This window comes from Streptomyces sp. NPDC056479 (genome assembly GCF_042795335.1).
In the GTDB taxonomy this organism is placed as follows: Bacteria; Actinomycetota; Actinomycetes; order Streptomycetales; family Streptomycetaceae; genus Streptomyces.
This window is the reverse complement of the sequence record NZ_JBHTRZ010000008.1, coordinates 1-54,121: the sequence shown is the minus strand read 5'-3', so window position 1 is coordinate 54,121 and position 54,121 is coordinate 1. Positions and strand designations below refer to the sequence as shown.

Here is a 54,121-nt window from a genome sequence, read left to right as displayed (position 1 = left end):
AGAGCGCACTTCCCATGAGGAGGCACGGGTGGCCGAGACTCTGAAGAAGGGCAGCCGGGTAACCGGCGCCGCGCGCGACAAGCTCGCGGCAGACCTGAAGAAGAAGTACGACTCCGGTGCGAGCATTCGGGCGCTGGCCGAGGAAACCGGTCGCTCGTATGGCTTCGTTCACCGGATGCTCAGCGAATCGGGCGTCACGCTTCGTGGGCGTGGCGGGGCGACGCGGGGCAAGAAGGCCGCATCGTCCTGAGCCCGGGCGGCCCATCGGTTTCGATGGTGGCCACCCGGTCGGTCAGCTGACTGACCGGGTGGTTACTGTGCAGTCACTTAGTGGGTGCCTCTCCGGCATCCCGGAATGACCGCACGCATCGGAGGCACCGCATGGCTTCATCCGACCAGGACCTCGCTCCCCTGCTCGACAAGAACGGCGTACGGCTCACCGTCGACGGCGCAATCGCCACGGTGACGCTGAACAACCCGGTCAAGCGCAACGCGCAGAGCCCCGCCATGTGGCGGACGCTCGCCGAGGCCGGGCAGGTTCTGCCGGGCAACGTGCGGGTCGTCGTGCTGCGCGGAGAGGGCAAGTCCTTCTCCGCCGGGCTCGACCGGCAGATGTTCACGCCCGAGGGGATCGAGGGCGAGCCCTCGTTCATCGATCTCGCGCGCAGCAGTGACGGCGAACTCGACGCTGCCATCGGCGAGTTCCAGGAGGGCTTCACCTGGTGGCGGCGCAACGACCTCGTGTCGATCGCCGCCGTGCAAGGGCATGCCATCGGGGCGGGCTTCCAGCTCGCGCTCGCCTGTGACGTGCGCGTCGTCGCGGACGACGTGCAGTTCGCCATGCGCGAGACCAGCCTCGGGCTGGTCCCCGACCTCACGGGTACGCACCCGCTGGTCGGGCTCGTCGGATACGGCCGCGCGCTGGAGATCTGTGTGACGGGGCGCTTCGTGCTGGCCGAGGAGGCCGTGAGCAGCGGACTCGCCAACCTCGCGGTGCCCGCCGACCAACTCGACGACGCCGTACGGGATCTGGCCGGCGCGATCGTGGCCGCGCCGCGCGATGCGGTCATCGAGACCAAGGCGCTGATTCGTGGTGCCGTGGACCGGACGTACGACGAGCAGCGCGGTGCCGAGCGGGCGGCGCAGGCCCGACGGCTGCGGGACCTGGCCGGCCTCGGCGAATGAGCCGCGCTGATCAGCCGATGGCCGTGACCAGCACTGCCACCGTCGGGCGATCGGCCAGCGCCTCTCCCACCCACTCGCGGACCTCCCGGGCCACTTCCACGGCCCGGCGGTCCGCGCTCACCGCGATCTCCACGCGCACGTGCCGATGCGGCAGAGCCGTCGTGCCCTGCCGCTGCTCGATGTGCACCGCGTGACCCCACCCGCCCAGGGCGCTCGTCAGTCCGGTCACCCCGGGGACCGCGAGGATCGCGGCGGCGACCCGCTCCTCGTCGGCGTTTCCCGGCTCCGCCGCCTGTACCGGCTCGGTCTGCCGTAGCGAAGCGGGCTCGACGTCCTCGTCGAGCAGGGCCGTCACCCGTAGATCGATCTCGGTCACCCGCAGGCCGAGTCGTTCCGCCGCCGCGGTGGCCAGCAGTCCGCGCAACCTGTCAGCCGTCGTCGGCAGCGACTCGGTCGCCGTCGTCGCAAAATCGGCCGTCACTCGCAGCGGGCCCGGCGGCAGCGCGCTCGGCGGTGGCGGCACGGCCGCCTCGTGCGCCTCCTCCGGGTCGGCGAGCGCGATCCGGAGCGCGTCCACACGTACCCCGCGCATGTCCGCGGCCGCGCGCCGCAGCACAGCCGTGGCCGCCCTTTCGTAGATCCACGCGCCGTCGCGCGCGCCGCCCAGCGGCAGCAGCCTGCCGAGCCTCGTCTGATCCCTGACCGCTCGCGTCCACCGGTCCGCCGTCGTCATTCCTCCAGCCTGCCGCATCCCTGGGGCGCGGCGCGGCCACCGCGCTTACGGTGGTCAAAGGAACGACAAACCGAAAGGGACGTACGGCGATGACCGACATGGAGCAGAACCGGACGCAGAACCCTGAGGAGACCTCGTCGACCCTGGCGTCGACACGCAGGACCACCAAGCGCGGCGGCGGGGACCCGGCCGACCGTGGCCGGACGACCATCGCCGACGGCGTCGTCGAGAAGATCGCCGGAATGGCGGCGCGCGACGTGGTCGGCGTGCATGCGATGGGCAGCGGGATCAGCCGCACTTTCGGGGCCGTGCGCGAGCGGGTGCCCGGCACGGCGAAATCCGTTTCCCGCGGCGTCAAGGTCGAGGTCGGCGAGGTGCAGACCGCGCTCGACCTGGAGATCGTCGTCGACTACGGCGTGTCGATCGCCGACGTGGCACGTGCCGTTCGGGAGAACGTGGTCAGTGCCGTCGAGCGGATGACGGGCCTGGAGGTCGTCGAGGTCAACATCGCGGTGAGTGATGTGAAGCTTCCCGAGGAAGAGGAAGAGGAGCCGCTGCAGCCCCGGATCCAGTGACGGGGGACAGGTGAGGGGCCTGCGGCCGACAACCGAATGGAGGGCACCATGGGCATGGCCGTGGTCGGCATGATCGCCGGCATGGCGCTGGGGTTCGCCGGCTACTTCGGCGGGTTCGGCGCCTTCGTGCTGGTGGCGGCGCTGGGCGTCGTCGGGTTCGGCGTCGGCAGATTCGTGGAGGGGGACTACGAGCTGGGCGACTTCTTCCGCCAGCGTGACGGCCGACGCGACCGGCGGTGACGTCCGTGAGCGCGGAGGCCACGGAACCCGGCAGAGCGTCGGTCGTCATTCCGCCCGGTGAGCGCGGGGCCACCCGGATCGCCGACCGGGTCGTCACGAAGATCGCCTCACAGGCCGCACGCGAGGCGGTGGGCCGGCTGCCCAAGGACGCCGCCCGGCCCTACGCCCATGTCGTCGTGCGCCCCCAGGCCGCGGAGGGCACCACCGTGGACGCCGCCCGGGTCCGCATCCATCTGGAACTCGAATACCCCTGCGACATCGGCTCCCGGTGCGCGGCCGTGCGTCGGCGGGTCGTGGAGCGGGTAGGCGCGTTGGTGGGCATGGAGGTGCCGGAGGTCGCCGTGCACGTGGAGCGGCTGCACCCGGCGCCCGGACAGGGCGCTGCACAGGGGAGGACGCGATGAGCGAGTCCCAGGGTCCCGAGGGCACCACACAACGACTGCCGGTCATCGAGAAGGAGACCGGCCCCGAGCCCCTCGACCAGTCGGCGTCGGCGGCGGCCTACGAGCCCCCGACCGCGGTCGACGGCGAGGGCGGACGCGAAGGCCGCTTCTGGTCCGCACGCCGGATCCCGGCCACGATCATGGCGCTGGTGCTCCTGTTCGTCGCGGGCGTCTTCCTGTACGACATCGCCGCCGTGCGCGCCGGCCGGCCCGGGATGCGCTGGCGCCGGGAACTGGCCCGGCAACTCGCCGAGCGCCCCCTCGACGACATCTGGGTGCTGGTCGGCGCGGGCGTCGCCGCCGTCCTCGGACTCTGGCTGCTCGTCCTGGCCACCACGCCCGGCCTGCGGCAGGTGCTGCCGATGCGTCGCACCCACGCCGACGTACGCGCCGGGCTCCACCGCGACCTGGCCGCGCTGGTCCTGCGCGACCGGGCCATGGAGATCTCCGGGGTCCAGTCGGTGCGGGTGCGGATGAAGCGGACCCGGGCCGATGTCCGCGCGGTCTCCCACTTCCGCGACCTGGACGACGTACGCGCCGACCTGGACGCCACACTCGCCGACGCGATCAGGGGCCTGGGGCTGTCCCGCCCGCCCGCGCTGTCGGTGCATGTACGACGACTCGGACGGAAGGGGTGAGGGCCGTGCTCAGGGTGGTCAACCGGGTGCTGATCGGGCTCGTCGGACTGGTCCTGCTCGTCATCGGCGGCTCGGTGCTCGCCGTGGGCCTGGGAGCCCCGGCCCCCTCGTGGTGGATCCACGACAGCCGCCACGACGTCCTGCTCAGCGACGCCGAGCGGACGCGCTGGCGTGACGACGGCTGGTGGTGGCCGGCGGTCATCGCGGTGCTGGCCGTGCTGGTCCTACTCGCCCTGTGGTGGCTGACCACGAACCTCCGCCGACGCCGGCTGGCCGAGGTCCTCGTGGACACCGGCGACGGCGAGGGCGCACTGCTGCGGGGCCGGGCCCTGGAGGGCGTACTGGCGAACGAGGCGGCGCAACAGGAGGGCGTCCAGCGCGCCCACGCCCACCTCACGGGCCGGCGCAGCACCCCCGAGGCCCGGGTACGGCTCCTGCTGGCCCCCCATGTGGACCCCGGAACGGCGCTGGCCGACCTCACCACCGCGGCCCTCGCGCACGCCCGCAATTCGGCGGGCCTGGCGTCACTGCCGGCCGAGGTCCGCCTCAGGGGCGTCAAGCATGGTGCCGAAAGGGTCAGTTGACCTGTCAGAACCCGTGCCGCATCCCGCCGTCCACGGGCAGCATGACCCCCGTCAGGTAGGAAGCGGCAGGAGACAGCAGGAACGCGGCCGCCCGTCCGAACTCGTCCGGAGCCCCGTACCGCCGCAACGGAATCCTCGCCTCGATCGCCGCCCGGGTCGCCTCCGGGTCCGCGGACATCCCGTCCAGCTCGCGCACCCGATCCGTGTCGATCCGGGCCGGCAGCAAACCCACCACCCGGATCCCGCGCGGCCCCAACTCGTCCGCGAGCGACTTGGCGAACCCGGCGAGTCCCGGCCGCAGCCCGTTCGAAATGGTCAGTCCCGGAATCGGCTCGTGCACCGACCCCGACAGCACGAACCCGATGACGCCACCCTCGTCGAGCTCCGCCGCCGCCGTCCGCGCGAGCCGAACCGCGCCCAGGAACACCGACTCGAACGCGGCCTGCCACTGCTCGTCCGTGTTGTCCGCGACGAACCCGGCCGGCGGACCGCCGACGCTCACCAGGATGCCGTCGAACCCGCCGAAGGCGTCGCGCGCTGCGGCGACGAGCCGAGCCGCCGCCTGCGGATCGGCGTTGCCGACGGCCACCCCGACGGCGTTCGGTCCCAGTTCGGCCGCCGCGGCGGTGACCCGCTCCTCGTCCCTGCCGGTCACCACGACCTTCGCGCCGTCGGCCACCAGCTCACGCGCCGCCGCGTTGCCCAGTCCGCGGGTGGCACCCGTGACGACGTACACCCGGTCCTTCAGTCCAAGATCCATGGCCCTATCCTGCCCCGTCGGTCCCGAACAGGGCGAGGGCGGTGTTCACCAGGCCGATGTGGCTGAAGGCCTGCGGGAAGTTGCCGAGCTGGCGGCCGGAGACGGGGTCGTACTCCTCGGCCAGCAGGCCCACGTCGTTGCTGAGCGCCACCAGCCGGGCGAACAGTTCCCGTGCCTCCTGCGTACGGCCCGTCATGTGCAGCGCCTCCGCCAGCCAGAACGAGCAGGCCAGGAAGGCGCCCTCGTCGCCGGGCAGCCCGTCGACGGTCGTCCGGTCGGTGCTGTAGCGGCGCAGGAGCCCGTCGTGGCTGAGTTCGGCGCGGATCGCGTCGATCGTGCCGACGACACGGGAGTCCCCGGGCGGCAGGAAGCCGACGCGCGGGATGAGCAGCAGCGCGGCGTCCAGCTCACGGGAGCCGTAGGACTGCGTGAAGGTGTTCCGTGCGGCGTCGTAGCCCTTCTCCAGCACTTCGCGGTGCACCTCGTCGCGGAACTCCCGCCAGCCGTCGAGGTCGCCCTCCAGCTTCGGGTTCCTCTCCAGGGTGCGCACCGCCCGGTCCGCGGCCACCCACACCATCACCTTCGAGTGCACGAAGTGACGCCGGCCGCCGCGCACCTCCCACAGCCCTTCGTCGGGCTGCCGCCACTCCGAGCGCAGCCACTCGACCAGGGCGGCCTGGATCGCCCACATGTGCGGCTTGGTGGACAGCCCCGCCTCACGGGCCAGCGACAGGGTGTCCATGACCTCGCCGTACACGTCCAACTGGAGCTGTTCCACGGCCTGGTTGCCGATGCGTACCGGGGTGGAGCCGCCGAAGCCGGACAGCCACGGCACCTCGAACTCGGGCAGCCGGCGTTCGCCCGCCAGGCCGTACATGATCTGGAGGTCGGCCGGGTCACCGGCGACCGCGCGCAGCAGCCAGTCGCGCCAGGCCTCGGCCTCCTTGCGGTAGCCCGCCGACAGGCCCACGTTCAGGGTGAGGGTGGAGTCGCGCAGCCAGCAGTAGCGGTAGTCCCAGTTGCGGACGCCGCCCATCTCCTCGGGGAGCGAGGTGGTGGGGGCGGCGACGATGCCGCCGGTCGGACGGTAGGTGAGGGCCTTGAGGGTGATCAGGGAACGGACGACGGCATCGCGGTACGGGCCGTCGTAGTGGCAGTGCCGCACCCACTTGCGCCAGTCCTGGACGCTGCTGTGCAGCGCCTTGTACGGGTCGACGAGCGGCGGGCGCGGCTCGTGAGAGGGGTGGTAGGTGAGGACGAAGGCGACCTGCTGGCCCTCCTCGACCGTGAACTCCGAGTGGGTGCCGAAGTCCTCGCCCCAGGTGGGCACTTCGGGCTGGCTGCGCAGCCAGACCGAGTCCGGCCCGGCGATGGCCACCCGGTGCCCGTCGGACTCGCGCACCCAGGGCACGATCGAGCCGTAGTCGAAGCGCAGCCGCAGGGCGCTGTGCACGGTGACGCGGCCGCGCAGGCCCGCCACGATGCGCACCAGGTCCGGCGCACGGTCGCGTTGCGGCATCAGGTCGGTGACGCGGATCGCGCCCTCGTCGGTCTCCCACTCGGTGTCCAGCGCCAGAGTGTCCGGGCGGTAGGCGCGACGCGTGCACGCGCCTTCCGCGTGCTTGGGTGCGATGCGCCAGTGCCCGTTGTCCTCGTCGCCGAGGAGTCTCGCGAAGCAGGCTCCCGAGTCGAAGCGGGGCAGGCACAGCCAGTCGACGGAGCCGTCCCTGCCGATCAGGGCGGCCGTCTGCTCGTCGCCGATGAGGGCGTAGTCCTCGATGCGCGGGTGCACGCAATTGCGGGTTCCCCGGGGGGCGCTGGGCCAATCAGGGGTGCGGCCGGGGGAGTGACACAGCGGCCGGGGAGCCGGTGCCGGAGAAGATGACGCCGGGGTCGGACGGGGCCTGGTTGAGGACCCACAGGCCGATCAGGGTGGCCAGGGCGAACACGACGGCGACCAGAACGGCGAGGACGAGCCGGCGCCGGCGCTCCCGGCGCAGCCACTCGCCGCGCGCCGTGCGATAGGCGTCGGGTGCGGCCTGGACCCCGCCGGCGAGTGCGGCGAGCGCCTCGCGCAGCTCCTGCTCGGTACGGTCCGGGCTGGTGCCACGCGACGGAGTCGCGTCTCGGTGCGTCATCGCCGGGCCTCCATCGCCTGGGTCAGGGCGGCGAGGCCGCGTGCCGTATGGGTCTTGACGGATCCGCAGGAGATCCCCATCGCCGCGGCGATCTCGCTCTCCTTCAGTCCGAGCCAGTGCCGCAGCACCAGCGCCTCGCGCTGCCGGGCCGGCAGCTGCTGGAGCGCGTCGATCAGGACCCGCTGGTCGTCACGCAGCAGCGCGGTGCTCTCGGCGGAGGCGACGACGTCGTCGGCCGGCTTCTCGACGTGTTTGCGGGCCACTTGGAGATGCCGTATCCGCATCCGCGTCAGGTTGCACACGGTGGAGCGCAGATACGCCTCCGCCGCCTCGGCCTCCCTCAGCCGCCGCCACTTCCGGTAGATCTGGTAGTAGGCCTCCGCGACCACGTTCTCCGGGTCGTCGGCCCCGAGCAGCACGGCGAGGCGCAGCATCGAGGAGTAGTGCAGCTCGAACAGACGGGCAAGGCCGGCCTCGCGCTCCACGTCCACCGGGTCGCTCACCGCGGGGGAGAGCGGGACGGCGGGCAGAGGAGTGCCGCTCTCGGGTCTCAGATGCTGCCTCACGGGTTGTTCGCTCCCGTCTCGGGGCGCCGTCTGACGCTCAGGCGCGACGGCAGGTCGGTCAGATCGGCGCCGCGCGGGACGCCGAGGCGGCTCAGTACCGCGGTCCCGGCCACGGCGACGGTCAGATTGAGGAGCAGGGCGGCGAGCCCGGCGTAGATCTCCGGCCCGGAGCCGAGCGGCACGATCGACGAGAAGCCCTCCCGTACGACCATGAAGGTTCCCGCCACCATGCCCACGCCCCACCCGGCGAGCAGCGCCCGCGGATGCAGCCGCGCGGTGAACAGTCCGACCGCGACGGCCGGGAAGATCTGCAGGATCCAGACCCCGCCGAGCAACTGGAGGTTGATGGCGTCCTGGTCGCGCAGCCCGAACACGAACGCCACCGCGCCCACCTTCGCGGTCAGCGACACCGCCTTGGCGATACGCACCTGCCGCTTGGGCGTGGCCGTCGGATGGACGTACTCGACATACACATTGCGTACGAAGCTCGTGGCGGCCGCGATGGACATCACCGCCGCCGGGACCAGCGCCCCCACGGTGATCGCGCCGAACACCAGCCCGGCCAGCGGCGCCGGCATCAGCCGGTCCACCAGCATCGGTACGGCCGCCTCGGCGCCGCCGGCCGGGGCGCGGACGCCCGTCGCGAGGGCCGCGATGCCGAGGAAGCCGAAGAGGGCGAGCAGCCCGGTCCAGGCGGGCAGCGCCACGGACACCTTGCGCAGCGTGCGCGGACCGTCGGCGGCGAACCCTGCGGTGAGCACATGCGGGTACATCAGCAGGGCGAGCGCGGAGCCGAGGGCGAGGGTGGCGTAGGCGGGCTGCTGCTCGGGGGTGAGGAGCAGTGCGGGGCTCCCGAGGCGCTCGGCCGCGCCGTCGAAGACGGCACCCGGCCCGCCCAGCCGGTCGAGGACCAGCCAGGTCACCGCCGTCAGCGACACGAAGACGGCCACGGCCTTCAGCGCCGAGATGACCGTGGGGGCGCGCAGCCCGTGCCGGTAGGTGGCGACGGCCAGCCCCGCGAACAGCGCCACCATCACCAGATCGCCGGTCGCACCCCGCGGATACACGCCCCCGGCCGCGAGCACCGCCCGTATGCCGAGCAGTTGCAGCGCGAGATACGGCATCGTCGCGAGGATCCCGGTCAGCGCGACCACCAGGGCCAGCGGCGGCGAGCCGTAGCGGCCGCGCACGAAGTCGGCCGCCGTGACATAGCCGTGTCTGCGGGCCACGGTCCACAGCCTGGTCAGCAGCACGAAGGCCAGCGGGCAGACGATCACGGTGTACGGCACGGCGAAGAAGGCGGGCGCCCCATTGCCGTAGGCGAGGCCTGGTACGGCGGCGAAGGTGTAAGCGGTGAAGATCGTGCCGCCCAGCAGCAGCCAGGTCCACACCGGGCCGAGGCTGCGATCGGCCAGCGCCCAGCCCTCCAGGGACGGCAACCGGTCGCTCGGGCTCAGGCGCCGCGCGGTGACGGCGAGCAGCGACGCTCCGCCGATCACGGCGAGAAACGTCGCGGTCATGGCGCCATCGGCCATGCGTCACCGTCCTTGGTGTGCCTGTGCCCTCGCGCGTAAGTTGCGCGAACGGCCGGAACGGAGGACACGGAACCGGCGGGAAATTTCTCAGAAATTCGCTGTCAACCGGTCTCGGGGGGTGGGCAACTCTTGCACAGACCGACAGCGAGCGGGAGAGGAGCGCAGGTCATGGCACGGACCGGTCATCATCGGCTACGGCGCGTCGCGATCGCCGTGCTGCTCCTCGCCCCCGCCGCGGGTCTGCTGTGGGTCCCCTGGTACGCCGGTGCCGAGCCGCGGCTGGCCGGGACGCCGTTCTTCTACTGGTACCAGCTCGCCTGGGTGCCGGGGTGCGGCCTCTGCCTGCTCGCCGCCTACGCGCTGACGGACCGAAGCAGCCGCCGACGCCGACATCGACCTCGCTGAGCCGTACGCCCTCTTCCGCTTCACACCCCGCCTGTTCAGGTCAGGAGCCGCCATGCCCACATCAGCCATGCCCGAATCCGGTCGTTCCGCGCCGGAAAAGTCACGAATGTCGCCTAAATCTGTCGCGATCTGGAGCGCCGTCGCCCTCGTCGGAGCCCTCGGCTGGGCCGTGCTCGCCCTGTCCCGGGGCGAGGAGATCTCGGCGGTATGGCTCGTCGTGGCTGCCCTCGGTTCGTACGCGATCGCCTACCGCTTCTACTCGCGCTTCATCGCCCGGCGGGTCCTCCAGGTCGACGACACCCGCGCCACCCCGGCCGAACGCCTGGAGGACGGCGTCGACTACCACCCCACCGACAAACGGGTGCTGTTCGGCCACCACTTCGCGGCCATCGCCGGCGCCGGCCCGCTGGTCGGCCCGGTCCTGGCCGCACAGATGGGCTATCTGCCGGGTACCGTCTGGATCATCGCGGGCGTGATCTTCGCGGGCGCCGTGCAGGACATGATCGTCCTGTTCCTGTCCATGCGCCGGGACGGCAAGAGCCTCGGCCAGATGGCCAGGGACGAGATCGGAAAGGTCGGCGGTGCCGCCGCGCTGATCGGCGTCTTCGCCATCATGATCATCCTGCTGGCGGTGCTCGCGATGGTCGTCGTCAACGCGCTGGCGGAGTCCGCGTGGGGCACCTTCTCGGTCACCATGACCATCCCCATCGCCCTCTTCATGGGCTTCTACCTGCGCTATCTGCGGCCCGGCCGGGTCGTGGAGACCAGCGTCATCGGCGTGGCCCTGCTGCTGCTCGCCATCCTCGGCGGCGGCTGGATCCAGGACTCCGCACTCGCCGAGTACTTCGTCTGGAGCCCCGAGACCCTGGTCTTCTGCCTGGTCGGCTACGGCTTCGTCGCCTCCGTGCTGCCGGTGTGGATGCTGCTTGCGCCCCGCGACTACCTGTCGACCTTCATGAAGGTCGGCACCATCGCCCTGATGGCCGTCGGCGTGGTGATCGCCGCTCCGAACCTCAGGACCGAGCCGGTGACGGAATTCGCCTCGACCGGCGCCGGACCGGTGTTCGCCGGTTCCCTCTTCCCGTTCCTCTTCATCACCATCGCCTGCGGCGCGCTGTCCGGCTTCCACGCCCTGGTCTCCTCCGGCACCACACCGAAGCTGATCCGGAAGGAGTCCCAGGTCCGGCTGATCGGCTACGGCTCCATGCTCACGGAGTCCTTCGTGGCCGTCATGGCGCTGATCGCCGCCTGTGTGCTCGAACCCGGCCTGTTCTACGCCATGAACTCCCCGGCAGCGCTCCTCGGCCCGACCGTGGACAGCGCCGCCGAGGCGGTGAAGAACCTCGGCTTCACCATCACCCCGGACCAGCTGACGGCCGCGGCGAAGGCGGTCGAGGAGGAGACGCTGGTGGGCCGATCCGGCGGCGCGCCCACCCTCGCCGTGGGCATGTCGGAGATCTTCGCCGGGGTGCTCGGCGGTGCCGGGATGAAGGCCTTCTGGTACCACTTCGCGATCATGTTCGAGGCGCTGTTCATCCTCACCACGGTGGATGCCGGCACGCGCGTGGGCCGCTTCATGCTCCAGGACATGCTCGGCAACGTCTGGAAGCCGATCGGCCGGGTCACCTGGAAGCCCGGCATCTGGATCACCAGCGCCCTGGTCGTCGGCGCGTGGGGCTACTTCCTCTATGCCGGTGTCACCGACCCGCTGGGCGGGATCAAGCAGCTCTTCCCGCTGTTCGGCATCGCCAACCAGCTGCTGGCCGCCGTCGCCCTGGCCGTCACCACCACCGTCCTGATCAAGTCCGGCAGGCTGCGCTGGGCGTGGGTCACCGGCATCCCGCTGGCCTGGGACGTGGCCGTCACCTTCACCGCGGGCTGGCAGAAGATCTTCTCGGACAACCCGGCGATCGGCTTCCTCGCCCTGCGGGACAAGTACGCGCGGGCCATCGACGACGGTCAGCTCCTGCCGGGCGCCACGAACATGGACGACATGCACACCATCGTGCTGAACAACACCGTCGACGGCGTGCTCATGGCGATCTTCCTGCTCCTGGTCCTCACGGTCCTGGTCAACTGCGCGGTGGTGTGCGTACGCGCTGTCCGCGCCCCTGAGCCACTGCCGACGGCCGAGGTGCCGTACGCCGAGTCCCGTCTCGACGTGCCGGAACGTGAGGGGGAGCCGCTGGTGGGGGTTCGGTCATGAGGGCGGTGCGATGGGTGCGTTGGTATGTGCGTGAGCTGATGCACGTACTGAGCCTGCGGCACCGGGATGACCGGCCGGAGGGCCGCTGCTGCTGATGCCGGAGGGCGGCTGCGGGTCGTCTGTGGCTGGTCGCGCAGTTCCCCGCGCCCCTAAAGGTACGTCCGGTGCACGTACTCAAAGGGGCGCGGGGAACTGCGCGAGCAACCACGAATCACCCGCAGCCGCCCAGAGCCAGAACCCCCCGCTGCGAGACCGCTACACAGCAGCCGGCGTCGACTCCGACTCCTCCGGCACGCCGGCGGCAGCCATCCGCTCGCGCGCCTCCCGGCGAGCCAGAATCACCCACCCGAGAGGAACGCCGGCAGCGAACAGCCACCACTGCAGGGCATACGCGTAATTCAGCGGAGCGTTCTCGTTGCCGGGCTTACCGATCAGCTCCGGAGTGTCGCCCTTGGGCTCGGGCGCCGTTTGGACGACGTAACCGCCGAGTACCCGGGCACCCAGGCGCCGCGCCTCGCGCTCGCTGTTGATCAGCATGACCTGCCGGTCGGGCAGGCCCTGGAGGTTCTTGATACCGCTCGCCTCGGTCGTCTCGTCCGGCATCAGCCGCCCGGTGACGGTGACACGGCCGCTCGGCGGCGCGGGGATCTTGGGGAAGGCCGTCTGGCTCGGACCGTCGGCGGGGATCCAGCCGCGGTTGACCAGCAGCACCTTGCCGTCCGTCAGCACGAGGGGGGTGAGGACGTGGAAGCCGACCTCTTCGTCGGCGTTGACGCGCCGCCTGACCACGACCTCCCGGTCGGTCTCGAAGTGGCCCTCGGCGGTCACCGTGCGGTACCGCTCCTTGGTGGTGACCGTGTGTCCCGCGGACGTCAGCTTCTCCACGGGCAGCGGCTTCGCCTCCAACGCGTCGGCCACCAGCTGGTTGCGCGCGCTGCGCTCCTCGTAGCGGTGCATCTGCCAGAAGCCCAGCCGGATCATCGTGGGGATCAGGAGCAGGGTGACCAGCGTGAGGATCACCCACTGCCGGGACAACAGGAAGCGGTACACCCCACGACCGTACAACTCGGTCGTGGGGCGGGTTCAGGCGGGTACCGGCTCAGACCTTGTCGACGATCCCCACCTTTCCCTCCGCGCGGGCGCAGTGGGCGCCGCAGAACCAGTGACCGTCGACCTCGACGCCCTGCCCGATGACCTGTACACGGCAGTGCTCGCAGATGGGTGCCATGCGGTGGATCGCACAGGAGAAGCAGTCGAAGACGTGCACCGCGCCCTGCGCGTGCACCTCGAAGGTCATGCCGTAGTCGTTTCCGCAGACTTCACATGTCGCCATGCGCCTCAGGGTGAGCGGTCGCCGCGCGGCGGGCGAGAGGGCTCCGGGCGAGTCGCCCGCCAATCACCCGTCCGTACGGTCACTGCCCCGAGGCCGGTTCCACGTCCCGCAGGAGCTGTCCGAACGCGGCCTCGTCCACCACCGGCGTCCCGTGCTGCCGGGCCTTGACGACCTTCGAGGTGCTCGCGTCCGGGTCGTTGGTGACGAGCAGGCTGGTCAGCCGGGACAGGCTCGTCGACACATGCAGACCCGCCTCGATCGCCCGGTCCTCCAGCAGATCGCGCTCGATCGAGGTGTCCCCGGAGAAGGCGACCCGCATGCCCTGCTTGAGCCTTTTGCCCTCTTCGTAGCGGCCCGGATTGGGGTAGGGACAGGCGGGCCTCTTGCGCGAGGGGCGCCAACTGGTCGGCCGGTACGCGCTGTAACCGCCGTAGCCTCCGGCCTGCTGCCCGATCCGGGGCGCGGCCGTGTCCCGCCACTCCGTCAGCGGCCGGCACTCCTGGAGCGGCAGCCGCACACTGCCCGCCGCCGCGGCGCGCAGGCTCGGCCGGAACGCCTCCGCGAGCACGCGCGCGTCGTCCAGCGCGTGGTGCGCGCGCTGCTGCACCACGCCGAAGTGCGCGGCCAGCGACTCCAGCTTGTGGTTGGGCAGCGGCAGGCCCAGCTCCTTCGACAGCGCGATGGTGCACAGCCGCTGCCGCACCGGCGCCTCGCGCTCCGCGCGCGCGTACTCCCGCGCGATCATCTGCCAGTCGAAGACGGCGTTGTGCGCGACGAGCACCCGGCCGTCGAGCCGGTGGGAGAACTCCTCGGCGACGTCGGTGAAAAGCGGCGCCGATTCGAGTACGTCGCTCGTCAGACCGTGGATCCAGACCGGGCCCGGGTCGCGCTCCGGGTTGACCAGCGTGTACCAGTGGTCCTCGACCTCGCCGCGCTCGTCCAGCCGGTAGACGGCCGCGGAGATTATCCGGTCGTCCCTCGCCAGACCCGTGGTCTCCACGTCAACGACCGCGTATCCCTGGGGATACGCGGCCGGCCACGCTGCGGGGGAGGACGCTGCGGTCGTAAGGTCTTCGAGCATGGTCACTGAGGATACGGGCCGCCACTGACAGTCCTGACCGTCAGGTGCCTTGCCCCGCCCGCCTGTTCGAGGGCCGCGAACGCAGGGGCGTCAACTGCCTGCCGGGGAGCGTCGGTACGTCCCCGATGTCCCGCGCGGTGCCATCCTCCCCATATGACCGAACCAACCCACGACGAGCCCCACGGCGGCGCGCTGGGAGAGCGGCTGAACTGGCTGCGGGCCGCGGTGCTCGGGGCCAACGACGGCATCGTGTCGACCGCGGGGCTCGTCGTCGGCGTGGCCGGCGCCACCGACGACCGCTCGGCCCTGCTCACCGCCGGGCTGGCCGGGCTGCTCGCCGGGTCGATGTCGATGGCGGCGGGGGAGTACGTCTCGGTGTCCACGCAGCGCGACTCGGAGAAGGCCGCGTTGGCCGTGGAGAAGCGGGAGTTGCGGGAGCGGCCGGAGGCGGAGCTGGAGGAGCTGACACAACTGCTGGAGCGGCGAGGCCTGACCCGTGAGGTGGCCGAGGAGGCGGCGGTCCAGCTGACGGAACGTGACGCGCTGAAGGCGCACGCGCGCGTGGAGCTCGGAATCGACCCGGACCGGCTGACCAACCCGTGGCACGCGGCATGGGCGAGCTTCCTGGCGTTCACCGCCGGGGCACTGCTGCCGCTGCTGGCGATGGTGCTGCCGCCGGCCCACTGGCGACTGGGGATCACCGTCATCTCCGTGCTGGCCGCGCTCACCCTGACCGGCTGGGGCAGCGCCCGCCTGGGTGCGGCGGCCCCGGGCCGGGCGATGCTGCGCAATGTGGCCGGCGGCGCGCTGGCCATGGGGGTCACCTATGCGGCCGGCTCGCTGCTGGACCTGGCGGGGGCGTAGCGCCCGGTCCGGCCGCCGCGTACGCGGTTTGCGCAGCTCAGAGCACCGACCGGACCCTCGGAGCGCGCCGGGTGCGGGCCCCGACGTACGGTGAGAACGCGCCTCGAACACCCCCGAGCGCCGGTACGACCAAAGACGAGAAGGACCCTCGCATGCGCGCCACCACCATCCACGCCCCCTTCGACATGCGCGTGCAGGACGTGCCCGACCCCTCGGTGCGGCAGCCCGCCGACGCCGTGGTGCGGGTGCTGCGCGCCTGTATCTGCGGCAGCGACCTGTGGGCCTACCGGGGCGAGGCCGCCCGGCAGCCGGGGCAGCGCATCGGCCACGAGTTCCTCGGAGTCGTCGAGGACACCGGCTCCGAGGTGACCGGCCTCGAGCGGGGCGACCTCGTCGTCGCGCCCTTCATGTGGTCCGACGGCGTCTGCGACTACTGCCGCGAGGGCCTCACCACGTCCTGCGAGCACGGCGGCTTCTGGGGCACCGTCGGCTCGGACGGCGGCCAGGGCGAGGCCGTGCGCGTCCCCTTCGCCGACGCGACCCTCGTCCGGCTCCCCAAGGACGCCGCCTCCGACGACCATCTGCTGTCCGCCCTGCTGACGCTCTCCGACGTCCTGGGCACCGGCCACCACGCCGCCCTCGGCGCCGGGGTCCGTCCGGGCGCCACGGTCGCCGTCGTCGGGGACGGGGCCGTCGGGCTGTGCGCGGTGCTCGCCGCCAAGCGGCTCGGTGCCGAGCGGATCATCGCCCTGGGCCGGCACCAGGTCCGCACGGACATCGCGCGCCGCTTCGGCGCCACCGACGTCGTCGCCGAGCGCGGGGACGCGGCCGTGGCGGCCGTACGGGAACTGACGCGCGGACAGGGCGCGCACGCCGTCGTCGAGGCCGTCGGCACCGAGCAGTCCATGCGTACGGCCGTCGACATCACCCGCGACGGCGGCGCCATCGGCTTCGTCGGTGTGCCGCACGGCAGCGGCACCGGCCTCGATCTCTCCGTCATGTTCGACAAGAACATCGCGCTGCGCGGCGGGGTCGCGCCGGTCCGCACCTACATCCCCGAGCTGCTGCCCGACGTCCTGGACGGCACGATCGACCCGTCGCCGGTCTTCGACCTGACGGTCGGTCTGGAGGAGGTCCCCGCGGGCTACAAGGCGATGGACGAGCGGACCGCGCTCAAGGTCATGGTCGCCAACTGACGCCCCGGGAAGGGCTGCCGGCGGCGTAAGGGTTCACCAGCGGATCGGCACCGGCAACGCCGTCAGCAGCCCCGACAGCGCGACCACCACTCCCAAGGTGACGACCTCCGCCCGCGCGGGAGAGCAGGCGGACAGCGGGTCGGCCGCCCGGCCCAGCCGGATCCGCGCCCACAGCGCGAGCGCCGCCACGGCCGCCACCAGGATCACCTTGGCCAGCAGGGCACGCCCGTACGCCGTGTCGGTCAGCTGGCCGAGGATCGTGCCCGACGGCATCCGGCGCAGCGAACTCCACACCCCGGTCGCCGTGATGGCGGCGAGCAGTACGGCCGCCACGCGCGCGTAGAGGCCGAGCAGCGCCGCGCCCGCCTCCGGGGCGTCCCACCCGCGCAGGGTGCGCAGCGAGTGCAGCAGCCCGCCGACCCAGAGCGACGCGCAGGTCAGGTGCACCAGCGTCAGCCCGGAGCCCAGCAGCGGGCTGTACTCGGTCGTGGGGTGCGCGCGCAGTGCCTCGGCGACCACCACCGCGGCCAGCGGCCAGACCTGTGTGCCCGGCCGGCGCGAGAGGGCGCACAGGCCCGCCGCCGCGAAGGCGTTGACCTCCAGCAGCGCGAGCTTGCCGTCGCGCGAGGCGTACAGACCGCCGATGTCGAGGTCGGCGGGACTGTGCGGCACGAGGTTGCCCGTGGAGACGACCGACGCAAGGCCGAGGGCGGCGACGAAACCGACGCCGGCCGCGTACGGCGCCCAGCTGCGGGTCAGGGCCGGGGGAGCGCCGGGCACGGTCCGGGCCAGCCGGTTCACGAACAGCTCGCCCAGCGGGACGCACAGCGCCGCGAACAGCACCGCCCGCAGCAGCGCGATGCCGCCCGTGCCGGGCGCGGCGGCCTCCCCGGTCCCGTGCAGCGCGGCCGACGGGCCGAGCAGCGGGATCAGCGCCGCCAGCGCCAGCAGGACGAGCACGGCGACGGCCCGCCCCGTGGCGGGGCGGGGTCTGGGCGCACTCCCGTCGGACACGCCAGGGGAGGATCTCGTCAATGTCACCTCAAGATCTTCACGAAATAGTGCCAAGTAGGGCAAGTAGCGGAAAGCAAGTGGGGATATGGCATTCCGCACGGAGGTACGGCCCCGTCGGCCCCGCCGCTCAGTCCCACCGCGCCGGATCCACGCCCCAACCACCGGGCGGCCGCGCCCAGTCGGCCGGTCCGTCCGCGAACGACACCGGCGACAGCGCGTACCGCAGCCGCCCGAGCGTGCTGTCCCGCTCGGCGAGCCACGCGTCGGGCGTGTCGTACGCCAGGTCTCCCGGCGGGCCCGGTTCGATCCCGTTCACCAGCCACTCCGCCGTGCGCGCCAGAGCCAACCGTACGCAACGCCCGTACCCCTCCTCCCGCCGCTCGGTCAGCGCCCGCAGCACGGCCGCCGCCAGCAGATACCCCGACCCGTGGTCGAGGGCCTGCGCGGGCAGGGCACCGGGACGTTCGGCCGAGCCTTCGATCGCGGCGATCCCGGTGGCGACCTGTACGAGGCTGTCGAACCCGCGCCGCTCGCCCCACGGCCCGTACGCACCCCACGCCGACAGCTGCGCCACGATCAGCCCGGGGTGCCGTTCGGCCAGGGCCGGCGCCGACAGCCCGAACCGGTCCAGAGCGCCCGGCCGGTACCCGGTGACGACGACGTCCGCCGCCGCGAGCAGCTCCTCGAAGGCGCGCCGGTCGGCCACCAGGTCCAGCTTCACCGAGCGCTTCCCGAAGCCCGTGTCGGTGTGCTGGTCGGCCAGTTCGGGCAGCTGCGGCGCGTCCACGCGCAGGACGTCCGCGCCGAGCAGCGCGAGCGTACGCGTGGCGACCGGCCCCGCGATGACCCGCGTCAGGTCCAGCACCCGCACTCCGGAGGCGGGCAGCAGGGGAGCGCCGTCGAGCGGCGGGAGCGCACGCGCGCGTGCCGTGGCCGGGCGCTCGTGCTCGACGAGCGGACGCCGGGCCACGGCTGCCGCCTGCTCGTGTGCCGCCCACTCCTGCGGCGTGCGCAGGGCGACGGCAAGGCCGCCGGCCGCGTACACGGCCTTCTCCACCTCGTGCGCGGACCGTTCGGCGAGAGCCGCCGCGACGACGTCCGGATCCTCCTGCGTCACGCCCAGCCCGGCCAGCAGCCGGGCCCGGTGATGCGGATAGTTCGCATGGGTGCGCACCCAGCCGTCCGCCGTTCGCCAGAACCGGGACAGCGGCGCGAACCAGACCGGAGCGCGCCCGTCGACCAGCAGATGCCGTTCGCTCACGAACGCCGTGGCGATCGCCCCGTCGTCCAGCCGTACCTCGGGTACCTCGGCGAGCCCGGCCCGCCGCGCCCCCAGCTCGGCGGCGGCCAGCGCGCACGCGCCCACACAGGCGCGCGCCAACTCCCGTACGGGAAGACGCGCTTCGAGCGCGCCCTCCCGCACCACGGTCGACACCCGCGGCAGAAGGGCTGGGTCGCCGCCCACCGCGGACCAGGCAGAACTCGGTGCAGTCATGACTGCACTATGCAGTATTTGACTCAGTCAATGGAGTCGTTCCCGCTCGATCACCTGGTCGTTCGGTTCAGTCGACGGCGTCCAGCGCGTTCACGATGCCGAACCCGTAGAAGCCGTTGAACCGCTTGCCGCCCACACATGCGGCGTCCTGTGTGCCGTCGCCGTTCTGGTCGTACGACTCCGGGCACCCCGGGTTGTCCGCCTGTGCCTTCAGCAGCGCTTGCAGCTGGGTCGGAGTCGCGTGCGGATACCGGGACTTCAGCAGCGCCGCGACTCCCGCGGCGTGCGGGGAGGCCATCGACGTGCCCTGCAGGAAGCCGTACTGCCCGCCCGGGAGGGTGGCCAGGATGCGGCCGTTCTTCGACGGGGTGTCCGGGATCTGGTAGAGCCGGTCGCCGCCCGGTGCCGCGATGTCGACCACGCCGTAACCGTACGAGGAGTAGTACGACTTGAGGTTCTGCACGCCCGTCGCGCTCACCGTGACGATGCCCGGCAGCTGCGTCGGCACGTCGAAGCACTTGTGCGGGTCGACGGTGCGCTCGACCGGGGTCGAGTCGTCGGGGCTGCTGTCGTCGACGACCGCGTCGGAGTCCAGGTCGTGGTTGGAGTTGCCGGCCGACGCGAGGTTGAGGGTGCCCTTCTTCTGCGCGTACAGCTGGGCCCTGTTGACGGCGTCGACGATCGCCCGCTGGTCCGGGTCGTCCACGCAGTTGTAGAGCCACGGGTCGACGTAGTAGCTGTTGTTCGTGATCTCCACGCCGTGGTCGGCGGCGAACACGAAGGCGCACACGACACTTTCGGGGTAGTAGAGACCGTTGACGGGGTCGCTCACCTGGATGGCGGAGACCTTCACGCCCGGGGCGACACCCGCGATGCCGACACCGTTGCGGGGCGCGGCTATCTCGCCGGCCACATGCGTGCCGTGCACGTCGGTGGGGGTGTACGGCCGCCAGGCGCCGGCGCTGGTGTCCGCCTTGCCGCCGGCGCAGTTCGCGGACTGGGCGGCGGAGAAGTTCGGCGCGAGGTCGGGGTGGGTGTCGTCGACGCCGTTGTCGATGACGGCGACGGTGACGCGGCTGCTGCCCGGGTTGATCTGCGCGGCCCGGTCGGCGCCGATCGCGCGCAGGTTCCACTGGTCGGCCTCGAGGGGCTCGCCGGTGCCCGCCGCCTTCGTGGTCCGCTCGGCCTGTTGTCTCGTCAGGGGCTGAACGGGTCCCTCGTCCGTGGACCCGGCGGCGGTCAGGGGCGCCGTACGGGACGCGCCCGCCGACTCCACCCCGCGCACCCGGCGTATCACCTCGGCGAAGTCCGGGTGCGCCGAATGGGCGACGATCACGCCGATCCTGTCGTACGTGATCACGACCGTTCCGCCGGCCGCCTCGATCGCGCGGCGCACCGACTCGATCGTCCGGCGGTCCGGCCTGGTGTTGACGACATAGGCCAGGGTCGACGCTTCCGAGGCCTGCGCGACGGGCTCCGTGACCGGTGCCGCCGAGGCGGCCGTCGGCAGGAAGCCGAGCGAGGCGGTCAGTGACAGAGCTAGCGGGGCGGCGAGGCCGAGTCGGCGTCTGGACCGCAGATGAGCCATGGGATCTCCACATCATCCGGAACCGGAACCGCCCGAGCCACGGATGAGCTCGGGCAGGTACATGACGAGAAGTGCTGCGCCGAAGCTATCCCCGAACCTCCTGGCCAGCAATCCGGCCGGACGACTTCGGAAAGAAGTCCCGGGAGTTGAACCGGTCCTCGCGTGGCGCCGTGACCTTGGACAGGAGGCGCGAGCACGATCGAGCCCCCTGTTGGATCACGCGCCGGGGCCCTAACATCGCCAGCCGGCTCAAGTGATCCATGTCACTGCGAAGAACAGAGCCGCCATGCCCGTGCCCGCCCCGTCCCCTGATCCGCCGCCAACCCCCCAACCGTCCCCGTCCACCGTCGCAACAGCGCCCGCAACGCGAGGAGACTCCGTGGCCACCGACGCACCGCCCCCCTCGAAAGAGGAACACAAGCTCCCCTCCACCGAGGAGTTCACCGAGGTGCAGCAGAGTGCGGAGTTCGGTGAACTGCGCCGCTCCTACCGCTCCTTCGCCTTTCCGCTGACCGTCGCCTTCATCACCTGGTACCTGCTGTACGTCCTGCTCTCCAACTACGCGGGCGACTTCATGGGCACCAAGCTGTTCGGCAACATCAACATCGCGTTCGTCTTCGGTATCGCCCAGTTCGTCACCACGTTCCTCATCGCCTGGTGGTACTCGCGCCACGCCGGCGCCAACCTCGACCCCAAGGCCGAGGCCATCAAGACCCGTATGGAGGGCGGCGCATGAGCCCCGCGATGACCCTTGCGGCCAACGAGGCCAGCGAGCACCGACCGCTGATCATCACCCTGTTCGCGTGCTTCGTGGTCGCGACCCTGTTCATCACCGTCTGGGCGGGCCGCCAGACCAAGGACGCCGCCGACTTCTACGCCGGCGGCCGGTCGTTCAGCGCCTTCCAGAACGGCCTCGCCGTCTCCGGCGACTACATGTCCGCCGCGTCCTTCCTCGGCATCGCCGGCGCCATCGCCCTCTTCGGGTACGACGGCTTCCTGTACTCCATCGGCTTCCTGGTCGCCTGGCTGGTCGCCCTGCTCCTGGTCGCCGAGCCGCTCAGGAACTCCGGCCGCTACACGATGGGCGACGTCCTCGCGTACCGCATGCGCCAGCGCCCGGTGCGCACCGCGGCCGGCACCTCCACGATCGTCGTGTCGATCTTCTACCTGCTGGCCCAGATGGCCGGTGCGGGCGTCCTGGTCTCGCTGCTGCTGGGCATCACCACCGACGCGGGCAAGATCCTGATCGTCGCCCTCGTCGGCGTCCTGATGATCGTGTACGTCTCCATCGGCGGTATGAAGGGCACCACCTGGGTTCAGATGGTCAAGGCCGTCCTGCTCATCGGCGGCACGATCCTCATTACGTTCCTGGTGCTGCTGAAGTTCAACTTCAACATCTCGGATCTGCTCGGCAAGGCCGCCGAGAACAGCGGCAAGGGCGCCGCGTTCCTGGAGCCGGGCCTTCAGTACGGCGCCACCGGCACCTCCAAGCTGGACTTCATCTCGCTCGGCATCGCCCTGGTCCTCGGCACCGCCGGCCTGCCGCACATCCTGATCCGCTTCTACACGGTGCCCAACGCCAAGGCCGCCCGTAAGTCCGTGAACTGGGCGATCGGCATCATCGGCGGCTTCTACCTGATGACCATCGCCCTCGGCTTCGGCGCCGCGGCGCTCATCTCGCAGGACGAGATCATCGCCTCCAACCCGTCCGGCAACACGGCGGCACCCCTGCTCGCCCTGCATCTCGGCGGCGTCGATTCGGCGTGGGGCGCGATCCTGCTCGCGACCATCTCGGCGGTGGCGTTCGCGACGATCCTCGCCGTGGTCGCCGGTCTGACCCTCGCCTCGTCCTCGTCGTTCGCCCACGACATCTACGCGAACGTCATCAGGAAGGGCCAGGCCACCGAGAAGGAGGAGGTCAGGGCGGCCCGCCTCGCCACCATCGGCATCGGCGCCGTCTCCATCCTGCTCGGCGCCCTCGCCCGCGATCTGAACGTCGCCGGCCTGGTCGCCCTGGCCTTCGCGGTGGCGGCCTCCGCCAACCTGCCGACGATCCTCTACAGCCTGTTCTGGAAGCGGTTCACCACCCAGGGCGCGCTGTGGTCGATCTACGGCGGTCTGATCGTCGCCGTCGGCCTGGTGCTGTTCTCGCCGGTCGTCTCCGGCGACCCGAAGGCGATGTTCCCGGACGTCGACTTCGCCTGGTTCCCGCTCAAGAACCCGGGCATCATCTCCATCCCGTTCGGCTTCCTCATGGGCTGGCTCGGCACGGTCCTTTCCAAGGAAGAGCCCGACGCCGGCAAGTACGCGGAGCTGGAGGTCCGGTCCCTGACCGGCACCGGCGCCCACTGAGTGCGTCTCCTGAGCGGCCGCGTCGTAGATCCCTACGACGCGGCCGCGCCGTACGTCGTGGGATCGGGCCGGTGTCACTGTCGGTGCGGTCACGTAGGCTCGCAGGTGACGGAAGTTGAATCTGGTCGTGACGAGGGAGGGGGCCGCGTGCTCATCGACACCTACGGCCGGGTGGCCACCGACCTGAGGGTCTCGCTGACCGACCGCTGCAACCTGCGGTGCACGTACTGCATGCCCGAGGAGGGCCTGCAGTGGCTGGCCAAGCCCGACCTGCTCACCGACGACGAGATCGTCCGCCTGATCGACATCGCGGTCACCTCCCTCGGCATCGAGGAGGTCCGGTTCACCGGCGGCGAGCCCCTGCTGCGCCCCGGCCTGGTCGGCATAGTCGAGCGCGTCGCCGCGCTGGAACCCCGCCCCCAGATGTCCCTGACGACGAACGGCATAGGCCTCAGGCGCACGGCGGCCGCGCTCAAGGCGGCGGGCCTGGACCGGGTCAATGTCTCGCTGGACACCCTGCGCCCGGACGTCTTCAAGACCCTCACCCGCCGTGACCGCCACAAGGACGTCATCGAGGGTCTGTACGCCGCCCGCGACGCCGGCCTGACCCCGGTCAAGGTCAACTCGGTCCTGATGCCGGGTCTCAATGACGACGAGGCCCCCGACCTGCTGGCCTGGGCGGTCGAGCACGACTACGAGCTGCGTTTCATCGAGCAGATGCCCCTGGACGCCCAGCACGGCTGGAAGCGCGACGGCATGATCACCGCCGGTGACATCCTGACGTCGCTGCGCACCCGCTTCGAGCTCACCCCCGAGGGCGCGGACAAGCGTGGCTCCGCCCCGGCTGAGCGCTGGCTGGTCGACGGCGGCCCGCATGTCGTGGGCGTGATCGCCTCCGTCACCCGCCCGTTCTGCGCGGCCTGCGACCGCACCCGGCTGACGGCCGACGGTCAGGTCCGCACCTGTCTGTTCGCGACGGAGGAGACGGACCTGAGAGCGGCATTGCGCTCCGAGGCCCCCGACGAGGAGATCGCCCGCATCTGGCGTCTGGCGATGTGGGGCAAGAAGGCAGGCGCGGGCCTGGACGACCCGTCCTTCGTGCAGCCGGACCGGCCGATGTCAGCCATCGGCGGCTGAGGAAGCCTCTTCCCATTCCGTCAACAGGACAACGTCCTTCAAAAACCCGCGCACACCGAGAAATTGAGACAGATGCTCGCGATGCTCCTCGCACGCGAGCCATGTCTTGCGCCGCTCAGGCGTATGAATCTTCGGGTTGTTCCACGCCAGCACCCACACGGCGTCGGCACGACATCCCTTGGCGGAACAGATCGGCGTGTCACTCACAGATTCGTCTCACAAGTAGCGCACAAAAAGGCGACGCCGAGCAGCCACGGGGGGAGCTGCCCGGCGTCGGTCCGTCGCTCCGACGGGGGATGCGGAGCGCCTACGAAGTATGTCACGGGTAACCCGCCGCCCGGCACCGGAACAACACTATTGATCTGAGCTTTTCCTGAGCTTGGCGGGGACTCGTCTTCCGGAACGAACCGGTCCGCGGAATCACACCCCGTCGCGCGGTTTGCTTTGTCCGCCGGGCCCCGAATCACCCGCCACATCTTCCGGGACCGATTCCGCGAAACCGTCATTCGTCCGCGGCGGCGCGATCATCGGCCGCACATGCGCGGTCACGAACGTCGACGGCAGAGACGGCGCATTCTCCCGCCCCGCATTGGCGATCACCACGGCGATGTACGGCAGGACCGCGCCGAGCACCAACGCCACGATCGCGACGTGCCGTTCGACGTTCCACAACGAGGCCGCGAGAATCACCGACAGCGTACGGATCGACATCGAGATGATGTACCGGCGCTGGCGGCCTCGCACGTCCTCCTCGAGACCCGTCCGGGCCCCGGTGATCCGGAACACCTCGGTGTTGCCGCTCGTGTGCAGCTTCCGCATCACATTCCACCATCCGCCCGCATCGGACTCTCCCCCTGCCCGCACCCGTCCGCCCCCGGTCAGGGGCCGGGCCGGGACACGTCCCACGGTACGCCTCGCCTCCGCCGCCTACGAGACCGGGGCTCCTGCCACCTGGGCGAACGCGATCAGTCGTAACGCTTACGGCGGCACCCGGCATGCGGCGTACCGGGCCCCGACCAAGACTGGGCGTACTGCTCACCCGAGCCGTACGAGGAGGCAGCCATGGGCTGGTTGTGGGCGATCATCGTGGGATTCGTGCTGGGCCTGCTGGCCAAGCTGATCCTCCCCGGCAAGCAGCACAGCCCCCTCTGGCTGACCACGATCTTCGGCATCCTCGGCGCCATCGTCGGCAACTCCATCGCCCGCGCGTTCGGCGTCGATTCCACCCGCGGCATCGACTGGAGCCGGCACATCTTCCAGATCGTCGCCGCGGTGATCATCGTGTACCTGGGCGACATGCTGTACGTGGCGACGATCGGCAAGAAGAAGATGCAACAGACGTAACTGATCAACGCCCCGCGGTGGACGCCCCCAGGGGCGCGGGGCTGTATCGATTTGCGGCTCCGCCGCGGGAGCGCGACCAGCCACAACGAAAGCCGCAGCCCGCAGACCACCGCACCCCTACGGCGCATCCCGAAAACCGGCGCACCCCGCGGAGCGCTACGCGCCGGTGAGTTCCACCGCCGCGAGGTTCTTCTTGCCCCGCCGCAGCACCAGCCACCGCCCGTGCAGGAGGTCCTCCTTGGCGGGCACCGCGTCCTCACCGACGACCTTGACGTTGTTCACGTAGGCTCCGCCCTCCTTCACGGTGCGCCGAGCGGCCGACTTGCTGGCCACCAGCCCGACCTCGGCGAACAGATCGACCACCGGGCCGAGCTCGGCGACCTGGACATGCGGCACCTCGGACAGCGCCGCCGCCAGCGTCGCGTCGTCCAGCTCCGTCAGCTCGCCCTGTCCGAAGAGCGCGCGGGACGCGGCCATCACCGCGGCCGTCTGGCCGGCGCCGTGCACCAGCGTCGTCAGCTCCTCGGCCAGCGCACGCTGCGCGGCACGGGCCTGCGGACGCTCCTCGGTCTGCTTCTCCAGCTCCTCCAGCTCCGCACGGGACTTGAAGGAGAGAATGCGCATGTAGGTGGAGATGTCCCGGTCGTCCGCGTTCAGCCAGAACTGGTAGAAGGCGTACGGCGTCGTCATCTCCGGGTCGAGCCAGATGGCGCCGCCCTCGGTCTTGCCGAACTTGGTGCCGTCCGCCTTGGTCATCAGCGGCGTCGCCAGAGCGTGCACACCCGCGTGCGGCTCCAGCCTGTGGATCAGGTCCAGCCCGGCCGTGAGGTTGCCCCACTGGTCGCTGCCGCCCTGCTGGAGCGTGCAGCCGTGCCGCCGGTACAGCTCCAGGAAGTCCATGCCCTGGAGCAGCTGGTAGCTGAACTCGGTGTAGCTGATGCCCTCTTCGGACTGCAGCCGGCGGGCGACCGAGTCCTTGGTGAGCATCTTGTTGACGCGGAAGTGCTTGCCGATGTCCCGCAGGAACTCGATGGCCGACAGGCCGGCCGTCCAGTCCAGGTTGTTCACCATCACCGCGGCGTTGTCGCCCTCGAAGGAGAGGAAGGGCTCGATCTGACCGCGCAGACGGTTCACCCAGTTCGCGACCGTCTCCGGGTCGTTCAGCGTGCGCTCGGCCGTCGGACGCGGGTCGCCGATCTGGCCGGTCGCGCCGCCGACCAGCGCCAGCGGGCGCAGGCCCGCCTGCTGGAGGCGGCGCATGGTGAGCACCTGGACCAGGTGACCGACGTGCAGGCTGGCCGCGGTCGGGTCGAAACCGCAATAGAACGTGACGGGACCGTCCGCGAGAGCCTTGCGCAATGCGTCCTCGTCAGTGGACAGGGCGATCACGCCGCGCCACTTCAGCTCGTCGACGATTTCCGTCACGGTTCTCGTGTCTCCTTGATGATCTCGGGCAGTCGGGTGACAGCCGACTACGAGGTTATACGCCCTGACTGACAGAGCTCATGTTGAAATCGGGGACGCGCAGCGTCGGCATCGCGGCCCTGGTGAACCAGTCGCCCCACTCCCTGGGCAGGGTCTTCTCCGTACGGCCCGCCTCCGTCGCGCGGCCCAGCAGATCGACCGGGGACTCGTTGAACCGGAAGTTGTTGACCTCGCCGGTCACCTCGCCGTTCTCGACGAGGTACACCCCGTCCCGGGTCAGGCCGGTGAGCAGCAGCGTCGCCGGGTCGACCTCGCGGATGTACCACAGGCAGGTCAGCAGCAGCCCGCGCTCGGTGTTCGCGACCATCTCCTCGATCGAGCGGTCCTGGCCGCCGTCCAGGATCAGGTTGTCGATCGCCGGCGCCACGGGCAGACCGGTCAGCCCCGCGCTGTGCCGGCTGGTCGTGAGGTGCGTCAGCTCACCCGCGCTCAGCCACTCGGTGGCCGCGAGCGGCAGCCCGTTGTCGAACACCGACTGGTCGCCCCCGGAGGAGTGCGCGATCACGAAGGGCGCGGACTCCAGGCCCGGCTCGTTCGGGTCGCTGCGCAGCGTCAGAGGCAGCTCGCTCAGCTTCTCGCCGAGGCGCGTCGCGCCGCCCGGCTTGGAGAACACGGTCCGGCCCTCGGCCGCGTCCCGGCCCGACGCCGACCAGAGCTGGTAGATCAGCAGATCGGCCACCGCGGTCGGCGGCAGCAGCGTCTCGTACCGTCCCGCCGGCAGCTCCAGGCGCCGCTCGGCCCAGCCGAGGCGTACGGCCAGCTCGGCGTCCAGCACGGTCGGGTCCACGTCCTTGAAGTCCCGCGTCGAGCGGCCCGCCCACGCCGAGCGGGTACGGTCCGGCGACTTGGCGTTCACCTCCAGCGTCCCGTTGGGCTGGTCGTGCCGCAGCCGCAGCCCGGTGGACGTGCCCACGTACGTCGACACCATCTCGTGGTTGGCGAAGCCGTACAGCTCCCGTCCGCCCGCACGCGCGCGTGCGAAGGCCTCGCCGAGCGCCGGCGCGAAGTCGGCGAACACCGTGGACGACGTCTCGGCCGGGGCGTCCGTGAAGTCGGGCGACGCCGGTACGTCCGTCACCAGCGGCTGTGCGTCCTCGGCCGGTCCGGCGGCGCGCGCGGCGGCCTCGGCGGCCCGCACCAGCGGCTCCAGCTCGTCCACGGTCACGGCCGACCGCGACACGACGCCGGACGCCGTGCCCTCCTTGCCGTCGACGGTCGCGACGACGGTGAGCGTGCGCCCGCGCGTGACGCCGTTCGTGGTCAGCGCGTTGCCCGCCCAGCGCAGATTGGCGGTCGACTGCTCGTCGGCGATGACGACGCATCCGTCCGCCTGCGACAGCTCAAGGGCCCGCTCGACGATCTCGTGCGGCTTGTTGGTACGGGCACTCATCGACCGGCCTCCTGCGTGGTGTTCAGAATGTTGACGCCCTTGAAGAGGGCCGACGGGCAGCCGTGCGACACCGCCGCGACCTGCCCCGGCTGCGCCTTGCCGCAGTTGAAGGCGCCGCCCAGAACGTAGGTCTGCGGACCGCCCACCGCGGCCATCGAGCCCCAGAAGTCGGTGGTCGTCGCCTGGTAGGCCACGTCCCGCAGCTGACCGGTGATCCGCCCGTTCTCGATCCTGAAGAACCGCTGCCCGGTGAACTGGAAGTTGTAGCGCTGCATGTCGATCGACCAGGACCGGTCGCCGACGACGTAGATCCCGCGGTCCACGCTGCCGATCAGATCCTCGGTGGACATCCCGGCCGGATCCGGCTGGAGCGAGACGTTGGCCATGCGCTGCACCGGCACATGGCCGGGGGAGTCGGCGAACGCGCATCCGTTGGACCGCTCGAACCCGGTCAGCTTCGCGATCCGCCGGTCCAGCTGGTAGCCGACGAGCGTGCCGTCCTTCACCAGGTCCCAGGACTGGCCCGCGACGCCCTCGTCGTCGTAGCCGATGGTCGCGAGGCCGTGCTCGGCGGTGCGGTCACCGGTGACGTTCATCAGGTCCGAGCCGTAGCGGAGCTTGCCGAGCTGGTCGAAGGTGGCGAAGGAGGTGCCGGCGTAGGCGGCCTCGTAGCCGAGGGCGCGGTCCAGTTCGGTGGCGTGGCCGATGGACTCGTGGATGGTCAGCCACAGGTTGGAGGGGTCGACGACGAGGTCGTACGGCCCCGCCTCCACGCTCGGCGCCCGCATCTTCTCGGCGAGCAGTGCGGGGATCCGCTCCAGCTCGCCGTCCCAGTCCCAGCCGGTACCGGTCAGGTACTCCCAGCCGCGTCCGACGGGCGGCGCGATGGTGCGCATGGAGTCGAACTCGCCGCTCGACTCGTCGACCGACACGGCGGTCAGCTGCGGATGCAGCCGGACGCGCTGCTGGGTGGTCACGGTCCCGGCGGTGTCGGCGTAGAACTTGTTCTCGTGGACGGTCAGCAGCGAGGCGTCCACGTGATTGACGCCGTCCGCCCTCAGCAGCCGCGCGCTCCAGTCCGCCAGCAGCCCCGACTTCTCCTCATCGGGCACCGCGAACGGATCGATCTCGTACGACGAGATCCATGTCTTCTCGCTGTGCACGGGCTCGTCGGCCAGCTCCACCCGCTCCTCGGACCCGGCGGCCTTGATCACCTGGGCGGACAGCTTCGCCATCGCCACCGCCTGCGACGCGACCTTGGCGGCGGCGTCCAGGGTCAGATCCACGCCGGACGCGAAGCCCCAGGTCCCGCCGTGCACCACCCGCACCGCGTACCCGAGGTCCGTGGTGTCGGACGACCCGGCGAGCCTGGCGTCCCGCAGCCGCCAGGACGCGCTGCGCACCCGCTCGAACCGGAAGTCCGCGTGCTCGGCCCCGAGCGCACGCGCGCGTGCCAGCGCGGCGTCGGCCAGGGCGCGTAGCGGAAGCGCCGTGAAGGCTTCATCGATCGTATGAGGCACGGAGGTCTCCCTGCTGTCGTGGCCTGTCGGCATCGATCATTTCGCGAGGGCGGGCCGGTGGACCACACGTTTCCGGCTGGAGTCGGCATCTTTCTGTAGAGACCCGACAGTGACTCCCGTACGCCACTGTCGGTGCCCGAATGTCCTCGGGCGGGAGCGGCCCGATAGGTTTTCGGAGAAGCCGCCTGTCACCGAGCTGTTCGGGCGGGTGTGTCAGACCCCAATCGAAAGGGTGATCCGTTGAGCCGCTCGGTTCTCGTCACCGGAGGCAACCGGGGCATCGGCCTCGCCATCGCCCGCGCTTTCGCCGATGCCGGCGACAAGGTCGCGATCACGTACCGCTCGGGTGAGCCGCCGGCCGGCTTCCTTGCCGTCAAGTGCGACATCACCGACACCGAGCAGGTGGAGCAGGCCTACAAGGAGATCGAGGCCGAGCACGGCCCGGTCGAGATCCTCGTCGCCAACGCCGGCGTCACCAAGGACCAGCTCCTGATGCGCATGTCCGAGGAGGACTTCACCTCGGTCATCGACACCAACCTCACGGGCACCTTCCGCGTCGTCAAGCGCGCCAACCGGGGCATGCTGCGGGCCAAGAAGGGCCGTGTCGTGCTGGTCTCGTCCGTGGTCGGGCTGCTCGGCTCCGCGGGGCAGGCGAACTACGCCGCCTCCAAGGCCGCGCTGGTCGGCTTCGCGCGCTCCCTCGCCCGTGAGCTGGGCTCGCGCAACATCACCTTCAACGTCGTCGCGCCCGGCTTCGTCGACACCGACATGACCAAGGTGCTCACCGACGAACAGCGTGAGGGCATCGTGAAGCAGGTGCCGCTCGGTCGTTACGCGCAGCCGCAGGAGATCGCCGCGACGGTGCGGTTCCTCGCCTCGGACGACGCCTCGTACATCACTGGAGCCGTCATCCCCGTTGACGGCGGACTGGGAATGGGTCACTGATCACCATGAGCGGAATTCTCGAGGGCAAGCGCGTCCTGATCACCGGTGTGCTGATGGAGTCCTCCATCGCCTTCCACACCGCCAAGCTGGCCCAGGAGCAGGGCGCCGAGATCATCCTGACCGCCTTCCCGCGGCCCACGCTGACCGAGCGCATCGCCAGGAAGCTCCCGAAGCCCACCAAGGTCATCGAGCTCGACGTCACCAACGACGAGCACCTCGGCCGGCTGGCCGACGTCGTGGGCGAGGAGCTCGGCGGCCTCGACGGCGTCGTGCACTCCATCGGCTTCGCCCCGCAGGACGCCCTCGGCGGCAACTTCCTCAACACGCCCTTCGAGTCCGTGGCCACCGCCATGCACGTCTCGGCGTACTCCCTGAAGTCGCTGACCATGGCCTGCCTGCCGCTGATGCAGAACGGCGGCTCGGTCGTCGGCCTCACCTTCGACGCGCAGTACGCCTGGCCGCAGTACGACTGGATGGGCCCGGCCAAGGCCGCCCTGGAGGCCACCAGCCGCTACATGGCGCGTGACCTGGGCAAGCAGAACATCCGCTGCAACCTCGTCTCGGCCGGCCCGATCGGCTCCATGGCCGCCAAGTCCATCCCGGGCTTCGCCGACCTGGCCGCCGTGTGGGACACCCGCTCCCCGCTGGAGTGGGACCTCAAGGACCCGGAGCCGGCCGGCAAGGGTGTCGTCGCCCTGCTGAGCGACTGGTTCCCGAAGACCACCGGCGAGATCATCCACGTGGACGGCGGTCTGCACGCCATCGGCGCCTGACCTTCCGCACGTCTTCGACGCCCCGTTTCCCGCCGCCGTGCGGGGAGCGGGGCGTCACCCGTTCGGCCCATCCGGCGAGGCGGGCGGGGCCGGCGACCGCGCACCCTGGAGTACGCAGTCCTCACGCGAACCCCTCACCCGTACGGACGAGGAGGTCCCGTTGTGCGCTTGTCCCGCCGCTTGGCCTCAACGACCGTCGCCGTCGCACTCGTCATGCCGGTGTCCTGCGCGGCGATCGCCCACGCGCGTGTGCACTCCGTGGCAGCGGAGCCCGAGGAGCTGTTCGGTGCCGCGTGCCGGATCAGTGTCACCGGCTCCCATGTGACCGCGTACTGCCACAACCCCTATCCGGAGACCGACAGCGTGAGCCTGCACGTGGAGTGCGCCCGCTGGTGGGACCTCGACAGCGACGGCTCCGCGGTGGACGCCGAGCCCGCGCAGACCGTGCGGCTGACCGCCCGCTGCTGGAAGGAGATCGACTCGGCCTGGGTCAGTCACCGGCGGGAGGGCTGACGCGCCCCGGGCGGCAGTGGAACGGATATCCCGCCGCCTCGTCCGCGGCCGCCGCCGCGTCGCCCGCGCGGATCGCGTCGACCAGCCGAGCGTGGTCCAGGTACGCCTCCGGCGTCAGCTCCGCGCCGACGTCGTCGCGCAGCCAGTCCAGCAGCACCTCGCCCAGGTCCGCGTACATCGCGGTCATCACGTCGTTGTGGGAGGCCGCCACCACCGCCAGGTGGAAGGTCGCGTCGGCCGCCACGAAGGACTCCGTGTCACCCGACTCCCAGGCCTCCTCCCGTCGCGCCAGCAGCGTGTCGAGCTGCTTGAGGTCCTTCCCGGTGCGCCGCTCGGCGGCCAGCTTCGCCGCGCCCGACTCCAGCGTGGAGCGCAGCTCGGCGATGTGCCGGGGATCGACGTCGGCGAAGCGCCGGTGCATCACGCCGGCCAGCTCGCTGGTCGCCACCACGTAGGTGCCGGAGCCCTGGCGGATGTCCAGCAGACCGTTGTGCGCGAGCGCGCGGACCGCCTCGCGGACCGTGTTGCGGGCCACACCGAGCTGCTCGACCAGCTCGGGCTCGGTCGGGATGCGGGAGCCGACAGGCCATTCGCCCGAGGCGATCTGGTTCCGCAAAGCCGCGATGACCTGCTCGGACAGCGCCGAGCGACGGGGGTGGCTCAGAGGCATGGCACACCTTCGCACGTCAGGACCGGGACCGGGAGGCCCGGGAGTGGACAACCAATCATCCCATGATTCTATGATGGGTCCCATGGCAAGCGAGGAAACCCGGACGGTGACGTCCATGCGAATACGCACCTCTGAGGCTCACCCCACCACAGAGCCCACCACGCGCGCGTGGACGATACGGCTGCTCCTGGCCGGCATCGTGCTGACCGCGCTGAACCTCCGTCCCGCCATCACCAGCCTCGGCGCCCTCCTCGAAGAGGTCCGCGACGCGCTCGGCATGAGCGGCAGCGTCGCCGGACTGCTCACCTCGGTGCCCCCGCTCTGTTTCGCCGTCTTCGGCGTCGCCGCCCCGCGTCTGGCCCGTCGCTTCGGTCCCGGCGCGGTGGTGTGCGCCGGCATGGTCGCCATCACCGCGGGTCTGCTCGTCCGACCGTACGTGGGAAGCACGGCCGGCTTCCTGGCCACCACCGCGCTCGCCCTCATGGGCATCGCGGTCAGCAACGTCCTGATGCCGGTCATCGTCAAGCGCTGGTTCCCCGACCGGGTCGGCTCCATGACCGGCCTGTACTCGATGGCCCTCGCGCTCGGCACCGCGTCCGCGGCGGCGGTGACGGTGCCCATGACCGAGACGCTGGGCGGAAGTTGGCAGACCGGCCTGGTGGTGTGGGCAGGGCTCGCGGCGGTGGCCGTACTGCCGTGGATCCCCTTCGTACGGAACCGGGGAGCGTCGCCCGCCGAGTCCGCCCGGGAGAACCACGCGCGCGTGGACGCACCCCCGCTGCGGATCACCCGGAGCCGCACCGCCTGGGCCCTCGCCGTCTACTTCGGCCTCCAGGCCACCGGCGCCTACATCACGATGGGCTGGATGGCGCAGATCTTCCGTGACTCGGGAGTGCACGCAGGCATGGCCGGCCTGCTGCTCGCCGTCACCATGGTGATGGGCGTGCCGCTCGCCTTCGTCATCCCGCGCCTCGCCACCCGGCTGCCCCATCAGGGGCCGATCGTGCTCGCGCTGGGCGCCTGCGGCCTCGTCGGCTACGCCGGCATGTACCTCGCCCCGACGTCCGGCTCCTGGGCCTGGGCCGTGCTCCTGGGCATCTCGAACTGCTCGTTCCCGCTGGCCCTCACCATGGTCGGCATGCGGGCCCGGACCAGCGCGGGTGTGGCCCAGCTGTCGGGCTTCGCGCAGAGCACCGGCTATCTCATCTCCATCCCCGGCCCGCTCCTGGTCGGCGTGCTCTACCAGCACAGCGGCGGCTGGGGGCTGCCGCTCGCCCTCATGGCCGCACTGATGATCCCGCAGATGGCGGTCGGTGTCCTGGCGGGACGCAACCGCACGGTGGAGGACGAGGCGGTCCGCTGACCTCACCCCGGCGGGCCGGTCCCGGGTGGCGGGTGCGAAACTTGCCGTATGCCAGTGCTCGACCCGAACCCCCAGAACGGCCAGAAGAAGCTGCTGCTCGTCTTCGGCGCGTTCTTCGCCATCTTCGTGATCATCGGCGTCGTCGCGACGATCGCCTCTCCCTGACCCGGGTCTCCCGGTGGACGTCCCGCGACCCACGTCGGCCCGCCGGTGGTGGGGCTAGCACCACCATCCCCTAGGGGGTGAGTGTCAGGGTCAACTGGGTGGATCACCGGATGGGTTGAGGGTCCGTGAGTCCGTAACTTCGAAGTGTGCCCGCGAGTGGCGGCCACGGACACTCGAAGACCACGGAGGCATCATGTCGGCCGGTACGCACACCCCGCCCCACCCGGCGTCCACGGGCCGTGCCGACATCCGGCTGCCCTGGTGGGCCCTCGCCCTGCCGACGCTCGCCTTCATCACACTGCTGACACTGATACTCAACCCGTCGGACGCGCAGGCCGCCACCGCAGAGCCCGCGATCACCCAGCTCTTCGAGCGCATACAGCAGCTGATCATGCGCTGAGCACCATCGGAACCGCCCGTCAACTACCTGCGCCTCATGGCCTGTTTCATGCGAAGCTGGATCTCATGAGCGTCGCAGAATCCCGCAGGATCATCCTCTTCCGGCATGCGAAAGCCGACTGGCCACAGGTGACGGACCACGAGCGGCCGCTCGCCGACCGGGGCCGACTCGACGCGGCAGAAGCCGGACGCAGGCTGGCCGACACCGCGATCCCCATCGACCTGGCCCTGTGCTCCACCGCGACCCGGACCCGGGAGACCTGGAAGCTCGCCGTCCACGAGTTCCCGCACCGGCCGAAAACCGTCTACGAAGAGCGGGTCTACGAGGCCTCGCCCGGCGAACTGATCGCCGTGCTGAACGAAACGCCCGACGACGCGCAGAACGTCCTGCTGGTCGGGCACAACCCGGGGGTGCAGGGCCTTGCCGAGATTCTGGCCGGCTCCGCCGAGACGGACGCGCGCGAGCGGATGAGCCGCCGCGGCTTCCCGGCCGCCGCCTTCGCCGTCCTCTCCTTCAGCGGCACCTGGAAGACGCTGGAGCCCGGCGTGGCCACGCTGCTCGACTACTGGGCGCCGTCCGAGTGACCGACCCGCACGAAGGGGCCCGGCGCCGTCACGGTGCCGGGCCCCTCGCGCAGGCAGGCCGATACGCGGGCCATCGGGCCCGGGGTCGTCAGTCCTCCAAGTGCATGTCGGCGGACTCCACCTCTTCGCGGGTCACGCCGAGCAGATAGAGGACCGTGTCCAGGAACGGCACGTTCACCGCCGTGTGCGCGGCCTCCCGCACCACCGGCTTCGCGTTGAAGGCGACACCGAGCCCGGCCGCGTTGAGCATGTCCAGATCGTTGGCGCCGTCACCGATCGCCACCGTCTGCGACAGCGGCACCCCGGCCTCGGCGGCGAACCGGCGCAGCAGCCGCGCCTTGCCCGCCCGGTCCACGATCTCGCCGGTGACCTTGCCGGTCAGTTTCCCGTCGACGATCTCCAGCGTGTTCGCCTGGGCGAAGTCCAGCCCGAGCCGCTCCTTCAGATCATCGGTGACCTGCGTGAACCCACCCGAGACGACTCCCACTTGGTAGCCGAGCCGCTTCAGCGTACGGATCAGCGTGCGCGCGCCCGGCGTCAGCCGCACCTCGCTGCGCACCTTCTCCACGACCGACGCGTCCAGCCCCTCCAGCAGCGCCACACGCGCGTGCAGCGACTGCTCGAAGTCCAGCTCCCCGCGCATGGCGGCAGCCGTCACCTCGGCCACCTTGTCCTCGCAGCCGGCGTGCGCGGCGAAGAGCTCGATGACCTCGTCCTGGATGAGCGTGGAGTCCACGTCCATGACGACCAGACGCTGGGCACGGCGGTGCAGCCCGGCCGCGACGACCGCGATGTCGACACCCAGTGCCGCCGCGTCGGTCACGAGCGCGGTGCGCAGCGGCTCGGTCTCCACGCCGGAGACCGCGAACTCCACGGCCGTGACGGGGTACTTGGCGAGCCGGAAGATACGGTCGATGTTGCCGCCGGACTTGGTGATCCGGCCGGCGACGGCCGCCGTGGCCTCCGCGGTGAGCGGGTGCCCGAGAACGGTCACCAGCGAGCGTCCGAGGCCACGCGGGCGGTTGTCGCCGAGGCCGGAGATGATCTCCGCCTGCATCTTCATCGACTCCGCCCAGCTGTGGACGGTCGCCCGCAGATCCCCTTCCTGACCGGCCGGCGGCTGCGTCACGAGCGCGCACAGCGTGATCCGGCCCCGGGTCAGGACCTGCTCGATGTCGACCACGTCGACCGAGTAGGCGGCCAGCGTGTCGAAGAGGCCGGCGGTGATGCCGGGCCTGTCCTTCCCGAAGATCTTGACGAGAAGAGTGGGGATCTCAGAGGTCTGCGAAGCGCTCATGATGCCTCCACCGTATCCGGCACCCAGTGCCTGCCGCCCCCGAGGTCCGTCTAGCGGACACGGAACACTGGGTGTCCGCCGGGTGGCGTGAGCCTTACGCCCAGGCCACTGCCGCACCAGTGCCTGTGAACCGACGCAGGATCACCTGTGGACCGGCGCGAAGCCCTTGCACGGGACACCGACCCGGCCCCGACCGTGCCCCGAGGATCACCGGCGCCCCTTCGGCTTCCCCGGTGGCGGCGGCGGGGGAGGAGGCGGTGGCGGAGGTGGCGGCGGCCCCTCGCCCGCTCCCGACGACGATCGATCCCCGCGCCGCCGGGGAGGCCGGGGCGACCTCGGAGGTGGCTGGAACGGCCGGACGACGGTGGGGGCGCCGTACATGTCATCGCCACCGGGGGGCGGCTGGTCGTCGGGCGGCGGGCTGCCGGAGGGCGGATTGGACGCCGGGTCATCGGACGACGGGCCTCCGGGCCGGCCCGCATCCTCGCGGCGCCGCGCCTCGTGGGACGACTGCGCGCCCTCGGACGACTGGGCGCTCCTGGGCGGCTGCGTCTCCCCGTACGGCCGGGTGTCCCCGGATGACGGTGTGCCCCCACGTGGGCGAATGTCCCCGGGCGACTGCGCGCTCCCGTACGGCCGCGAGGCGCCGGACGACGGTGTGCCTCCCTGCGGGCGCGTGCTCCCGGGTGGCGGCGCACCTCCGTAGGGACGCACGCTCCCGGGCGCCTCCCCGCCCCCATACGGCCGTGCCCTCCCGGGCGCTTCCCCGCCTCCATAGGGTTGCCCGCCCCTGTACGGCCGCGCGCCCCCGTCCGGCCGCGCCTCCCCGCCCGCCCCCGCATCCCCGGACCACCGCATGCCGCTCGCCGGCGGATCCGCACCCGGCGGCCGTGCGTCCTCCGGCTCCCGCAGCCCGTCCGGCATGTGCAGGTACGGGTTCGTCCCCGGATTGGGTGGCCGGTACGGCGTGCCGGGCGTGTACGGCCCGGACGGGCCCGCGTACGGCGAAGCCCCGGCACCCTCCGTCGCCGTGCCTGCGGCCACACCCGCCGTGCCCGTCCTGGCCGCGCTCGCGGCACCCGGCCTCGCGGCCAGCGCACCACCCCGAGCCAACGGCGCCGCCGCCCGCCCCGCGGCCCCGGTCGCGCGGGCCAGCAGTGCGCCCACCGCGCCCGCCCCCGCGCCCCAGACCGCCCCGAGGAGCAGCGCCATGCCGAGGTTGCCGCGCAGCTCGATCCCCGCGCCGAAGGCGTCGAACCCCAGTACCGACAGGGAGGCGTCCACGGACACCTCCGTGAGCCATGCGAGCAAGGGCAAGGTCAACGCCGTGGTGACCCCGAGCCGCAGCGCACACCGCCCGGCGAAACGGAGAGCACCTGGATCCCGTACGCCCCAGGAACCCTGCCCCTCCGCGGGGCCGCCCACCGGCCCGGCGCCCGAGGCCGCCACGGTCCGCGACCCCGGAGGCCCGCTGTACCCATCGCCCCCGTGCAGCCCCGCCGCGACGACCACCGGCGTTCGCACCGCCGTCAGCACCCCGGCCAGCAGCATCATGACCGCCGCCGCGACCCCGAGCAGCCACACCCGCCCGTCCAGGTCCGCCAGTCGGCTCAGCGTCACGGACTGGTCGGCGCCGCTGTTCAGGAGGTCGTCCAGGGGGTCCGGCAACAGGCCCACCAGCACTCCCGTCGCCCGCCCGTCGAACGGGACGAACAGACCGATCGGGATGCCCAGCCACACGCCGTTCGGCGCGCCGAGCAGGGCCGCGCCCGCGATGCGCTTGGGGTGGGCGTCGCCGATCGCCGCGTACGCCGCCGCCGCGAACCCGGCCGTGACCGCCACCAGCAGCACCGTGACGAGGGCGGACGCGGCGGGCCGTACGACGCGGTGCACGGCGTCCCAGCCGGACGGCAGCGGGGTACGGCGTGAGGCCAGCAGGGCGATCAGCAGGATGCCGGCGGACCAGCCCAGGCCCCCGAGCAAGGTCGGCGCCGTGTCCACCGTGAAGCCGACGGCGGCCTTGGCGTCGATGAGGCCGCCGATCTGGTCGGGCAGCAGCCCGCCGATGTCCCCGATGTCACCGACTCCGGGAATCTCGATACCGCCGCCGCCCCCGCCGCCTCCCGGCAGGTCGTCCAGCCCCAGCGAGCTCCCGTCGATCGTGATGACGTCGTGTCCCGCCCAGGCCAGCCCTCCGAGCATCGCCACGAACAGCACGACCACCGCGCCCGCGCGGGCGAGGAGTTCGGCCGGCGCGATCACAACTCCCGCACCCCGCAAGGACCGTAGGAAGAACCACGACAGCAGGACCGCGCCGACCAGGCTCACCCCGAGTGGCGTGATCTCGATGGCGGTCGCCGCCTCCGCGCCCGTCAGGCCGAAGGCGGACACATCCCCGGACGGTGTGACCGAACCACCCGCCCCAAGGGCCACCACCGCCGCGGTCATCGGGCCCAGCGAGCCCGCCGAATCCGCCTCCAGCAGATGCAGTCCGAGCGCCGCCGTACCCGCCATCCCGATCAACGCCCAGCTCACGGAGGCGATCGCGGACAGAAGAATGTCTCCCCAGGGCAGCCTCGGGCCGCCCTTCGCGCTCTCGACGTACGTGGATGCGCTCATGGCAGACCCCCCGATCCGCTGCGCGGCCGTCCGCCGCGCATGTCCCCCTCGCGTGGATTACCACTCTCCGGGCTGGTTTCAACCCCGTCAACGGAACCAGTGGAAGTGCGTAGGCGTGCTCGACACAAGGCCCGGCTTTCGGTCAGGGGGCGGAGCCTGAAATAGTTCCCGACGATGTTCGACATCCCTAGACTCCCTGTGTTGGGGGTAACTCGGGGGACTACTCAGTGGGGCATGGAGTGCCGGAACTCGTACTGGAATTGAATGGACGGACCTGGACGCTCGACCCGTCCAGGCCCTACACCCTCGGACGCGATCCGCAGGGTGACATCGTGCTCGACGACGCCAGGGTGTCCTGGCGGCACGCCACGATCAGCTGGAGCGGCCGCAGTTGGGTCATCGAGGACCAGGGCAGCACCAACGGCACCTTCGTGCAGGGCCAGCGGATCCATCACCTGGAGATCGGCCCGGGCACGGCCGTGCACCTGGGCAACGCGACCGACGGACCGCGCCTGGACCTCTCCGGCACCGCGGCCTCCGTCGCCACGCCGCAGGTGCAGCCGCAGCAGCAGCCGTACGCCGCACAGGGCGCGCAGGCCGGGTGGGCGCAACAGGCCCCCGCCCAGCAGGCTCCGCAGCAGCAGCCCCAGCAGGCCGGCTGGCAGCAGCCGCAGCAGGGCGCCCACATCCCGCAGCAGCAGGGTCCCGGTGGTGGCGCGGGGGCGCCGCCGGTCTACGGCGACCGCAGCCCCACCACGTTCCACCAGTTCTCGATCGGCCGCGTGATGCGCATCGGTCGTGCCCTGGAGAACGAGCTCGTCGTCTCCGACCTGCAGGTCTCCCGGCACCACGCCGAGTTCCACTCGACGCCCGACGGCCGCATGGAGATCCGCGACCTCGGCTCCCACAACGGCACGTACGTCAACGGCCAGCCGATCGCCAAGGGCGGCTCGCAGCTGCTCGGCCCCGCCGACATCGTCGGCGTCGGTCACTCGACGTTCCGGATCGTCGGCGACCGCCTCGAGGAGTTCGTCGACACCGGTGAGGTCTCCTTCTCCGCCCGCCATCTGACCGTCACGGTCGACGGCGGCAAGCAGATCCTCAAGGACGTCTCCTTCGGCGTCCCGGAGAAGTCGCTGATCGCGGTCATCGGCCCGTCCGGCTCCGGCAAGTCGACGCTGCTCAAGGCGCTGACGGGCTACCGGCCCGCCAACCAGGGCGACGTCCTCTACGACAACCGGAACCTCTACAAGCAGTTCGCCGAGCTGCGCCAGCGCATCGGTCTGGTCCCGCAGGACGACATCCTGCACAAGGAGCTGACCGTCAAGAAGGCCCTCAAGTACGCGGCCAAGCTCCGCTTCCCCGCGGACACCACGGCCGCCGAGCGCGAGGCCCGGATCGACGAGGTGCTGCGCGAGCTGAAGCTGGACATCCACAAGGAGAAGAAGGTCACCTCCCTCTCCGGAGGCCAGCGCAAGCGCGTCTCGGTGGCCCTGGAGCTGCTGACCAAGCCGTCGCTGATCTTCCTCGACGAGCCCACCTCGGGCCTCGACCCGGGCATGGACCGCGACGTCATGCAGCTGCTGCGCGGTCTCGCCGACGACGGCCGTACGGTCCTCGTGGTCACCCACTCCGTGGCCGAGCTGGCGATCTGCGACAAGCTCCTGGTGATGGCGCCGGGCGGCTCGGTCGCCTACTTCGGCCCGCCGGAGGAGGCGCTGAACTTCTTCGGCTACGACACCTGGGCCGATGTCTTCTCCGCCTTCGAGAACTACCGCGACTACGACTGGGCCGGACGCTGGAAGGGCTCGCAGCACTACCAGATGTACGCCGCGGACATCGACGCGGTTGCGCCGCAGTCCGTACAGATGCCGCCGATGCAGGCGATGAAGCCGCCGAAGCCGCAGGGCTGGATGTCCCAGTTCGTCACTCTGGTGCGCCGCTATGTCTCGGTCATCGGCTCGGACAAGGGCTTCCTGGCCCTGACGGTGATCCTGCCGCTCGTCCTCGGCTCGGTGAGCCTGCTGATCGACTCGGGCAAGGGACTGCTGCCCAACCCGCCGAGCCCGCAGACCGGCCGGATCATCCCGAACGGCACGGCCACGACCGTGCTGCTGATCCTCGCGGTCGGCGCCTGCTTCGCCGGCGCCGCGAACTCGGTGCGTGAGCTGATCAAGGAACGGGTCATCTACGAGCGTGAGCGCGCGACCGGCCTGTCGCGCTCCGCGTATCTGATGTCCAAGGTGTTCGTGCTCGGCCTGATCACCGTTCTCCAGGGCCTGATGGTCGGCGTCATCGGGTTCGCCAGCCGGGAGATCCCGGAGGAGGGCCTTGTTTTCGGCAATCTGACGCTGCTCGAGCTGTCGGTGCCGATCATGGCCCTGGGCTTCACCTCGATGATGTTCGGCCTGATCATCTCGGCCCTGGTGAAGACCGCCGAGAAGACCATGCCGCTGCTGGTCATGTTCGCGATCATCCAGGTCGTGTTCACCGGCTGTCTGTTCGCCCTGAACGGCTCGATCGGCGCCAACCAGATCTCGTTCCTGATGCCGTCGCGCTGGGCGGTGGGTGCCGCCGGCGCCACCCTGGACTTCAACAAGATCAGTCCGCCGGGTGAGGACGGGAGCAACGACCCGCTGTGGGAGCACACGGTCGGCGCCTGGACCATGGACATGATCGCCCTGATCGTGCTCGGCGTGATCTGCGGCATCTTCGTGGCCCGCTTCCTGCGCCGCCACGAGCCGGAGGTCATGCGGAAGTAGTCCTCGCCGTACGAATGCCCGAAGGGCGGCCCCTCGTCAGGAGGGTGCCGCCCTTCGGCGTACGGATCAGGGGCCCGCGCCTACCTCGCTCAGTACGCGCTGTTGACGTTGTCGATCGAGCCGTACCGGTCGGCCGCGTAGTTGGCCGCGGCGGTCAGGTTGGCGACCGGGTCGTACTGGCTCTTGGCCGTGCCCGGGACGTGGTACGCGTCGAAGGTCGGCTTGATGACCTGGAGCAGACCGATCGACGGGACGCCGTTCTGGGCGTTGATGTCCCAGTTGTTGATCGCGTTCGGGTTACCCGAGGACTCCCGCATGATGTTCTTGTGCAGGCCGTGGTAGGTGCCCGGGATGTCGTGCTTCTTCATGATGTCCAGGGCCTCACGGATCCAGCCGTCGAGGTTGTTCGAGTAGGCCTTGGCGGCGACCGGCTTGACCGCGACGCGCTTGGCGGACCGGCTCGCGGCCTCCTTCGCCTTGCGGTCGGCGGCGGCCTTCTTCGCGGCGGTGGCCTTGGCGGCCCGCTGCTCGGCGGCGGCCTTGGCGGCCACGTGCTTGTCGTGGGCCACGGCGGCGCGGTGCTTGGCGGCGGCCACGGCGGCCTTGTGCTTGGCGGCCATGCCCTCGGCCTTTACGCCGGCGGAAGCGAGCTGGTCGGTGACGCTGCCCTTGACGTCCTTGATCTGCTCGCTGCTGTAGGCCACCTTGCCCGCGGGGGCTTCGGCCGTGGTCGTCGTCTGGGCGTTGCCGGGGACGGCGGACAGGGCCAGAGCGGCGGCACCGAGCGTACCGACACCGGCTATCGCGATCTTCTGACGCTTGGTGATGGCACGACTGAGAGCACGGTTCTTGGTGTTCTTGAGCATGGCAGTGGGACCTCTTCGAATAGCGCGGAGGTCGCTCGCTGTCCGTCGGGGGACACGGGTGCTTCCGGCACAAACGCCGCGGGCTGAACCCACGGCGCTGAGCGACGAGAGCAATTCTTAGCGGCCGCAAAATCGCCTGGCAAAGGTGTGACGTACGATCCTCGATAGTGGAGCCAGGAAGGGCAAAATAGGACAGACAGGACTGTCTGCGCCGCTCAAAAGGGACTCCCCTACCTACTACGGACTTTCGTACGTGACGTGCACCCTATGCGCGGGCTCACATCGGGCAGGCATCGGTCTCACCAACAGTTGCTGGCGCAATGCTCTGAGTGAGGCCCCTCCGCCGGGAGGACGAGATGCACGTCGCCGAACTCGTGCCAGAGGTAGAGCCCGTCCAGCGCCGCCTCGTAACTGCGGTCGATCGCGGCCCGCCCGGCGACCGCCTCCAGCATCAGCAGATGCGAGGCCTCCGGCTCGTGCAGCCCGGTCAGCAGCCCGTCCACCACACGCACCCCGCGCTCAGGCGTCACGACGAGGTCCGTCCACCCCTCGCGCGCGCGGACGACCCCGTCGGCGCCCACCGCCGACTCCACGGCCCGCACGGCCGTCGTCCCCACGGCGACGACCCGGCCGCCGCCGGCCTTGACGGCGTTGATCAGACGCGCCGACGCCTCCGGCACCGCGAACCGCTCCGGATACGGCGGCTCGTGCGCCTCCGCCGAGGCCACCCCGGTGTGCAGCGTGATCGGCGCGAACTGCACCCCCCGGCTCACCAGCTCCGTGACCAGCCCGACCGTGAAGGGCCGCGCCGCGCTCGGCATCTCCGCGCTGCCCGTGCCATCGGCCGACGGCAGCGCGAACACCGTCTGGTACGCGGACAGCGGCTGGTCCCGCTCCGTATAGGAGTAGCGGATCGGCCGACCGTGCTCACGCATCAGCCCGACCACGCCGGCTCCCGTGGGCCCTGTGACCCGCGCCCACCACAGCCGCTCGCTCCCCGCGCTCAGCGGCACCTCCAGCACCAGCCCCATCCCACCCGGCAGCCGCACCTCACTACCCGCGGGCCCGCCCGTACGCGCGCGCGTAGTGCCCCGCTCATCGGGTTTCCGCAGCTCGACAGCCCATCGCCCGTCGTCCCCGAGCGTGGAGAAGTGCACCACCACGCACGCGTGCCCGATCCGCCCGTCCACGGCCGCGGCCAGCGTCTCCGAGGTGTTGACGACCAGCAGATCCCCGGCTCGCAGCAGCCGCGGCAGCTCACGGAACGTGTGATGCGACACCGCGGTGCCCCGCGACACCAGCAGCCGTACGGCGTCCCGGCCCAGCCCCGGCCCACGCTGCTCGGCCGGAACCCGCGCCGACAGCTCCTCCGGCACCCTCACCGCCAGCGTCATCGCCGCCCCTCCAGCAGAGCGGGAGCCCCATAGCGGCCGCTCGCCGGACGCTCGTCCAGCAGCCGTAGGAAGGCCGGCACCACACTGGCCGGCGCGGGCCGCGGATCGTCGTCCTCCGGTACGGCCGCCGCGTACAGGTCCGTGGCCATGTCCCCGGGGTCGACCGCCCAGACCCGCAGTCCGGGCTGTTCCTCGCCGAGCACCGCCGCGAGATGGTCCAGCGCCGCCTTCGACGCCCCGTAGCCGCCCCATGTCTCATACGCCTCGGCGGCCGCGTCCGAGCTGACCGTGATCACGGTGCCGGCCCCGGACGCCCGCAGCAGCGGCAGCGCCTCCTGGACGAGGGCCAGCGCGGCGACCACGTTCACCTCCAGCGCCCGCCGCAGCCCCTCCAGCGGCAGCTCGTCCAGCCGTACGAGCGGCTCGGCGCCCAGCGCGCTGGCGTTGCTCACCAGCAGATCGACGCCGCCCAGCTGCCAGGCGGCCGCCACCAGCTCGGCCCGGTGCCCGGCGTCCGTGACATCCCCCGGCACGGCCGTCACACGCGTGCCGTGCAGCTCCCGGATCCCGGACGCCCGCTCCTGAAGGACCTCCGGCGTGCGGGCATCGAGCACCAGATCCCAGCCGCGCGCGGCCAGCGCCTCGGCCAGCGCCCGCCCCAGCCCTTTCGAGGCCCCCGTGATGATCGCTACCGGCATGACAACCGTCCCCTTGTCCCAGGCCGCCGGCGATGAGCGGCGGCGATGTCCCCAACCTAGGAACGGGGCCGCCCGCCCCGCCTCGGACGCGGGCCGCAAAGCCGTGGGGCCCTTCGTCCTAAGCCGCACACCGGGGTCATTCGCCCTACGCCACTGGTCGGGGGGCCGGAGGACTAGGACCGTGGCCGTAGCCGGCCGCCGTCACAGGTCCGATCCGGCTGTCACACCCCGCCGGTACCGTGAGGGCATGAGTCAAGGCCCCAGGTCCGGCCTGGCAGCGGTGAGCTCCGCGCTGCTGGCCATGAGCAGGCAGATGGAGGTGCGCGACGTCCTCAAGACGATCGTCGCCTCGGCCCGCGAGCTGCTCGACGCGCAGTACGCCGCCCTCGGAGTCCCGGACGACCACGGGGGCTTCGCACAGTTCGTCGTCGACGGGGTCAGCGACCGGCAGTGGAAGGCCATCGGCCCGCTGCCCCGCCAGCACGGCATCCTCGCTGCGATGCTCCAGGAGGCCAAGGTCGAGCGTCTCGCCGATGTCCGCAAGGACCCCCGCTTCGAGGGCTGGCCGTCGGCGCACCCCGACATGTCCGACTTCCTGGGCCTGCCGATCCGCGACGGCGACGAGGTCATCGGCGCCCTCTTCCTGGCGAACAAGAACTGCCCGAAGCCGGAGGGCAGTTGCGGCTTCACCGAGGAGGACCAGGAGCTCCTCTCCATCCTCGCCCAGCACGCGGCCATCGCCCTCACCAACGCCCGCCTCTACGAGCGCAGCCGCGAACTGACGATCGCCGAGGAACGCTCGCGCCTGGCCCACGAGTTGCACGACGCGGTCAGCCAGAAGCTGTTCTCCCTGCGCCTGACGGCCCAGGCGGCCACCGCCCTCATCGACCGGGACCCGGCCCGGGCCAAGGGCGAGCTGCACCAGGTGGCCGCGCTCGCCGCCGAGGCCGCCGACGAACTGCGCGCCGCGGTCGTCGAGTTGCGTCCCGCCGCCCTCGACGAGGACGGTCTCGTCGCCACCCTGCGCACCCAGATCCAGGTCCTCGACCGCGCCCACACCGCCCGCGTGACCTTCGCCGGCCGCGGTGTGAAGGCCCTGCCCTCCGCCCAGGAGGAGGCCGTGCTGCGCGTCGCCCAGGAGGCCCTGCACAACGCGCTGCGGCACTCCGAAGCCGAGCATGTCGACGTGACGCTGGACCGGCGCGGCAGCGGAGCGGTCCTGCGGATCGCGGACGACGGCTGCGGCTTCGACCCCAAGGCGATCCGCCGCGCCGGACGCCACCTCGGCCTGGTCTCCATGCGGGACCGGGCGAGCGGGGTCGGCGGCACACTGACCGTGGAATCGGCGCCCGGCAAGGGCACCATGATCGAGATGGAGGTCCCCGGTGGCTGACGCAATCAGGGTGCTGCTCGTCGACGACCACCAGGTGGTCCGCCGGGGCCTGCGCACCTTCCTCGAGGTGCAGGACGACATCGAGGTCGTGGGCGAGGCGGCCGACGGCGCCGACGGGGTGGCCCGCGCCGAGGAACTCAAGCCCGACGTCGTGTTGATGGACGTGAAGATGCCGGGCATGGACGGCGTCGACGCCCTGCGCAAGCTCCGCGAACTGGACAACCCCGCGCGCGTGCTGATCGTCACCAGCTTCACCGAACAGCGCACGGTCATCCCGGCCCTGCGCGCGGGCGCCGCCGGATACGTATACAAGGACGTGGACCCGGACGCCCTCGCCGGAGCCATCCGCTCGGTCCACGCCGGCCACATCCTGCTCCAGCCCGAGGTCGCGGGCGCCCTGCTGTCCCAGGAGGAGGCCAACACGGGGCAGGGGAGAGCGGGTTCGCTCACGGAGCGGGAGCGCGAGGTGCTCGGTCTGATCGCGGACGGCCGCTCGAACCGCGAGATAGCCAGAGCCCTGGTCCTCTCGGAGAAGACAGTCAAGACCCACGTCTCGAACATCCTGATGAAGCTCGACCTCTCGGACCGTACCCAGGCCGCGCTGTGGGCCGTACGCCATGGCGTGACCGGCTGAAACGCTCTCCGCACGGCATCACGGACGGCAATACGGAGGGTTCCGCTCCGGACTGAGATTCATACCGTCGTGGGAATGTCCCCCGGATGGCGCATCCTTCGTGGATCTCCGCCGTTCTCCAGTGCGTGCTGCGGCGACTGCCGCGGCGATCGCAAGGAGGACTAGAAGTGAAGAAGCTCAAGAAGGCAGCGGCCGTGACGATGGTGGCGGGTGGCCTGCTGGCCGCCGGTGCCGGAATGGCCTCCGCCACCGACGGCGCGCACGCCGACGGCCAGGCCGTGGGCTCCCCGGGCGTCGTCTCGGGCAACGTCGTCCAGGCTCCGGTCCACATCCCGGTCAACGTCTCCGGCAACAGCGTGAACGTCGTCGGCATCCTGAACCCGGCCTTCGGCAACCTGGCCGTCAACAAGTGACGCCGACCCGAAGCGAGCAGTGACCTCCGGCCTCCCGGGTATCCCGGGGGGCCGGTCTGCGCTGGTCGGTATCACCCGGCCCGTCCGGCGTTTGAGGACGAGGCCCCTTCAGGGCCGATACGGGGGTCTGGGGGCAGAGCCCCCAGGCACGACCACGCAAACGCCGGTCACAGCACAACCGAAGTTCACCGCACGCCCCGCTCCCGCTCCTCCACAACGGAGTTGTACGCAGCCACTTGCGCCCGCCGTGCCACCCGCTCCACCGGCCGCAACGCCTCCGCCCGGGCCCCCATCTCCGCGGAGCTCACCGCACCCCCGTGCCCGTTCTCATGGGCCAGCGAGACCAGCAATTCCACCCGCCGCGCCAGCTCCAGTACCCGCACCGCCCGCGGCGGATACCCCGGCGCCAACACCTCCCGCCCTCGCTCGGCCCGCGCCCGGTAGGCATCGATCGCGGCCTCCGCCACCGGCCCAGACCCGGCGACATCCAACCGCGACAACATTTCGGTCGCGTCCCGAAGGGCCTCCGCCAGCTCCCGCTCGGCCTCACCCAGCGACGGCACATCCGCGGGCGGTGCCTCCCGCACCGCCAGGCAATGCCAGACGACCTCGACATGCACATCACCGTCGGGTCCGGCCTCGTACACCTCCGGCACCAGCCCGAACGGGGCGCCGTGACAGATCGCGGCCTCTTCGGCATCCATCGCCCGCGCATTGAACTCAGGCGGACCGCTCAACCCCAGCGGATGGCCCGGCGTGGGCAGCGCGACCCGCAGCCCGCTCACCCCGAGCGTCCGCAGCCGCCCGAGCGCCAGCGTGAGCCCCACGGGCGCCGACTCACCAGGCAGCCCCTCCACCCGGTGCACGGCGTCGTCGCCGACGATCTCGAGCACGGCGTCATCCGGCGAGACAAGCCCGACCAAAAGGGAATTTCCCCAAGCCGCGAGGCGTCCTGAACGTGGTTCCGAGAACATGCCCCCACCCTAAGGACCGGACCGATGGAATGAAGCGCTGGACCGGTGGCGTAGATTTCGTTGAGGGCTGCGCCCACCGGCGCACGCGACCACTGAGACGCCGAGACGCCGAGACCGGTCACACTGCAAGGGGAGACAACGCGCTCATGAGCGATGTTCTGGAGCTTCAGGACGTATCCGTGGTCCGTGAGGGCCGGGCTCTGGTGGACCAGGTCTCCTGGTCGGTCAAGGAGGGCGAGCGCTGGGTCATCCTCGGCCCCAACGGTGCCGGCAAGACCACCCTCCTCAACGTTGCCTCGAGCTACCTCTACCCCAGCAAGGGCACCGCCACCATCCTCGGCGAAACCCTCGGCAAGCCCGGCACCGACGTCTTCGAGTTGCGCCCCCGCATCGGCGTGGCCGGCATCGCCATGACCGAGAAGCTGCCCAAGCGACAGACGGTCCTGCAGACCGTGCTCACGGCCGCGTACGGCATGACCGCCACCTGGAACGAGGACTACGAGGAGGTCGACGAGCAGCGCGCCCGCGCCTTCCTCGACCGCCTCGGCATGAGCGACTACCTCGACCGGAAGTTCGGCACCCTCTCCGAGGGCGAGCGCAAGCGCACCCTGATCTCCCGCGCCCTGATGGCAGACCCCGAGCTGCTCCTGCTCGACGAGCCCGCAGCCGGCCTCGACCTCGGCGGCCGCGAGGACCTCGTCCGCCGCCTCGGCCGTCTCGCCCGCGACCCGATCGCCCCCTCGATGCTCATGGTCACCCACCACGTGGAGGAGATCCCCCCGGGCTTCACCCACGTCCTGATGATCCGCCAGGGCAAGGTCCTCGCCGCCGGCCCCATGGAGCTCGAGCTCACCTCCCGCAACCTCTCCCTGTGCTTCGGCCTGCCCCTCGTCGTCGAACAGGTCGGCGAGCGCTGGACGGCACAGGGTCTCCCGCTCTCCTGACCCTCTCCTTCACCCCCGGTGAAGCACCGCGGTAAGAAGGGCCTTTCAAACGATCGGCGCCCTGTCGGCGACAGGGCCCGCGGTCCTACCATGACCATGTGGAAATCGACGCGTGGGTTTGGTGGTTGATCGGCGCGGCAGCGCTCGGCATCGGGCTCGTGATCACCGCGATGCCCGAACTCGGCATGCTGGCGGTGGGCGCCGTCGCGGCCGCGGTGGTCGCCGGCATCTTCGGCGGTGACGCCGTCGTCCAGGTCGTGGCCTTCGTCGTCGTCTCGACCGCACTCATCGCCGTCGTACGGCCCATCGCGAACCGGCATCGCGCACAGCGGCCCCAACTCGCCACCGGCATCGAGGCATTGAAGGGCAAGCAGGCCGTCGTACTGGAGCGCGTCGACGCCTCCGGCGGCCGGATCAAGCTCGCCGGAGAGATCTGGTCGGCACGCTCCCTCGACACCGACCGCGCCTACGAAGTAGGCCAGGAAGTGGACGTCGTGGACATCGAGGGGGCCACGGCGATCGTCATGTGACCTCGCACGACGCAACTGGCGCGAACGCGCCACGGGGTACGCGACGGTCTGTCAGACTCGACCAGCAAGATCTTCAACAAGCATAAGATCTGCCGAAGTTGCCGCAGCGGAGAAGGGGTACGGGGAAACGACGATGGAACCGGTCATCATCGTCCTGATCATTCTGGTGGTGTTGGTCTTCATCGCCCTGATCAAGACGATTCAGGTCATCCCGCAGGCGAGCGCGGCCATCGTCGAACGCTTCGGCCGCTACACACGGACGCTCAACGCGGGCCTCAACATCGTGGTGCCGTTCATCGACACCATCCGCAACCGCATCGACCTGCGCGAACAGGTCGTACCATTCCCGCCGCAGCCGGTGATCACCCAGGACAACCTGGTCGTGAACATCGACACGGTCATCTACTACCAGGTGACCGACGCCCGCGCCGCCACCTACGAGGTCGCCAGCTACATCCAGGCGATCGAGCAGCTCACCGTCACCACGCTCCGCAACATCATCGGTGGCATGGACCTGGAGCGCACCCTGACCTCCCGCGAGGAGATCAACGCGGCCCTGCGCGGCGTCCTCGACGAGGCGACGGGCAAGTGGGGCATCCGTGTCAACCGAGTCGAGCTCAAGGCGATCGAACCGCCCACCTCCATCCAGGACTCGATGGAGAAGCAGATGCGCGCCGACCGCGACAAGCGCGCCGCGATCCTCACCGCCGAAGGAACGCGCCAGGCCGCGATCCTCACCGCCGAGGGCGAGAAGCAGTCCCAGATCCTGCGCGCCGAGGGTGAGGCCAAGGCCGCGGCCCTGCGCGCCGAGGGTGAGGCCCAGGCGGTCCGCACGGTCTTCGAGGCGATCCACGCCGGCGACCCGGACCAGAAGCTCCTCAGCTACCAGTACCTCCAGATGCTCCCCAAGATCGCCGAAGGCGACGCCAACAAGCTCTGGATCGTCCCCAGCGAAATCGGCGACGCCCTCAAGGGCCTGTCGGGCGCGATGGGCAACTTGGGCGGCCTGGGCGGAGGTTCGGGAGGCAACGGCGGCACGGAACGCCGAGAGAAGCCGTCGATCGACTGACGCGCAGTCTGCGGTACGCCAATGGGGCCCGACTTCTGACGAAGGCGGGCCCAAAGGCTTTTCAGGGGCGCGGGGAACTGCGCGACAAGCCACAACGAACCCGCAGCGGGCGAACACCCCGAGGCTCAACGGCGATCAACTACGCAGCGTCCCGAGCCAACCAATCCGGCAGCGCCTCCAACTCCTCAGCCCCCAGCGCCAGCAACATCGCATCGGCGGGCGTCGGCTCGAACGGCTCCCGCAGCAACGGCATACCCGCCTGCTCAGGCGTCCGGTCGGCCTTGCGGTGGTTGTCCTCCGCACACGAGGCGACCGTATTCAGCCAGGTGTCCTGCCCACCCCGCGACCGCGGCACCACATGGTCCACCGTCGTCGCCCTGCGCCCGCAGTACGCGCACCGGTTCCGGTCCCGCACCAGAACACCCCGCCTCGACCACGGCGCTTGTCTTCGGAACGGCACGCGTACGTACCTGCACAGCCTGATCACCCGGGGCGCGGGTATGTCGACCGCGGCTCCTCGCATACGCAGTTCGGGGTGGGCCTGCTCGACGACGGCCTTGTCCTGAAGCACCAGAACGACGGCTCGATTCAACGTCACCGTCGACAGCGGCTCGAAGCTCGCGTTCAGTACCAGCGTGTCCCGCATTGCAGCCCACCTCCCGTGCGCACCTGCCCACCCCCTGGCGGACTGGGATCAACTCTGGCCGGGCACGCCGAGATGGACAACGAAATAAAAAATGCCCGCCCCCGATCACTTCCATGACCGGGGGCGGGCAAACGTTCCATGAACGTCAGGCTTCGGCGGGCACCTCGTACTCGGCGATCACATGCGCACGCGCGAGCGTGTGGAACCGCAGATTGAATCCGACGACGGCCGGGCTGGCGTCCGAGTCCGGGCCGAGCTTCTCCTGGTCCACGGCATACACCGTGAACACATAGCGGTGCGGCCCGTCCCCGGGAGGCGGCGCTGCGCCCCCGAACTCCTTCGACCCGTAGTCGCTACGAGCCTGGATCGCCCCGTCCGGCAGCCCTTCGAACTTGCCGCTGCCCGCGCCCGCCGGCAGCTCGGTGACGGAGGCCGGGATGTCGAAGACGACCCAGTGCCAGAACCCGCTGCCCGTAGGGGCGTCCGGGTCGTAGCAGGTCACGGCGAAGCTCTTGGTCTCGGCCGGGAAGCCCTCCCAGCGCAACTGCGGCGAGGTGTTGCCGGCCGCGTGGACCTGAGCGTCCCTGAGGGTCCCGCCGGACTCGACATCCTCGCTCGTGACCGTGAAGGACGGCACGGGCGGATGGAAGTCGTGGGGCAGTGGACGCCTCTTGAGCTCGGTCACTTCGATACCTCCTGACGAAACAGTGGAATCAGCAGCTCCGAGCCTAGAACCAGTTGCGCTTGCTGCCGACCTCGGACAGCCACTGGTTGAGATACGCCGCCCAGTCGGTCCCATGGAAGTCGTTCAGACCCACCTGGAACGACCGGAAGGTGTCGCTGCCCTCGCTGAACAGCCCCGGCTTCTTGTCCATTTCGAGGACGACGTCCATCACGTCGGCGTCCGCGACGAAGCTCAGCTCGACCTGGTTGATCCCGCGGTACTGCTGCGGCGGGAAGAACTCGATCTCCTGGTAGAACGGCAGCTTCTGCCGCGTACCGCGGATGCGGCCGCGCTCCATGTCCGCGTTCTTGAAGCGGAAGCCCAGCTGGATGAAGGCGTCGAGGATCGCCTTCTGCGCGGGCAGCGGGTGCACGTTGATCGGGTCCAGGTCGGTGGAGTCCACGGCCCGAGCGATCGACAGCTCGGTCGTCACACCGATGTTCATCCCGCGCAGCGTCTGACCGTCGATCGTCGTGACCGGCGTCTCCCACGGGATCTCCAGCCCGAACGGCACCGCGTGCACCGCGCCGGGCTGAAGCTCGAAGGCACCACCGAGCTGCAGCTTCGTGAACTCGATGTCCTGCTTGTACTCGGAGTCCTGGCCCTCGACCTCGACTCGGGCCTGCAGACCCACGGACAGGCCCTCGATGTTCTGGCTCACGGACCCGCCCTGAATCCGCACCTCACCCTGGACGACACCGCCCGGGACGACGTTGACCTCGGTCAGCACCGTCTCGACCGAAGCACCGCCGGCCCCCAGGCTCGCGAGCAGCTTCTTGAACGCCATGACTCTCCTCTTCTCAGAGTGGATCCCTGATCCCTACAAACGCGATCCGGACGTGGCCGGTTCCGCGCTCCCACCCTGGCAAGCCGTACGCCCCCTGACCACCCCGTCGCGACCACCCGTCTGCACTACCCTCGGACGGCATGATCGCGACCCCCGACCGTACGCCTCTTCCCCGGGACTTCTTCGACCGCCCCGTCCTGGAAGTCGCCCCCGACCTCCTGGGCCGCATCCTCGTACGCACCACCTCGGACGGTCCGATCGCCCTGCGTCTCACAGAGGTCGAGGCCTACGACGGCCCGAACGACCCCGGCTCCCACGCCTATCGCGGTCGCACACCCCGCAACGACGTGATGTTCGGTCCCCCCGGACATGTGTACGTCTACTTCACCTACGGCATGTGGCACTGCATGAACCTGGTGTGCGGCCCCGACGGCCAGGCATGCGCGGTCCTGCTGCGCGCCGGCGAGATCGTCGAGGGCGCCGAGCTCGCCCGCACACGTCGACTCTCGGCCCGCAACGACAAGGAACTGGCCAAAGGCCCCGCCCGCCTGGCCACCGCCCTGGGCGTGGACCGGGCACTGGACGGCACGGACGCATGCGCCTCCGGCGAGACCCCGCTGAGGATGCTGACCGGCACGCCCGTTCCCTCCGACCAGGTACTCAACGGTCCACGAACGGGTGTGGCAGGTGACGGTGGCAACGGCGACGTCCACCCCTGGCGCTTCTGGGTCGCCAACGACCCTACGGTCAGCCCCTATCGGGCTCACGTGCCCAAGCGCCGCCGAAGTTGACGTGCCCTGGCAAGGCGCGTAACGTGGCCCGAGCCGCTGAACCGGGTACTGCGAAGTCAGCAGCCGTAGCGGCCAACCCACTACCAACGAGAACCCCTCAGCGGGGTCGATTCTCGCGTGCCTGCATGCCCGAATTCGAATCCGCGGAACCCGATTATGAATCGGCCGGGGGAATCGGCTAACGTAGTGAATGTCGAAAGGCCGACAGGCGAAAGCCCAGGGCACTACGGCAATCCCGCCGACAGGGAATCGGATCGGAAAAGGATCTGATAGAGTCGGAAACGCAAGACCGAAGGGAAGCGCCCGGAGGAAAGCCCGAGAGGGTGAGTACAAAGGAAGCGTCCGTTCCTTGAGAACTCA

Annotated in this window: 57 protein-coding genes; 30 read left to right on the top strand and 27 right to left on the bottom strand. The window is 70.7% G+C overall.

Going from position 1 to position 54,121, the window contains the following annotated elements:
- Positions 1-28: 28 nt before the first annotated feature.
- Both ACFQ6S_RS29200 and ACFQ6S_RS29195 read left to right on the top strand, forming a co-directional pair.
- Positions 29-250, top strand: coding sequence for a helix-turn-helix domain-containing protein (locus tag ACFQ6S_RS29200; RefSeq protein ID WP_004002281.1), 222 nt, complete (start codon positions 29-31; stop codon positions 248-250).
- 131 nt (positions 251-381) lie between these two features.
- Positions 382-1,185 (top strand): enoyl-CoA hydratase/isomerase family protein, encoded by an 804-nt coding sequence (locus ACFQ6S_RS29195; protein WP_383416038.1) that lies wholly within the window; start codon positions 382-384, stop codon positions 1,183-1,185.
- Between the two features lie 10 nt (positions 1,186-1,195).
- Here ACFQ6S_RS29195 and ACFQ6S_RS29190 read toward each other — a convergent pair whose 3' ends face one another.
- Positions 1,196-1,918: a nucleopolyhedrovirus P10 family protein gene (locus tag ACFQ6S_RS29190; protein ID WP_383416036.1), complete on the bottom strand. Its 723-nt coding sequence runs from the start codon at positions 1,916-1,918 to the stop codon at positions 1,196-1,198.
- 89 nt (positions 1,919-2,007) lie between these two features.
- Between ACFQ6S_RS29190 and ACFQ6S_RS29185 the strand changes: the two genes are divergently transcribed.
- The 5 genes from ACFQ6S_RS29185 to amaP are packed head-to-tail and all read left to right on the top strand — an operon-like array spanning position 2,008 to position 4,398.
- Positions 2,008-2,493 carry an Asp23/Gls24 family envelope stress response protein gene (locus ACFQ6S_RS29185; RefSeq protein ID WP_383416033.1) on the top strand — a complete coding sequence of 162 codons (486 nt, stop codon included), beginning with the start codon at positions 2,008-2,010 and terminating at the stop codon, positions 2,491-2,493.
- 48 nt (positions 2,494-2,541) lie between these two features.
- The gene (locus ACFQ6S_RS29180; RefSeq protein WP_383416030.1) at positions 2,542-2,733 is read left to right on the top strand and encodes a hypothetical protein; all 192 of its coding nucleotides are present in this window, start codon (positions 2,542-2,544) and stop codon (positions 2,731-2,733) included.
- Positions 2,730-3,137 carry an Asp23/Gls24 family envelope stress response protein gene (locus ACFQ6S_RS29175; RefSeq protein ID WP_383416027.1) on the top strand — a complete coding sequence of 136 codons (408 nt, stop codon included), beginning with the start codon at positions 2,730-2,732 and terminating at the stop codon, positions 3,135-3,137. Before ACFQ6S_RS29180 ends, ACFQ6S_RS29175 begins: the two co-directional genes overlap by 4 nt.
- Positions 3,134-3,814, top strand: a complete 681-nt coding sequence (locus ACFQ6S_RS29170) for a DUF6286 domain-containing protein (protein ID WP_383416024.1) — start codon at positions 3,134-3,136, stop codon at positions 3,812-3,814. The genes ACFQ6S_RS29175 and ACFQ6S_RS29170 overlap by 4 nt, the downstream gene beginning before the upstream one ends.
- Positions 3,811-4,398 (top strand): alkaline shock response membrane anchor protein AmaP, encoded by a 588-nt coding sequence (gene amaP, locus ACFQ6S_RS29165; RefSeq protein ID WP_383416021.1) that lies wholly within the window; start codon positions 3,811-3,813, stop codon positions 4,396-4,398. Before ACFQ6S_RS29170 ends, amaP begins: the two co-directional genes overlap by 4 nt.
- Before the next feature lie 4 nt (positions 4,399-4,402).
- On the opposite strand, the gene ACFQ6S_RS29160 is transcribed toward amaP, so the two are convergent.
- From ACFQ6S_RS29160 to ACFQ6S_RS29140, 5 genes are read right to left on the bottom strand one after another with little or no spacing between them, the layout of a single operon-like run.
- Positions 4,403-5,158 (bottom strand): SDR family oxidoreductase, encoded by a 756-nt coding sequence (locus ACFQ6S_RS29160; RefSeq protein ID WP_383416019.1) that lies wholly within the window; start codon positions 5,156-5,158, stop codon positions 4,403-4,405.
- A 4-nt stretch (positions 5,159-5,162) separates the two neighbouring features.
- A complete protein-coding gene (locus ACFQ6S_RS29155) occupies positions 5,163-6,950 on the bottom strand; it encodes a glycoside hydrolase family 15 protein (protein WP_383416017.1) in 1,788 nt (595 codons plus the stop codon).
- 34 nt (positions 6,951-6,984) lie between these two features.
- Positions 6,985-7,296: a hypothetical protein gene (locus ACFQ6S_RS29150; RefSeq protein WP_383416015.1), complete on the bottom strand. Its 312-nt coding sequence runs from the start codon at positions 7,294-7,296 to the stop codon at positions 6,985-6,987.
- On the bottom strand, positions 7,293-7,862 hold the full coding sequence (locus ACFQ6S_RS29145; RefSeq protein ID WP_383416013.1) for a sigma-70 family RNA polymerase sigma factor: 570 nt from the start codon (positions 7,860-7,862) through the stop codon (positions 7,293-7,295). The genes ACFQ6S_RS29150 and ACFQ6S_RS29145 overlap by 4 nt, the downstream gene beginning before the upstream one ends.
- Positions 7,859-9,397, bottom strand: a complete 1,539-nt coding sequence (locus ACFQ6S_RS29140; protein WP_383416010.1) for a sodium:solute symporter — start codon at positions 9,395-9,397, stop codon at positions 7,859-7,861. The genes ACFQ6S_RS29145 and ACFQ6S_RS29140 overlap by 4 nt, the downstream gene beginning before the upstream one ends.
- A 168-nt stretch (positions 9,398-9,565) precedes the next feature.
- Here ACFQ6S_RS29140 and ACFQ6S_RS29135 point away from each other — a divergent pair, with 168 nt between their 5' ends.
- Both ACFQ6S_RS29135 and ACFQ6S_RS29130 read left to right on the top strand, forming a co-directional pair.
- Positions 9,566-9,802, top strand: a complete 237-nt coding sequence (locus ACFQ6S_RS29135; protein WP_383416008.1) for a DUF3311 domain-containing protein — start codon at positions 9,566-9,568, stop codon at positions 9,800-9,802.
- Between the two features lie 52 nt (positions 9,803-9,854).
- The gene (locus ACFQ6S_RS29130) at positions 9,855-12,008 is read left to right on the top strand and encodes a carbon starvation CstA family protein (RefSeq protein ID WP_383416005.1); all 2,154 of its coding nucleotides are present in this window, start codon (positions 9,855-9,857) and stop codon (positions 12,006-12,008) included.
- A 255-nt stretch (positions 12,009-12,263) separates the two neighbouring features.
- Here the strand turns inward: ACFQ6S_RS29130 and ACFQ6S_RS29125 are convergent, their stop codons facing one another.
- The 3 genes from ACFQ6S_RS29125 to ACFQ6S_RS29115 all read right to left on the bottom strand — a co-directional run bounded on the left by ACFQ6S_RS29125 (position 12,264) and on the right by ACFQ6S_RS29115 (position 14,422).
- The gene (locus ACFQ6S_RS29125) at positions 12,264-13,058 is read right to left on the bottom strand and encodes an SURF1 family protein (protein ID WP_383416003.1); all 795 of its coding nucleotides are present in this window, start codon (positions 13,056-13,058) and stop codon (positions 12,264-12,266) included.
- A gap of 49 nt (positions 13,059-13,107) precedes the next feature.
- Complete coding sequence (locus ACFQ6S_RS29120) at positions 13,108-13,341, bottom strand: hypothetical protein (RefSeq protein WP_190070770.1); 234 nt, start codon at positions 13,339-13,341, stop codon at positions 13,108-13,110.
- A 79-nt stretch (positions 13,342-13,420) separates the two neighbouring features.
- Positions 13,421-14,422: a DEDDh family exonuclease gene (locus tag ACFQ6S_RS29115; protein ID WP_383416000.1), complete on the bottom strand. Its 1,002-nt coding sequence runs from the start codon at positions 14,420-14,422 to the stop codon at positions 13,421-13,423.
- A 153-nt stretch (positions 14,423-14,575) separates the two neighbouring features.
- Here ACFQ6S_RS29115 and ACFQ6S_RS29110 point away from each other — a divergent pair, with 153 nt between their 5' ends.
- Together ACFQ6S_RS29110 and ACFQ6S_RS29105 are read left to right on the top strand one after the other, a co-directional pair.
- Complete coding sequence (locus ACFQ6S_RS29110) at positions 14,576-15,286, top strand: VIT family protein (protein WP_383415997.1); 711 nt, start codon at positions 14,576-14,578, stop codon at positions 15,284-15,286.
- Between the two features lie 152 nt (positions 15,287-15,438).
- The gene (locus ACFQ6S_RS29105; RefSeq protein ID WP_383415994.1) at positions 15,439-16,482 is read left to right on the top strand and encodes a zinc-dependent alcohol dehydrogenase family protein; all 1,044 of its coding nucleotides are present in this window, start codon (positions 15,439-15,441) and stop codon (positions 16,480-16,482) included.
- A gap of 33 nt (positions 16,483-16,515) precedes the next feature.
- Here ACFQ6S_RS29105 and ACFQ6S_RS29100 read toward each other — a convergent pair whose 3' ends face one another.
- The 3 genes from ACFQ6S_RS29100 to ACFQ6S_RS29090 all read right to left on the bottom strand — a co-directional run bounded on the left by ACFQ6S_RS29100 (position 16,516) and on the right by ACFQ6S_RS29090 (position 20,579).
- On the bottom strand, positions 16,516-17,523 hold the full coding sequence (locus ACFQ6S_RS29100; RefSeq protein WP_383415991.1) for a CopD family protein: 1,008 nt from the start codon (positions 17,521-17,523) through the stop codon (positions 16,516-16,518).
- Positions 17,524-17,623: 100 nt separating this feature from the next.
- Positions 17,624-18,991: a CoA transferase gene (locus ACFQ6S_RS29095; protein WP_383415989.1), complete on the bottom strand. Its 1,368-nt coding sequence runs from the start codon at positions 18,989-18,991 to the stop codon at positions 17,624-17,626.
- Between the two features lie 67 nt (positions 18,992-19,058).
- Positions 19,059-20,579, bottom strand: a complete 1,521-nt coding sequence (locus ACFQ6S_RS29090; protein ID WP_383415987.1) for a S8 family serine peptidase — start codon at positions 20,577-20,579, stop codon at positions 19,059-19,061.
- Positions 20,580-20,958: 379 nt separating this feature from the next.
- Here ACFQ6S_RS29090 and ACFQ6S_RS29085 point away from each other — a divergent pair, with 379 nt between their 5' ends.
- The 3 genes from ACFQ6S_RS29085 (at position 20,959) to moaA (ending at position 24,068) form a co-directional block, all read left to right on the top strand.
- Positions 20,959-21,315, top strand: a complete 357-nt coding sequence (locus ACFQ6S_RS29085) for a DUF485 domain-containing protein (protein WP_383415985.1) — start codon at positions 20,959-20,961, stop codon at positions 21,313-21,315.
- Complete coding sequence (locus ACFQ6S_RS29080; protein WP_383415983.1) at positions 21,312-22,931, top strand: cation acetate symporter; 1,620 nt, start codon at positions 21,312-21,314, stop codon at positions 22,929-22,931. Before ACFQ6S_RS29085 ends, ACFQ6S_RS29080 begins: the two co-directional genes overlap by 4 nt.
- A gap of 147 nt (positions 22,932-23,078) precedes the next feature.
- On the top strand, positions 23,079-24,068 hold the full coding sequence (moaA, locus tag ACFQ6S_RS29075) for a GTP 3',8-cyclase MoaA (RefSeq protein ID WP_383415980.1): 990 nt from the start codon (positions 23,079-23,081) through the stop codon (positions 24,066-24,068).
- On the opposite strand, the gene ACFQ6S_RS29070 is transcribed toward moaA, so the two are convergent.
- Positions 24,051-24,275 carry a hypothetical protein gene (locus ACFQ6S_RS29070; RefSeq protein ID WP_194047825.1) on the bottom strand — a complete coding sequence of 75 codons (225 nt, stop codon included), beginning with the start codon at positions 24,273-24,275 and terminating at the stop codon, positions 24,051-24,053. The genes moaA and ACFQ6S_RS29070 overlap by 18 nt on opposite strands.
- 213 nt (positions 24,276-24,488) lie before the next feature.
- The gene (locus tag ACFQ6S_RS29065) at positions 24,489-24,887 is read right to left on the bottom strand and encodes a DUF3099 domain-containing protein (protein WP_383415977.1); all 399 of its coding nucleotides are present in this window, start codon (positions 24,885-24,887) and stop codon (positions 24,489-24,491) included.
- 243 nt (positions 24,888-25,130) lie between these two features.
- Between ACFQ6S_RS29065 and ACFQ6S_RS29060 the strand changes: the two genes are divergently transcribed.
- Positions 25,131-25,412, top strand: coding sequence for a GlsB/YeaQ/YmgE family stress response membrane protein (locus ACFQ6S_RS29060; protein ID WP_383415974.1), 282 nt, complete (start codon positions 25,131-25,133; stop codon positions 25,410-25,412).
- A 156-nt stretch (positions 25,413-25,568) separates the two neighbouring features.
- Here the strand turns inward: ACFQ6S_RS29060 and tyrS are convergent, their stop codons facing one another.
- The 3 genes from tyrS to ACFQ6S_RS29045 are packed head-to-tail and all read right to left on the bottom strand — an operon-like array spanning position 25,569 to position 29,840.
- Positions 25,569-26,837, bottom strand: a complete 1,269-nt coding sequence (tyrS, locus tag ACFQ6S_RS29055) for a tyrosine--tRNA ligase (protein ID WP_383415971.1) — start codon at positions 26,835-26,837, stop codon at positions 25,569-25,571.
- A 55-nt stretch (positions 26,838-26,892) separates the two neighbouring features.
- Positions 26,893-28,287, bottom strand: a complete 1,395-nt coding sequence (locus tag ACFQ6S_RS29050) for a metallopeptidase TldD-related protein (RefSeq protein ID WP_383415968.1) — start codon at positions 28,285-28,287, stop codon at positions 26,893-26,895.
- Positions 28,284-29,840, bottom strand: coding sequence for a TldD/PmbA family protein (locus tag ACFQ6S_RS29045; protein WP_383415965.1), 1,557 nt, complete (start codon positions 29,838-29,840; stop codon positions 28,284-28,286). Before ACFQ6S_RS29045 ends, ACFQ6S_RS29050 begins: the two co-directional genes overlap by 4 nt.
- Before the next feature lie 207 nt (positions 29,841-30,047).
- Here ACFQ6S_RS29045 and fabG point away from each other — a divergent pair, with 207 nt between their 5' ends.
- The 3 genes from fabG (at position 30,048) to ACFQ6S_RS29030 (ending at position 32,038) form a co-directional block, all read left to right on the top strand.
- A complete protein-coding gene (gene fabG, locus ACFQ6S_RS29040; protein WP_383415962.1) occupies positions 30,048-30,752 on the top strand; it encodes a 3-oxoacyl-[acyl-carrier-protein] reductase in 705 nt (234 codons plus the stop codon).
- A gap of 5 nt (positions 30,753-30,757) precedes the next feature.
- Positions 30,758-31,525 carry an enoyl-ACP reductase FabI gene (gene fabI / locus ACFQ6S_RS29035; protein WP_383415959.1) on the top strand — a complete coding sequence of 256 codons (768 nt, stop codon included), beginning with the start codon at positions 30,758-30,760 and terminating at the stop codon, positions 31,523-31,525.
- 162 nt (positions 31,526-31,687) lie between these two features.
- Complete coding sequence (locus ACFQ6S_RS29030) at positions 31,688-32,038, top strand: hypothetical protein (RefSeq protein ID WP_383415956.1); 351 nt, start codon at positions 31,688-31,690, stop codon at positions 32,036-32,038.
- Here the strand turns inward: ACFQ6S_RS29030 and ACFQ6S_RS29025 are convergent.
- Positions 32,016-32,708, bottom strand: coding sequence for a FadR/GntR family transcriptional regulator (locus ACFQ6S_RS29025; RefSeq protein WP_383415954.1), 693 nt, complete (start codon positions 32,706-32,708; stop codon positions 32,016-32,018). The genes ACFQ6S_RS29030 and ACFQ6S_RS29025 overlap by 23 nt on opposite strands.
- Positions 32,709-32,790: 82 nt before the next feature.
- Here ACFQ6S_RS29025 and ACFQ6S_RS29020 point away from each other — a divergent pair, with 82 nt between their 5' ends.
- The 4 genes from ACFQ6S_RS29020 (at position 32,791) to ACFQ6S_RS29005 (ending at position 35,220) form a co-directional block, all read left to right on the top strand.
- Positions 32,791-34,071, top strand: coding sequence for a CynX/NimT family MFS transporter (locus ACFQ6S_RS29020; protein ID WP_383415952.1), 1,281 nt, complete (start codon positions 32,791-32,793; stop codon positions 34,069-34,071).
- 48 nt (positions 34,072-34,119) lie between these two features.
- Positions 34,120-34,236, top strand: coding sequence for an SGM_5486 family transporter-associated protein (locus tag ACFQ6S_RS29015; RefSeq protein ID WP_383415950.1), 117 nt, complete (start codon positions 34,120-34,122; stop codon positions 34,234-34,236).
- A gap of 193 nt (positions 34,237-34,429) precedes the next feature.
- Entirely contained in the window at positions 34,430-34,636 is a 207-nt protein-coding gene (locus tag ACFQ6S_RS29010) for a hypothetical protein (protein ID WP_383415948.1), read from the top strand.
- Positions 34,637-34,701: 65 nt separating this feature from the next.
- Complete coding sequence (locus ACFQ6S_RS29005) at positions 34,702-35,220, top strand: SixA phosphatase family protein (RefSeq protein ID WP_383415945.1); 519 nt, start codon at positions 34,702-34,704, stop codon at positions 35,218-35,220.
- Positions 35,221-35,308: 88 nt separating this feature from the next.
- On the opposite strand, the gene serB is transcribed toward ACFQ6S_RS29005, so the two are convergent.
- Both serB and ACFQ6S_RS28995 read right to left on the bottom strand, forming a co-directional pair.
- Positions 35,309-36,517, bottom strand: a complete 1,209-nt coding sequence (gene serB / locus ACFQ6S_RS29000) for a phosphoserine phosphatase SerB (RefSeq protein ID WP_383415942.1) — start codon at positions 36,515-36,517, stop codon at positions 35,309-35,311.
- 207 nt (positions 36,518-36,724) lie between these two features.
- On the bottom strand, positions 36,725-39,136 hold the full coding sequence (locus ACFQ6S_RS28995) for a streptophobe family protein (protein ID WP_383415940.1): 2,412 nt from the start codon (positions 39,134-39,136) through the stop codon (positions 36,725-36,727).
- Between the two features lie 239 nt (positions 39,137-39,375).
- Here ACFQ6S_RS28995 and ACFQ6S_RS28990 point away from each other — a divergent pair, with 239 nt between their 5' ends.
- A complete protein-coding gene (locus ACFQ6S_RS28990) occupies positions 39,376-41,898 on the top strand; it encodes an FHA domain-containing protein (RefSeq protein WP_383415937.1) in 2,523 nt (840 codons plus the stop codon).
- Positions 41,899-41,987: 89 nt separating this feature from the next.
- Here the strand turns inward: ACFQ6S_RS28990 and ACFQ6S_RS28985 are convergent, their stop codons facing one another.
- From ACFQ6S_RS28985 to ACFQ6S_RS28975, 3 genes are all read right to left on the bottom strand, one after another.
- Positions 41,988-42,764 carry a transglycosylase SLT domain-containing protein gene (locus tag ACFQ6S_RS28985; protein WP_383415934.1) on the bottom strand — a complete coding sequence of 259 codons (777 nt, stop codon included), beginning with the start codon at positions 42,762-42,764 and terminating at the stop codon, positions 41,988-41,990.
- Positions 42,765-43,063: 299 nt separating this feature from the next.
- Entirely contained in the window at positions 43,064-44,158 is a 1,095-nt protein-coding gene (locus tag ACFQ6S_RS28980) for an S-adenosylmethionine:tRNA ribosyltransferase-isomerase (protein ID WP_383415931.1), read from the bottom strand.
- Complete coding sequence (locus ACFQ6S_RS28975) at positions 44,155-44,856, bottom strand: SDR family NAD(P)-dependent oxidoreductase (RefSeq protein ID WP_383415928.1); 702 nt, start codon at positions 44,854-44,856, stop codon at positions 44,155-44,157. Before ACFQ6S_RS28975 ends, ACFQ6S_RS28980 begins: the two co-directional genes overlap by 4 nt.
- 247 nt (positions 44,857-45,103) lie before the next feature.
- Between ACFQ6S_RS28975 and ACFQ6S_RS28970 the strand changes: the two genes are divergently transcribed.
- From ACFQ6S_RS28970 to ACFQ6S_RS28960, 3 genes are all read left to right on the top strand, one after another.
- Entirely contained in the window at positions 45,104-46,249 is a 1,146-nt protein-coding gene (locus ACFQ6S_RS28970; protein ID WP_383415926.1) for a GAF domain-containing sensor histidine kinase, read from the top strand.
- A complete protein-coding gene (locus ACFQ6S_RS28965) occupies positions 46,242-46,883 on the top strand; it encodes a response regulator (RefSeq protein ID WP_383415923.1) in 642 nt (213 codons plus the stop codon). The genes ACFQ6S_RS28970 and ACFQ6S_RS28965 overlap by 8 nt, the downstream gene beginning before the upstream one ends.
- Before the next feature lie 167 nt (positions 46,884-47,050).
- Positions 47,051-47,296, top strand: a complete 246-nt coding sequence (locus ACFQ6S_RS28960; protein WP_383415920.1) for a chaplin — start codon at positions 47,051-47,053, stop codon at positions 47,294-47,296.
- Between the two features lie 185 nt (positions 47,297-47,481).
- Here ACFQ6S_RS28960 and ACFQ6S_RS28955 read toward each other — a convergent pair whose 3' ends face one another.
- Positions 47,482-48,270 (bottom strand): hypothetical protein, encoded by a 789-nt coding sequence (locus tag ACFQ6S_RS28955; protein ID WP_383415918.1) that lies wholly within the window; start codon positions 48,268-48,270, stop codon positions 47,482-47,484.
- Between the two features lie 146 nt (positions 48,271-48,416).
- On the opposite strand from ACFQ6S_RS28955, the gene ACFQ6S_RS28950 reads away from it, so the two are divergent.
- The 3 genes from ACFQ6S_RS28950 (at position 48,417) to ACFQ6S_RS28940 (ending at position 50,813) form a co-directional block, all read left to right on the top strand.
- Entirely contained in the window at positions 48,417-49,214 is a 798-nt protein-coding gene (locus ACFQ6S_RS28950; RefSeq protein WP_383415915.1) for an ABC transporter ATP-binding protein, read from the top strand.
- Positions 49,215-49,312: 98 nt separating this feature from the next.
- Positions 49,313-49,744, top strand: a complete 432-nt coding sequence (locus tag ACFQ6S_RS28945) for an NfeD family protein (RefSeq protein ID WP_383415913.1) — start codon at positions 49,313-49,315, stop codon at positions 49,742-49,744.
- A gap of 133 nt (positions 49,745-49,877) precedes the next feature.
- Positions 49,878-50,813, top strand: a complete 936-nt coding sequence (locus ACFQ6S_RS28940; protein ID WP_383415911.1) for an SPFH domain-containing protein — start codon at positions 49,878-49,880, stop codon at positions 50,811-50,813.
- A gap of 139 nt (positions 50,814-50,952) precedes the next feature.
- On the opposite strand, the gene ACFQ6S_RS28935 is transcribed toward ACFQ6S_RS28940, so the two are convergent.
- The 3 genes from ACFQ6S_RS28935 to ACFQ6S_RS28925 all read right to left on the bottom strand — a co-directional run bounded on the left by ACFQ6S_RS28935 (position 50,953) and on the right by ACFQ6S_RS28925 (position 52,970).
- Positions 50,953-51,459, bottom strand: a complete 507-nt coding sequence (locus tag ACFQ6S_RS28935; RefSeq protein WP_383415909.1) for an HNH endonuclease — start codon at positions 51,457-51,459, stop codon at positions 50,953-50,955.
- Between the two features lie 145 nt (positions 51,460-51,604).
- Positions 51,605-52,144: a YbhB/YbcL family Raf kinase inhibitor-like protein gene (locus tag ACFQ6S_RS28930; protein WP_383415906.1), complete on the bottom strand. Its 540-nt coding sequence runs from the start codon at positions 52,142-52,144 to the stop codon at positions 51,605-51,607.
- A 43-nt stretch (positions 52,145-52,187) separates the two neighbouring features.
- Positions 52,188-52,970 carry a sporulation protein gene (locus tag ACFQ6S_RS28925; RefSeq protein ID WP_383415903.1) on the bottom strand — a complete coding sequence of 261 codons (783 nt, stop codon included), beginning with the start codon at positions 52,968-52,970 and terminating at the stop codon, positions 52,188-52,190.
- A gap of 140 nt (positions 52,971-53,110) precedes the next feature.
- Between ACFQ6S_RS28925 and ACFQ6S_RS28920 the strand changes: the two genes are divergently transcribed.
- Positions 53,111-53,761, top strand: coding sequence for a DNA-3-methyladenine glycosylase (locus tag ACFQ6S_RS28920; protein ID WP_383415901.1), 651 nt, complete (start codon positions 53,111-53,113; stop codon positions 53,759-53,761).
- Positions 53,762-54,121: the final 360 nt, after the last annotated feature.

Excerpts from the sequence above, each read along its gene's own strand:
- ACFQ6S_RS28935 (WP_383415909.1), bottom strand. The coding sequence starts at position 51,459 with ATGCGGGACACGCTGGTACTGAACGCGAGCTTCGAGCCGCTGTCGACG.
- ACFQ6S_RS29140 (WP_383416010.1), bottom strand. The coding sequence starts at position 9,397 with ATGGCCGATGGCGCCATGACCGCGACGTTTCTCGCCGTGATCGGCGGA.
- ACFQ6S_RS29170 (WP_383416024.1), top strand. The coding sequence starts at position 3,134 with ATGAGCGAGTCCCAGGGTCCCGAGGGCACCACACAACGACTGCCGGTC.
- ACFQ6S_RS29065 (WP_383415977.1), bottom strand. The coding sequence starts at position 24,887 with ATGCGGAAGCTGCACACGAGCGGCAACACCGAGGTGTTCCGGATCACC.
- ACFQ6S_RS28940 (WP_383415911.1), top strand. The coding sequence starts at position 49,878 with ATGGAACCGGTCATCATCGTCCTGATCATTCTGGTGGTGTTGGTCTTC.
- ACFQ6S_RS29060 (WP_383415974.1), top strand. The coding sequence starts at position 25,131 with ATGGGCTGGTTGTGGGCGATCATCGTGGGATTCGTGCTGGGCCTGCTG.
- ACFQ6S_RS29025 (WP_383415954.1), bottom strand. The coding sequence starts at position 32,708 with ATGCCTCTGAGCCACCCCCGTCGCTCGGCGCTGTCCGAGCAGGTCATC.
- serB (WP_383415942.1), bottom strand. The coding sequence starts at position 36,517 with ATGAGCGCTTCGCAGACCTCTGAGATCCCCACTCTTCTCGTCAAGATC.
- ACFQ6S_RS28925 (WP_383415903.1), bottom strand. The coding sequence starts at position 52,970 with ATGGCGTTCAAGAAGCTGCTCGCGAGCCTGGGGGCCGGCGGTGCTTCG.
- ACFQ6S_RS28955 (WP_383415918.1), bottom strand. The coding sequence starts at position 48,270 with ATGTTCTCGGAACCACGTTCAGGACGCCTCGCGGCTTGGGGAAATTCC.
- ACFQ6S_RS29090 (WP_383415987.1), bottom strand. The coding sequence starts at position 20,579 with ATGGCTCATCTGCGGTCCAGACGCCGACTCGGCCTCGCCGCCCCGCTA.
- fabI (WP_383415959.1), top strand. The coding sequence starts at position 30,758 with ATGAGCGGAATTCTCGAGGGCAAGCGCGTCCTGATCACCGGTGTGCTG.
- ACFQ6S_RS29010 (WP_383415948.1), top strand. The coding sequence starts at position 34,430 with ATGTCGGCCGGTACGCACACCCCGCCCCACCCGGCGTCCACGGGCCGT.
- ACFQ6S_RS28970 (WP_383415926.1), top strand. The coding sequence starts at position 45,104 with ATGAGTCAAGGCCCCAGGTCCGGCCTGGCAGCGGTGAGCTCCGCGCTG.
- ACFQ6S_RS29020 (WP_383415952.1), top strand. The coding sequence starts at position 32,791 with ATGGCAAGCGAGGAAACCCGGACGGTGACGTCCATGCGAATACGCACC.
- ACFQ6S_RS29120 (WP_190070770.1), bottom strand. The coding sequence starts at position 13,341 with ATGGCGACATGTGAAGTCTGCGGAAACGACTACGGCATGACCTTCGAG.
- ACFQ6S_RS29015 (WP_383415950.1), top strand. The coding sequence starts at position 34,120 with ATGCCAGTGCTCGACCCGAACCCCCAGAACGGCCAGAAGAAGCTGCTG.
- ACFQ6S_RS28950 (WP_383415915.1), top strand. The coding sequence starts at position 48,417 with ATGAGCGATGTTCTGGAGCTTCAGGACGTATCCGTGGTCCGTGAGGGC.
- ACFQ6S_RS29185 (WP_383416033.1), top strand. The coding sequence starts at position 2,008 with ATGACCGACATGGAGCAGAACCGGACGCAGAACCCTGAGGAGACCTCG.
- ACFQ6S_RS29135 (WP_383416008.1), top strand. The coding sequence starts at position 9,566 with ATGGCACGGACCGGTCATCATCGGCTACGGCGCGTCGCGATCGCCGTG.
- ACFQ6S_RS29180 (WP_383416030.1), top strand. The coding sequence starts at position 2,542 with ATGGGCATGGCCGTGGTCGGCATGATCGCCGGCATGGCGCTGGGGTTC.
- ACFQ6S_RS29105 (WP_383415994.1), top strand. The coding sequence starts at position 15,439 with ATGCGCGCCACCACCATCCACGCCCCCTTCGACATGCGCGTGCAGGAC.
- ACFQ6S_RS29130 (WP_383416005.1), top strand. The coding sequence starts at position 9,855 with ATGCCCACATCAGCCATGCCCGAATCCGGTCGTTCCGCGCCGGAAAAG.
- ACFQ6S_RS29110 (WP_383415997.1), top strand. The coding sequence starts at position 14,576 with ATGACCGAACCAACCCACGACGAGCCCCACGGCGGCGCGCTGGGAGAG.
- ACFQ6S_RS29005 (WP_383415945.1), top strand. The coding sequence starts at position 34,702 with ATGAGCGTCGCAGAATCCCGCAGGATCATCCTCTTCCGGCATGCGAAA.
- ACFQ6S_RS28980 (WP_383415931.1), bottom strand. The coding sequence starts at position 44,158 with ATGACGCTGGCGGTGAGGGTGCCGGAGGAGCTGTCGGCGCGGGTTCCG.
- ACFQ6S_RS29050 (WP_383415968.1), bottom strand. The coding sequence starts at position 28,287 with ATGAGTGCCCGTACCAACAAGCCGCACGAGATCGTCGAGCGGGCCCTT.
- ACFQ6S_RS28995 (WP_383415940.1), bottom strand. The coding sequence starts at position 39,136 with ATGAGCGCATCCACGTACGTCGAGAGCGCGAAGGGCGGCCCGAGGCTG.
- ACFQ6S_RS29080 (WP_383415983.1), top strand. The coding sequence starts at position 21,312 with ATGAGCCCCGCGATGACCCTTGCGGCCAACGAGGCCAGCGAGCACCGA.
- ACFQ6S_RS28975 (WP_383415928.1), bottom strand. The coding sequence starts at position 44,856 with ATGCCGGTAGCGATCATCACGGGGGCCTCGAAAGGGCTGGGGCGGGCG.
- ACFQ6S_RS28985 (WP_383415934.1), bottom strand. The coding sequence starts at position 42,764 with ATGCTCAAGAACACCAAGAACCGTGCTCTCAGTCGTGCCATCACCAAG.
- ACFQ6S_RS29150 (WP_383416015.1), bottom strand. The coding sequence starts at position 7,296 with ATGACGCACCGAGACGCGACTCCGTCGCGTGGCACCAGCCCGGACCGT.
- ACFQ6S_RS29160 (WP_383416019.1), bottom strand. The coding sequence starts at position 5,158 with ATGGATCTTGGACTGAAGGACCGGGTGTACGTCGTCACGGGTGCCACC.
- ACFQ6S_RS28920 (WP_383415901.1), top strand. The coding sequence starts at position 53,111 with ATGATCGCGACCCCCGACCGTACGCCTCTTCCCCGGGACTTCTTCGAC.
- ACFQ6S_RS29095 (WP_383415989.1), bottom strand. The coding sequence starts at position 18,991 with ATGACTGCACCGAGTTCTGCCTGGTCCGCGGTGGGCGGCGACCCAGCC.
- ACFQ6S_RS29190 (WP_383416036.1), bottom strand. The coding sequence starts at position 1,918 with ATGACGACGGCGGACCGGTGGACGCGAGCGGTCAGGGATCAGACGAGG.
- ACFQ6S_RS29045 (WP_383415965.1), bottom strand. The coding sequence starts at position 29,840 with ATGCCGACAGGCCACGACAGCAGGGAGACCTCCGTGCCTCATACGATC.
- ACFQ6S_RS29195 (WP_383416038.1), top strand. The coding sequence starts at position 382 with ATGGCTTCATCCGACCAGGACCTCGCTCCCCTGCTCGACAAGAACGGC.
- ACFQ6S_RS29115 (WP_383416000.1), bottom strand. The coding sequence starts at position 14,422 with ATGCTCGAAGACCTTACGACCGCAGCGTCCTCCCCCGCAGCGTGGCCG.